The sequence below is a fragment of the Leifsonia sp. 115AMFTsu3.1 genome, assembly GCF_004362795.1.
Lineage (GTDB): Bacteria > Actinomycetota > Actinomycetes > Actinomycetales > Microbacteriaceae > Leifsonia.
On record NZ_SNYB01000001.1, the window covers coordinates 1803277 to 1858668 of the forward strand.

Genomic DNA, 55392 nt, shown 5'->3' on the forward strand with positions numbered 1-55392 from the left:
CAGACGCTCCCGCTGAAGCCGTTCAAGACCATGGCCATCACCGTCGAGGGCGAGCTGCGCCCCGGCGTGACCGCGAAGGACGTCATCCTCGCCGTCATCGCCAAGATCGGCACCGGCGGCGGCCAGGGTTACGTGCTCGAGTACCGCGGCAGCGCCATCCGTTCGCTCTCCATGGAGGGGCGGATGACGATCTGCAACATGTCCATCGAGGCGGGTGCGCGCGCCGGCATGGTCGCCCCCGACGAGACCACGTTCGCCTACCTGAAGGGGCGTCCTCACGCTCCGGAGGGTGCCGACTGGGATGAGGCCGTCGCCTACTGGAAGACGCTCCAGACCGACGACGACGCGGTCTTCGATGCCGAGGTGTACCTCGACGCCGACGAGATCGAGCCGTTCGTCACCTGGGGCACCAACCCGGGCCAGGGCGTCTCGCTCAGCCAGGCCGTCCCGGACCCGGCCGCGATCGCCGACCCCAACGCGCGGGCCGCTGCCGAGCGCGCGCTGGAGTACATGGACCTGCAGCCGGGCACTCCGATGAAGAGCATCCCGGTGGATGCGGTGTTCATGGGCTCCTGCACGAACAGCCGGATCGAGGACCTCCGCGCCTTCGCCTCCATCATCAAGGGCAGGAAGAAGGCGGACGGCGTGCGCGTCATGGTCGTCCCCGGCTCGGCGCGCGTGCGCATCGAGGCCGAGGCCGAGGGGATCGACAAGATCGTCGAGGAGTTCGGCGGCGAGTGGCGTTTCGCGGGCTGCTCCATGTGCCTCGGCATGAACCCGGACCAGCTGGCTCCGGGGGAGCGCTGCGCGTCCACCTCCAACCGCAACTTCGAGGGCCGGCAGGGCAAGGGCGGCCGCACGCATCTGGTCTCGCCGCTCGTCGCGGCGGCCACGGCGATCCGCGGAACACTTTCGAGCCCCTGGGACCTCGAGGCCGAAGGCGGCGACACGCCGCGCGATGGCGGCACCAGCACGCGAATCGGAGAGAAGGTGGGCGCCTGATGGAGAAGTTCGAGACCGTCACCGGAACGGCCGTCCCGTTCCGGCGCTCCGACGTCGACACCGACCAGATCATCCCGGCGGTGTTCCTCAAGCGCGTCACCAAGACCGGCTTCGAGGACGCCCTGTTCTACGCCTGGCGCCAGGACCCGGACTTCATCCTCAACCGACCGGAGTACCAGGGCGCGACCGTGCTCGTCGCCGGGCCCGATTTCGGCACGGGTTCGTCACGCGAACATGCCGTCTGGGCGCTTCGCGACTTCGGTTTCCGGGTCGTGCTGAGCCCGCGGTTCGCCGACATCTTCCGCGGGAACGCGGGCAAGCAGGGGCTTCTCACCGGCATCATCACGGAGGAGGACGCCGAGCGGCTGTGGGAGGCGATCGAGGCCCAGCCGGGAATAGCGGCGACGGTTGATCTGGTTGCCAAGACTGCGACCGTCGGTGAGGTCCAGGTGTCTTTCGACATCGACGACTACACTCGCTGGCGTTTGCTCGAAGGGCTGGACGACATCGCCCTCACCCTGCGCGACGAGGCGCGAATCTCCGAATACGAATCGGGCCGCGCAAGCTGGCGGCCCACGACCCTCCCGGTGAAACTTTGACATCTCTTCTTCAGGACGCACAGGCAGCAGGAGCACGCGTGGGCCTCAAGGGCGATCGCATCACGATCAACGGCGGCCGGCCCCTCGAGGGCCGCATCGAGGTGCGCGGCGCCAAGAACTTCGTCACGAAGGCCATGGTCGCGGCGATCCTCGGCGAGAGCCCGAGCGTCCTCCGCAACGTCCCGGACATCTCCGATGTCCGCGTCGTCCGCGGGCTGCTCGAGGTGCACGGCGTGAAGGTGACCGACGGCGCCGAAGAGGGCGAGCTGCTGCTCGACCCCAGCGCGGTCGAGTCGGCGCACATGGCCGACATCGACGCGCACGCCGGCTCCAGCCGCATCCCGATCCTGTTCTGCGGCCCGCTGCTGCACCGCCTGGGCGAAGCGTTCATCCCCGACCTCGGCGGCTGCCGCATCGGCGACCGGCCGATCGACTACCACCTGGAGGTGCTGCGGAAGTTCGGCGCGGTCGTCGACAAGCTTCCCAGCGGCATCCGCATGACGGCCCCGAACGGCCTTCACGGCGCCAAGCTGGAGCTCCCGTACCCGAGCGTCGGCGCGACGGAGCAGGTGCTCCTCACCGCCGTGCGGGCCGACGGCATCACCGAGCTCAAGGGCGCGGCCATCGAGCCGGAGATCATGGATCTCATCAACGTGCTCCAGAAGATGGGCGCCGTGATCTCGGTCGACACCGACCGCGTCATCCGCATCGAGGGCGTCGACTCGCTCTCCGGTTACACCCACACCTCGCTGTTCGACCGCAACGAGGCCGCGAGCTGGGCTGCGGCCGCGCTCGCGACCGGCGGCGACATCTTCGTCGGCGGCGCACGCCAGCCCGAGATGCTCACCTTCCTCAACGTCTTCCGCAAGGTCGGCGGCGCCTTCGAGATCCACGACGACGGCATCCGCTTCTACCACCCGGGCGGCGAGCTCAAGCCGGTCGTCATCGAGACGGACGTGCACCCCGGCTTCATGACGGACTGGCAGCAGCCGCTCGTCGTGGCGCTCACCAAGGCGTCCGGCGTGTCGATCGTCCACGAGACCGTGTACGAGCAGCGTTTCGGCTTCGTCGACGCGCTCATCGACATGGGCGCGAAGATCCAGGTCCACAAGGAGTGCCTCGGCGGCCACCCGTGCCGCTTCGGTCAGCGCAACTTCAACCACTCGGCCGTCATCATGGGCCCGGTGGAGCTGAAGGGCGCCGACATCGAGGTCCCGGACCTTCGCGGTGGATTCAGCCACCTGATTGCAGCTCTGACCGCCGAGGGCCGCTCGACCGTGAGCAACGTCGGCATCATCAGCCGCGGATACGAGAACTTCATCACGAAGCTCCAACTCCTCGGCGCCGACTTCGTCCTCGAAGGCTGATCCCGCGAGGTTATCCACAGATCCCCTCCTGTATCACCCGTGATACAGTCCCCTCATGGAGACTGTCAGCGTGAGAGATCTACGAAACCACGGCGGGGACATCCTCGACCGAGTCGCCCGCGGCGAGCACGTGACCATTACACGAGACGGCGCGCCCGTCGCCGAGCTGTCGCCCCTGGCCGTGCCCCGCAGGGCGCTGTCGGTGCTCGTCGAGAGCCGGCGCAGCCTTCCCGCCATCGACCCGGCCGCGCTCCGGGCCGACATCGACGAGATGGTCGACCAGCGATGGTGATGCGTCCGGGGCTCCTCGACACGTCCACCCTGATCCTGCTGGCGCGAGCGGATCCGGAGGCGCTGCCCGACATCCCCTCGATCAGCGCGGTGACCCTGGCCGAGCTCTCCGTCGGGCCGCTCGTCGCACGCTCGGAGGAGGAGCGGGCGGCTCGGCAGGCGCATCTGCAGCTGGCGGAGGCCGACTTCGACCCGATCCCCTTCGATGCGGCGGCGGCGCGGGCGTTCGCCCGCGTGGCGCAGTCGTTCCGGGAAGCGGGGCGCAAGCCGTCGGCCCGCGCCTTCGACGCGCTCATCGCCGCCACGGCGATCTCGCGCGAACTTCCGCTCCACACCTGCAATCCGGCCGATTTCGTGGGGATCCCGGCGCTCGACGTCCGGCCCGTGCCCGTGTCGGCATGACGGGGCGCCGTGCGGCATGCTCGGTGCGGGATGCCCGGTCACCGATAATGGGACGGTGCCAGAAACCGCTATGCCCGTGAAGAAGCAGCGCTCGGAGAAGAGCAGACCGTCGGTGTTCTGGGTGCTCGCCGGCCTCATCGTGCCGATCGGGAGCCTGCTCGCCCGCTTCCGGATCGTCGACGGCGACAAGTTCCCGCGCACGGGGGCGTTCATCCTGACGCCCAACCACTACAGCGAGATCGACCCGGTCATGATCGGCATGGTCGCCTGGAAACTGGGGCGCTTGCCGCGGTTCCTCGCGAAGGAGAGCCTGTTCCACGTTCCGGTCCTGGGCTGGTTCCTGCGGCGGTCGGGCCAGGTCCCGGTGTCGCGCGGAGGCAGCGCACGCGGCTCGGCTCCGCTCGAGGCGGCGCAGAAGATCGCCGACGAGGGCAGGATCGTCGTCATCTATCCCGAGGGCTCGCTCAGCCGCGACCCGGACATGTGGCCGATGCGCGGCAAGACCGGGGCTGCCCGCATGGCTCTCGAGCATGACCTCCCGGTCATCCCGATCGCGCACTGGGGAACCCAGCAGGTGATGGCGCGCTACGCGAAGAAGATCAGCTGGTTCCCGCGCAAGACGATCGACGTCAAGGTGGGCGACCCGGTGGACCTGTCGGCGTTCCGCGGCAGACCCCTCGACAACTCCACCCTCACCGAGGCGACAGCGGTCATCATGGATGCGATCACCGCTCTGCTCGAAGACCTGCGCGGCGAGAAGGCTCCCGCCGAACGCTGGGACCCGTCGCAGCACAACCAGAAGGAGACCGGCCGCTTCGATGGCTAAAGCAGTGAAGGCTCCCATCGCGCGTCCCCGCCGCATCGCCGTCCTCGGCGCCGGCAGCTGGGGCACCACGTTCGCGAAGATCCTCGCCGACGGCGGATCCGATGTCGTGCTGTGGGCGCGACGGCCGGAGCTCGCCCGTGAGATCAACGAGGTGAAGCGCAACAGCGACTACCTCGAGGGCATCAACCTCCCGCGCAACCTCCGCGCCACCAGCCGGCTCGGCGAGGCGATGAGCGGAGCGGAGCAGGTGTTCGTCTCCATCCCGAGCCAGACCCTCCGCTCCAACCTCGAGGCGATGATCCCGTTCCTCGGACCGGAGACGGTCGTCGTCAGCCTGATGAAGGGCGTCGAGAAGGGCACCGGGCTGCGGATGAGCGAGGTCATCGCGCAGGGCCTTCCGATCGAGCTGGAACGGATCGCGGTGGCCTCCGGCCCGAACCTGGCGCTGGAGATCGCGCGCGAACAGCCCACAGCGGCCGTCGTCTCGTCCGCGAGCCTCGAGACCGCGCAGGCGGTCGCCATCGCGGCGACCAACCGCTACTTCCGGAGCTTCGTGAACACCGACGTCATCGGCACGGAGTTCGGGGGCGTCCTGAAGAACCTGATCGCCGTGGCGATCGGCATCGTCGACGGCGTCGGCTACGGCGAGAACACCAAGGCCTCGATCATCACGCGCGGCCTGGTCGAGATGACCGACTTCGCCGTGGCGTACGGCGCGAAGGCCGAGACGCTGTCCGGCCTCGCCGGCCTCGGCGACCTCATCGCGACGTGCGAGTCGCCGCTGAGCCGCAACAACACCGCCGGCCGGCTGCTGGGCCAGGGCTACGGCTTCCACGACGTCGTGAAGCAGATGAACCAGACGGCGGAGGGTCTCGCCTCCGTCGCGCCCATCCTGCACCTCGCCGAGGCCCGCGGGGTGGAAATGCCGATCGTGCGACAGGTGAGCCAGGTGCTCGCCGGTACGCTCGATCCGAAAGACATCGCACCGCATCTCACGACGGATTCGGACGAGCCGCAAGGCGAAAGGACAACGGATGACGGACAAGGTCGCGGTCGCACTTCTGTTTGGGGGTCGCTCAAGCGAGCATTCGATCAGCTGCGCGACGGCGGCCGGCGTCCTTGAGGCGATCGACCGCGACAGGTACGACGTCATCCCGATCGGGATCACGCATGACGGAGCTTTCACGCTGCAGCCGGACGACGCAACGCTTTTCGCGCTGAACGCCGAGAAGCTGCCCGAGGTCGAAGACAACGGCTCGCGCATCCTGTGGCCGGACAGCGTTGCCACCCGGGAGCTGACGGTCGTCGACCGCGACGGCGTCCGCTCGTCCCTCGGCGACGTGGACATCGTGTTCCCGATCCTGCACGGCCCGTGGGGCGAGGACGGCACCCTGCAGGGGATGCTGGAGCTCGTCGGCCTTCCGTACGTCGGCAGCGGCGTGCTCGCCAGCGCCCTGGGGATGGACAAGCATTTCACCAAGACCGTGCTGCAGCAGGCCGACATCCCCGTGGCGCCGTGGGTGACGGTCAGCGCCTACGAGTGGAACACCGATGCGGGCGCCGTGCGCGATGCCACGCGGGGGCTGGGGCTCCCGGCCTTCGTGAAGCCCGCCCGCGCGGGTTCGAGCGTCGGCGTGACGAAGGTGAAGGACTGGTCGGAGCTCGACGCCGCGATGGAGATCGCGCTGGCGGAGGACGACCGCGTGCTCATCGAGTCGATGGTCACCGGCCGCGAGGTCGAGATCGCCGTCCTGGGCGGCCGGCCCGGTGAGCCCGCCCGGGCGTCGGTCGCCGGTGAGATCGTCGTCAGCGGACGCGACTTCTACGACTTCGCGGCGAAGTACCTGGATGCGCCCGGCATCGACCTGGTGTGCCCGGCCGATCTCACGGACGCGCAGCTGGCGGAGATGCGCGAGCTCGCCATCCGGGGCTTCGACGCCATCGGCGGGGAGGGTCTCGCGCGCGTCGACTTCTTCCTGACGGCCGACGGCTTCGTCATCAACGAGATCAACACCATGCCCGGCTTCACCCCGATCTCGATGTTCCCGCGTTGCTGGCAGGAGTCCGGGCTGAGCTATCCGGCACTGATCGACGAGCTCATCCAGGTCGCCATCGCCCGCGCGGCCTGACGCGGGTCAGCCGTCAGGGGTAAGGGTCCAGCGTCAGGGGCTCGGCGTCGCCGTCGGGTCGGTGTCGAGCGTCGACAGGCACTTCTGCGTCTGCTTGACGGTGGAGACGGCGCTTGCGAATTCTGGCAGCACCGACGAGTCGGACACTCCCGACACGTGGTCGATGATGACCTCCGTTGCCGGCACGCGGCCGAAGGTCTGGTAAACGATCGTCTTGGCGGCCGGGTCCGTCATGAGCACCCAGTCGACGCCGTTGACGTTCACGCACGGCTTGGTGGTCGGCCCGATCGGCGGGACGCCACAGCGCAGGAGAACGACCGCCGGATCGCCCCATGCACCGGTCGCCTGCGCATCCGTCTCGCGTTTCGCCTTGTCGGCGACCGAGTCGGGCAGGCGCACACTGATCTCGGCACAGCCGGGCGCGTTGCTGTTCGCCGCGGGGTCGAGGGAGACGGTGGGCGCACAGCCCGCGAGGAGCAGGGCGGCGCCCGCGAGCAGGACGGCCGGGACGGCGCGGCGACGGGACTTCATCGGTTTCAGGCTACCGTTTCAGATCATGGGAATCTCTGGGAGCGACGCGGCCGGCATCACCATCGGGGAGGCGTCGGAGCGGGAGGCGCTCAAGCGCATCTTCCCGCGGCTCCCGGAGTCGGACGCCACGCTCGTCGGACCGGGTGACGACGCGGCGGTGCTCGCGGCCCCCGATGGACGTTTCGTCGTCACGACGGACATGATGGTCCACGGCCCGGATTTCCGGCTGGCGTGGTCGGGCCCCGTGGATCTCGGCTGGAAGGCCGCGGCGACGAACCTGTCCGACGTGGCGGCGATGGGCGCCGTCCCGACCGCCCTCGTCGTCGCGATCGCGGCGCCGCCCGAGACCCCGGTCGCGTGGCTGGAGGGCGTCGCCGACGGCTTCCGGCTGGCGTGCACTGAGCTGGCTCCCGGGTGCGGCGTGGTCGGTGGCGACCTGTCGGTGTCGCAGACGCTGACCATCGCGGTGACGGCGTTCGGCGATCTCGGCGGACGTCGCCCCGTGCTCCGGAGCGGCGCACGTCCGGGAGACGTCGTGGCCGTCTCAGGCGCTCTCGGGCAGGCGGCCGCCGGCCTGCGCACGCTGTTCACGGAGGCGGTGGATGCGGCGGGAGAGCCGGATGCCGCCCGTCTCGCGGCCGTCGTGGCCGCGCATCCCGGCACCGTCTCCGCACAGCTGCGGCCGCGTCCGCCGATCGCCGACGGACCGCTCGCGGCCGACGCCGGCGCGACGGCGATGCTCGACCTGAGCGACGGACTCGCGCTGGACGCCCGTCGCGTCGCCGAGGCGAGCGGCGTGGCGATCGACCTCGACCCCGCTGCTCTCGGCCCGGACCCTCGGACGGCGCTGACCGGGGGAGAGGACCACGGCCTCCTCGCGACCTTCCCGCCCGGCACCGCCCTCCCCGGAGGCTTCCGCCCGATCGGCACCGTCCGCGACGGCCGGGGCCTCCTCGTCGCAGGCACCCCCTTCGACGAGCGCGGAGGCTGGGACCCCTACCTCGAATGGGACGGCCGCCGCGGCTGACCCCCACCGCCCACCGCTGAACCCCCACACCCCCCACCGTCGAGTCCACAAACTTTGCACACGATCCATCCCGAGAGCGTGCAAAGTTTGCGGACTCGACGGTGGGCGGAGCCGCGAGAAGAGGGGCTAGGGACGGAGGGGGGCGAGCCAGTGGATGGCGGTCTCGCCGTAGGACTTGCGGCGCACGAGGGTGAGACCGGCGGGGAGGCTCGGATCCGGCGTGCGGGCGCTCCGCTCGACGCAGACCTCGGCGTCGTCGGAGAGCAGCGGCTCCAGGGCCGAGAGCACGGCGAGCAGTTCGGCGTCCGGCACGTCGTAGGGCGGGTCGATGAACACGACATCGAACCGCCCGCGCGCTCCGGAGAGGTAGGACTGCACCGTCGACGGCCGCACGTCGATCTCCGGAACGGGGACCCGCGCGGCCCGCGCTGCCGAGACGACCGCCGCGGCGTTCCGTTTGCAGACCTGCGCCGCCGCCGCGCCCTTCTCGACGAGAACGACGGAGACGGCGCCACGGCTGGCGGCTTCCAGGCCCAGCGCACCCGATCCGGCGTAGAGGTCGAGCACCCGGGCTCCGTGCAGAGCGTCGCGCGCATCCAAGGCGGAGAAGATGGCCTCGCGCACCCGGTCGCTGGTGGGGCGGGTGCCGCTCTTCGGCACCTGGAGGCTGAGCGAGCCGGCGAATCCGGAGACGATGCGGGTCATGGCCCCCCGAGCCTAGCGTCGGCACCCGGAGTGCCGCCAAGATATGGGGATGGAGGAACGCCTGGAGCAGGCAGAGCTCGACGCCCTGTGGCTCCCCGGTGACCCGATCGCCTCCGCAGAACGGCTGGCCGCGGCTGCCGCAGAACCGGACCGGTCGGAGGTCGTCCGGGCCGAGCTGCAGACCCAGCGCGCCCGCGCGCTCGGACTGCAGGGGCGGTTCGACGAGGCGGAGGCCCTCCTGGAGTCGTTGGAGCCGGCGAGTGGCGTGCTGGAGGTGCGCGTCCTGCTCGAACGGGGACGGCTCCGATCGGCCGCCGGCCTCGCCGGGGAGGCGGTGCCGGTGCTGGAGGCCGCCCTGCGCACGGCCCGCCGGGACGGTGACGTGGCGCTGGCCGTCGAGTCGGCGCTGGCGCTCGCCGATGCGGACCGCCCGCACACCTTGCAGTGGATCGACGAAGGCCTCTCCGACCTGTCGGCCACCGGCGACCCGCGCACCCTCCGCTGGGGTGTCGTGCTGCACGAGCTGCGCGGGTGGGCACTGCTGCGCGAGGGGGATGCGGCGGCCGCTCTGGTGTCGTTCGAGAACGCGGTGGAGCACGCCGAGGCGTACGGCACCCTGGATCAGCAGTTCGCCGCGCAGTGGGCGTTCGCGCGTGGCCTCCGTGAAGCGGGCCGGACCGCCGAGGCGCGCGAGATCCAGCGGCGGCTAGCGTCGGAGCGCCCGGACGAGCCGGCCGTCCTGGCCGAGCTGGAGGCGCTGTCCGACGCACCCGACGACGACGCACCCGAGGCGCGCGCACCCGACGACGGAATGCCGGAGGGGAAGCATACGATCGAGTCATGACCTCCGTCCCCGCCCCGGCCGGCTCCGGGTCCGCTGACGCCGGCACCGTCGGCCTCGATACCCGGCTGAGCGGCGTCCTCGGCGGCCGCACCGCGTCCGCGTTCGAGAAGGCGTTCGGGATGCGCACGGTCGCCGACCTGCTCAGCCACTTCCCGCGGCGCTACGCGAAGCGCGGCGAGCTGACGGCACTGGCGAACCTCCCGCTGGACGAGAACGTGACGATCATCGCCGAGGTGCTGCGAGTGCAGGAGCGCCCGATGCGGGCGCGGCGCGGCAGCATCCTCGAGGTGAAGATCTCGGACGGCGAGGGCATCCTCACTCTCACCTTCTTCAACCAGGCGTGGCGCTCCCGCGAGCTCCTGCCCGGCGTTCGCGGCATCTTCGCCGGCAAGGTGTCGGCTTACCGCGGCGCCCTGCAGCTCGCGCATCCCGACTACGAGCTGTTCGAGCCGGACGCGGAGAACGCTGTGAGCCCGGGCAGCGCGGCCGCGAAGGACTGGGCGCAGACGCCCATCCCGATCTATCCGGCGACGGGGACCGTGGCCAGCTGGCAGGTGCAGAAGGCCGTCGGGCTCGCCCTCGACGCGCTCGGGCCGGTGCCCGATCCGGTACCGGATGCGATCGTCGTCGAGCGCGGGCTGGTGCCGTATCGGGACGCGCTGGAGGGCATCCACCGGCCGCAGAAGGATGCGCAGTGGCAGCGCGCTCGCGACACGCTGCGGTTCCAGGAGGCCTTCGTCCTCCAGGCCGCGCTGCTGCAGCAGCGTGCAGCATCGCGGGAGGCGGCGGCGACGCCCCGCGTAGCCGTCCCCGGTGGGCTGCTCGAACGGTTCGACGCGGCGCTGCCCTTCGCCCTCACCGGCGACCAGGATGTGGTGGGAGGCGAGATCGCGCGCGATCTGGCCGATACTGCGGCGATGCACCGTCTGGTGCAGGGCGAGGTCGGCTCGGGCAAGACCCTCGTCGCGCTCCGCGCCATGCTCGCCGTGGCCGACTCCGGCGGCCAGTCGGCCCTGCTCGCACCGACCGAGGTGCTCGCCGCGCAACACGTGCGGTCGATCGCCGCGATGCTCGGCCCCGACCTCTCGGCCCAGCTCATGCCGACGCTCCTCACCGGCCAGCTCTCCGCCGCCGAGCGGAAGCGCGCACTGCTGCGGACGGTGTCCGGGCAGGCGCGCATCGTGGTGGGAACCCACGCGCTCCTCGGCGAGGCGGTGACCTTCTTCGACCTCGGACTCGTCGTCGTCGACGAGCAGCACCGCTTCGGCGTGGAGCAGCGGGAGGCCCTCCGCGCGAAGGGCGGCACCCCGCCGCACGTGCTGGTGCTGACGGCGACGCCCATCCCGCGCACGGTCGCCATGACCGTCTTCGGCGACCTGGATGTGTCGACCATCGCGCAGCTGCCCGCCGGCCGGCAGGGCATCGAGAGCTTCGTGGTGCCGCTCGCCGACCGCCCCGGGTGGGAGCGCCGGATCTGGGAGCGCGCCTCGGAGGAGATCGCGAAGGGCCGTCAGGTGTTCGTCGTCTGCCCGGCGATCTCCGGCAAGGATGCGGAGGACGACGGCGAGGAGCCGGAGCCCGACGAACCAGAGGGTGATGGCGTTCCGCCCCGGCCGATCGCCAACGTGGAGTCCGTCGCCGCGCAGGTGCGCGCCGATCCGCTCTTCGCCGGCTCACGGATCGGCGTGCTGCACGGCCGTCTTCCGTCGGATGAGAAGGACGAGGTCATGCGCGCGTTCGCCGGCGGCGACATCGACCTGCTGATCGCGACGACGGTCATCGAGGTCGGCGTCAACGTGCCGAACGCCTCGGCGATGGTGGTGCTGGATGCGGACCGTTTCGGTGTCTCGCAGCTCCATCAGCTGCGCGGCCGCGTCGGCCGGGGCGACATCCCGGGCCTCTGCCTGCTGGTCACAGCCGCGGAGCAGGGGAGCCTGGCGCGCGAGCGGGTGGAGGCCGTCGCGGCGACGCTCGACGGCTTCGAGCTGGCGAACATCGACCTGGAGCTGCGCCGCGAGGGCGATGTGCTCGGAAGCCGTCAGTCGGGCGGCCGGTCGTCGCTTCGGCTGCTGCGCGTGGCCACGGACGGCGAGCTGATCTCGGAGGCGCGGGTCGCCGCCGAGGAGATGCTGGAGGCGGACCCGTCGCTCGCGGCGCATCCTGCTCTCGCCGCGGCGCTGGCCCGCCGGCTCGACGAGAGCGAGCGGGCGTTCCTCGGCAAGTCCTGAGTCGCACGGACGAAACCCGTTGGTAACGGATTCACAACGAAATGCCGGGAACCGCGGGATAGTCTGGGGGTCTATGAACAGGATCGCCGTTGTCCCTGGATCGTTCGACCCGGTCACCCTCGGGCACCTCGATGTGATCGAGCGTGCTGCCGGTCTGTGGGACGAGGTCCACGTCGTGGTGGTCCACAATCCGGACAAGTCGGCCCTGCTGCCCATCGCGCAGCGGGTGGCCCTGCTGGAGCGGTCGATCGAGGATGCCGGCATCGTCGGCAACATCGTCATCGCCTCCTGGTCGGTCGGGCTGCTCGTCGACTACTGCACCGACGTCGGCGCCCACGTGCTGGTGAAAGGCATCCGCTCGTCGGTCGACGTCGCCTACGAGACGCCGATGGCCATCGTGAACCGCCACCTGGCCGATGTCGAGACCGTCTTCCTGCTGCCGAACCCGGCGAACGCCCACGTCTCCAGCTCGCTGGTGCGTCAGGTGTCCGCGCTCGGCGGCGACGTGAGCCCGTACGTGCCGCCGGCCGTGCACGAGTACCTCCAAGAGACCTAGCCGGGGGAGTCATGAACAGTTACGCGACGCGCCAGCCCACCGAATCCTCCGTCGCGCCCGAGGAGGAGGCGGGGGATGTCACCCGCATGGATCTCGACGAGCTGAGGCGCGCCGCGGAGCAGATCACCGCCAACGTGGAGTCCGTCATCGACGGCAAGCATGAGGCCGTGCAGACCGCGCTGGTGGTGCTGCTGGCCGAGGGGCATCTGCTGATCGAGGATGTTCCCGGTGTCGGCAAGACCATGCTGGCGAAGTCTCTGGCGAAGTCGGTCGACTGCACGGTCAGCCGCATCCAGTTCACCCCGGACCTCCTGCCGTCCGACGTCACGGGCGTCTCGGTCTACAACCAGGCGGAGCGCCGGTTCGAGTTCAAGCCGGGTGCGATCTTCGCGAACATCGTCATCGGCGACGAGATCAACCGCGCGAGCCCGAAGACGCAGTCCGCGCTGCTGGAGTGCATGGAGGAGCGCCAGGTCACGGTCGACGGCTCGACCTATCCACTCGCCGCCCCCTTCATCGTGGTCGCGACGCAGAACCCGGTCGAGATGGAGGGCACATACGCCCTGCCGGAGGCGCAGCGCGACCGCTTCATGGCCCGGATCGCCATGGGCTACCCGGACGAGGGCTCCGAGCTCGCGATGCTGACGACGCGGGATACGTCCAGTCCGCTGTCGCGCATCCGCCCGGTCGTCAGCTCCGACGAGCTGCGGGCCATGATGGTGACCGCTCGTGCCGTGTTCGCCTCGACGCCGGTCAAGCAGTACGCGGTCGATCTGGTGCGGGCCACGCGCGAGGACCGTGACCTGCGGCTCGGCGCGAGTCCGCGTGCCACGCTCCAACTGGTCCGTGCGGCGAAGGCGATGGCGGCTCTCGCGGGCCGCGACTTCGTCCTCCCGGACGACGTGGATGCGCTGGCCGTTCCGGTGCTCGGCCACCGGCTGCTGCCGACCAGCCGGGCGCTCGGGCACCACCACGAGAGTGCGCCGGTGATCGCCGACATCGTCCGGCGGATCGTCGCGTCGACGCCGGTGCCCGTCGGCTCCGGTTCTTCGGTCGGCGCCGGCGCAGCGGGCGCCACGGGACGCTGACATGCCCCCGGGCGGCCGTTCCTCGTCGCCGCTGAAGCGGCCGCGCCCGACCGCTCGCGGTTGGACGCTCGGCGCCGTCGGGGTGGTGGCGCTCGTCGCGTCGGCCGTCTTCGGGCGCACGGACGTGCTGTTCGTCGGGGTGTTCCTGACCGTGCTCCCGCTCGCCGCCATGATCTCCGTGACGGTGGACCGCCCCCGGCTGACCGTCACCCGCAGCTTCCATCCGGATGTCGTGGCGGCGGGGGAGAAGGCCACCATCGTCACGACGGCGCGCAATCAGGCGCCGCGCCCCAGCCCCGCTGCTCGCTGGCGCGAGTCCGCTCCCGCCGCGGTCGGCGTGCAGGACTCCGCGCCGTTCCCACGGCTCGGTGCGCACCAGCCCGACGGCATGCTGGGCCGCGACACGGTCGTCCTCCGGCAGGATGTCGTCCCCGAGCGCCGCGGTGCGCATCCCATCGGGCCGCTGGTGGTGAGCCGCACGGACCCGTTCGCGATCGCGTACGCCGAGTACGCGATCGGCCAGCCACGGCAACTGCTGGTGACGCCGCGCGTCGTGCCGTTGTCGCGCGGCGACCTGGATGTCGCCCACAGCGAGGGCACCGAGCACGAGCTGCTGCGCCACAGCATCCCGAGCGCCGACGAGCTGATCGCCCGCGAGTACCGCCCGGGCGACCCGCTGCGGCGCGTGCACTGGCGGGCCACCGCACGGCACGACCAGCTGATGGTGCGGCAGGAGGAGCAGCGCAGCAACCCCGAGGCGTGGATGCTGATGGACACCCGCCCGCTGCCCGCGCACGCGGAAGAGGCGGCCGACGAGTTCGAGACGCTGGTCGACCTGGTCGCCTCGATCGGCGTGCACCTGCTGGACGAGGGATTCGCGGTGAGCGTCGTCGAGACCGGCGACCGCCAGCTGTCCGGGCGCAGCGGCGCCGGACGGACAGGGACGATGGGCGCGACGACGGCGACCTACGACGTCGGGAGCGCCGACCGCATGCTCCTCGCAGACCTCGCGGCGGTCGAGACCAGTGTCACGGCCCGTGACGACGCCGTCGCCGAGCTCGGCGCCGGTCTGCGCCGGGCCGGACGCCCGGTCCCGGTCTTCGCCGTGCTGGCCGGTGCGCCGCCCGCGGAGCTCGGCGCCCTCGCCGCCCTGCGTTCGATGGGCGACCCCGCGGTGGCATTCGTCGGCGCCTCCATGCCGACCGAGACGGCCGAGGTGCTCGCGGACGCCGGATGGCTCTGCGTGACCTTCGCCGCGGGCGACGATCCCGCCGAGTGCTGGCAGCGTGCCCTCCGGCGACAGCGGGCGGGGGTGGTGGCGCGTGGCGACTGAGTCCGTGGCGTTCCCCGTCCCTCGCGTCGGTGTGCGACGGCGGGTCGGCTACTGGCGCATCACCGGAGCGCTCGTGCTGCAGGTTGTGGCGCTGAGCTACGCGCTGTCCGGGCTCATCCAGGGCATCGGCTGGTGGTTCGCCCTGGTGGCGACCGCTTCGGCGGTGCTCGTCACCGGGGCGGGACTCCGCAGCCTCGGCATCCCGAGGGGCGTCGTCCCCGTGCTGCTGCTGGTGGAGTCGGCGGCGATCATGACCGTCGCGTTCGGTCGGGGGTCGGGCCTGCTCGGCATCATCCCCACGCCGACGACCGTGACCAACTGGATGCAGTACCTCCAGCAGGCCATGCTCTCCATCTACCAGCAGGGCACGCCGGCGGAGGCCCTTCCCGAGTTCCTGTTCCTCGTCGTCGGCGGCGGATGTCTGCTCGCGCTCATCCTCGACACGTTCGCCGTGGCCATCCGGACGCCCGCCTTCACCGCCATCGGCATCGCCGCGGTGCTGGTCGTGCCGGGAGCGCTGCTCGGCGACGGGCTCGACCCTCTGGCTCTGGCAGCGTCGGCGGCTGCGTGCCTGTGGCTGCTGCGCTGCGATGTGCGCAGCAGACGCCCGGGCACACCGCGTCCGGGAGCCGCCCTGTCGGTCGGCGCCTCGGCCGTGACCATCGCGGTCGTCCTCGCCGGGACCGCGCCGGGCTTCGACCAGGGCGGTGCGACCTCCTTCACCGCCGGGGGGATCTCCATCGGCGGCACGGTCACGCCGCTGGTCGACCTCGGAAAGGACCTCCGCCGCCCCGCCGCGGTGCGCGCGCTCACCTACACGACGAGCGCGGCGAACGGGCAGTACCTCAAGCTCGCGTCGCTCGACCAGTTCACCGGCTCCGTCTGGAAGCACCGGGAGCGCGACACGAACCGGCTGAGCGACGGCGCCAAGATCGGACCGGTCGCCGGACTCTCCGACACCGTGAAGACGACCAAGATCACAACGACGGTCGCGATCGACAACATGACGAGCCGGTGGCTGCCGGCCCCGGCGCCCGTCCAGTCGGTGAAGGGACTGAACGGCACGTGGTCGTGGGATCCGGACGACCTCACGATCGGCGGCATCAACTCGACGACGCAGGGGCAGAAGTACACGGCGACCAGCCTCCTGCTCCAGCCGACGGCCGACCAGCTGAAGGCCGCGGGGGGCTTCGTCCCGGTGGAGGTGCAGCGCGACCTGTTCCTGCCGCCCAACCTGCCGTCGATCATCGAGGACACGGCGCTCACGGCGACGAAGGATGCGATCACCGAGTACGACAAGGCAGTCGCGCTGCAGGACTACTTCCGTGACAACAGCTTCGTGTACTCCACGCAGACACCGCTGAAGCAGGGATACGACGGCGACGGCGCGCGAGTGATCGCGAAGTTCCTCGAGGTCAAGAGCGGGTACTGCGTCCACTTCGCGTCGGCGATGGCGCTGATGGCGCGCACCCTGGGCATCCCGTCGCGCGTCGCGGAGGGCTACCTGCCCGGCGCGACCAGTGGAGGGACGGCCACCAACCCGGGCGAGTACACGGTGACGAGCGACGACCTGCACGCCTGGCCCGAGCTGTACTTCGCCGGAGTGGGCTGGGTGCCGTTCGAGCCCACGGTCGGCCGAGGGACGGTCCCGGACTACACCCGGCCGCAGACCGACCCCGCCGCGGCGCCCCCGAGCTCGGCCGCCACCTCCAGCTCCGCACCGCGGGCGCTCGTTCCGACCGACCCCGCCAATCCGGCCGGATCGGCCACCTTCACGCCGACATCGGGAGCCCAGCCGATCGCGACCGGCATCGGCGTCGCCCTCCTCGTCATCGGCGTCCTGCTCATCCCCGCGGTCTGGCGCAGGATGCGACGGCGCAGACGGCTGCGCGAGCTGACCGACGAGTGGGGAGGGGCCGCCCTCGTCTGGGACGAGCTGCGCGACACCGTCCGCGATCTCGGCTGGACGGCGCCGCCGACGGAGACCCCGCGCGTGTTCGCCGGTCGGGTGGCCACCGCGGTCGCCGGCACGCCGGCGGAGGATGCGGTCCTCCGGCTCCTCGGCGAGCTCGAACGCGACGCATACGGCCCGCCGACCCGCCGCTGGGCGGGCGGACTCTCCGACGACCTCGAGACGGTGCTGTCGGCCCTGGAGGCGCAGGCCGGCCCGGTGCTGCGGACGAAAGCGCTGCTCATTCCTGTGTCCTTGCTGCCAGCGGGCTGGCCTTCTGCCGTCCGTCCCCGTGGAGCGGCGTAAAATAGTCGCTCGTGACCCACAAGAACTCGTCGTACACCGTCAATGTGTACGACCTCATCCGCCGCCCAGGCACGATGCGCGAACAGCGCATCACCATCCCTGTTGCGGAGAAACTCGGCGAGGGCCTGATCAGCGTCCCGGAGGGCGAGACCATCGATCTCGACCTCCGGTTGGAGTCGATGCACGAGGGGATTCTCGCGACGGGCGACGCTCAGACGACCGCCATCGGCGTGTGCGGCCGCTGCCTGATCGACATCGAGCAGCCTGTCCAAGTCGATTTCCAAGAACTTTTCGCGTATTCTTCTGACGAAGCTTTCGATCATGAGGTTCACGACGACCACGTGGATCTTGAACCTCTGATCAGGGATGCGGTAGTGCTGGCACTGCCGTTCCAGCCGGTGTGCCGGCCGGACTGCCCAGGTCTCGACCCCGAGACCGGGGAGAGGCTGGCGGATGTACCGGACCGCGAGCCGTCGCAGATCGTCGATCCGCGCTGGTCTGCGCTTGCGGCCTTCCAGGCTTCCGACACCGATGAACCCCGACCGAACACAGAGAAGAGATAGTCATGGCCGTCCCGAAGCGGAAGCAGTCGCGCGCCAACACCCACGCCCGTCGTTCGCAGTGGAAGGCTGAGGTCCCCACGCTCGTCAAGACGATCGAGAACGGCAAGGTCACCTACAGCCTCCCGCACCGCGCGAAGGTCGTCGAGGACTCTGCGGGCACCGCCCTCTTCCTCGAGTACAAGGGCCGCAAGGTCGCCGACGTCTGATCGTCGCTGACGATCGGTGAACGCTGTGGTCGGAGAGAACGCTGACCGCACAGCACTTCTGGAGAAGCTCGGGGTCGTCATCGACCCCGAGCTTCTCGAGCTTGCGCTGACCCATCGCTCGTACGCGTACGAGCACGGCGGCATCCCCAATAACGAGCGTCTCGAGTTCCTCGGCGACTCCATCCTGGGGCAGGCGGTGACGGTCAAACTGTTCCGCGAGAACCCGGACCTCGACGAGGGCGAGCTCGCCAAGCGGCGGGCCAGTCTGGTGAGCTCGGTCGCACTGGCCGAGGTCGCGCGCGGCATCGGCCTGGGGGAGTACCTCCGACTCGGCCGCGGCGAGAACCAGAGCGGCGGTCGAGAGAAGGCGTCCATCCTCGCCGACACGGTCGAGGCGCTCATCGGCGCCACCTACCTGGATGCCGGGGGCGACGCTGCGACGGCGCTCGTCCTGCGGCTGATCGAGCCGCTGCTCGACGACCCGGACCGCTTCGGCGCCGCCATGGACCCGAAGACCAGCCTGCAGGAGGTCGCCGCCCACCGCGGCGCCGGCCTGCCGGTCTACACGGTGACCAACAGCGGCCCCGACCACTCCAAGACGTTCCACGCCACCGTCGAGGTGGGCAGCCTCGTCACCGCCACCGGCGAGGGGACGAGCAAGAAGCAGGCCGAGATGGCCGCGGCGCTGAGCGCCTGGACGGAACTGACGAGACGACGTGCCCGAGCTTCCCGAGGTTGAGGTCGTCCGCGCGGGTCTGGCACCCGCGGTCACCGGTGCGACCATCCTCGGCGTCGAGGTCTTCGAGCCGCGGTCGCTGAAGCGCCACGATCCGGTCGCCGGGGCGTTCGAGACGTTGCTCACCGGACGGGTGATGGAGCAGCCGGTCCGGCGCGGCAAGTTCCTGTGGATCCCGCTCGCAGGCGTCCCGCGACGCGCCATCGTGGCCCACCTCGGGATGAGCGGCCAGATCCTCCTGCGCGAGCCCGGAACCGAAGAGGCCGGCCTGCTCCGCATCCGGCTCCACATCGAGCATCCTCTGCACGGCGAGCTGTGGGTGCACTTCGTCGACCAGCGGATCTTCGGGTCCATGGCGGTCGATGCGCTCGTCCCCACGGCAGACGGCGCGCCGGGTGGCCTCGGAACCGACGAGCCGCTCGTGCCGACACAGGTGACCCACATCGCCCGCGATCCGCTGGATCCCGCCTTCGACGACGCCGGCTTCGCCGCCGCGCTCGCCCGAAAGAACACCGGCATCAAACGCGCCCTGCTCGATCAGACCCTGGTGAGCGGTATAGGCAACATCTACGCCGACGAGGCGCTCTGGGCCGCGCGCATCCACTACGCCCAACCGGCGAACTCGCTCACCCGCACGAAGGTGCGGACACTGCTCGCGGAGGTGCGCCACGTGCTCGAGAAGGCCCTCGCCGAGGGCGGCACCAGCTTCGACGCGCAGTACGTCAACGTGAACGGCGCCTCCGGCTACTTCTCGCACAGCCTCAACGCCTACGGCCGTCAGGGCCAGCCGTGCCCGCGCTGCGGCACGCCGATCGTGCGTGAGCAGTTCATGAACCGCGGCTCGCACTTCTGCCCGCACTGCCAGCGGCTCCGCCGGTCACCCTCCCTGCCTGCCGCGAGCTGACCGCCGGAGCGTCCGCGCCCATCCCTCGGTCGATCAGCCGAGGGTCTTCTGCCAGTGCCCTGTCAGGGCGTGCGGGCGGAAGCCGAACGCGCGGTTGATCGCCAGCATCGGGTCGTTCTCGTCGGCGTTCCAGGTGAGGATGCGGCGGATGTGCGGGGCACGACGGCCGAGCTCCTGGATGTTCCGCAGCTTGACCGCGGTGCCCAGCCGGTGACCGCGGTGGGCACGGGCCACGAGGGTGTCGTACTGCTCCGCTTTCGTGCCATCGGCGGGGACCGCCAGCTCGGTGTACGCCGCGATCTCGCCGGTCGTCTCGTGCACCGCAGCCGTCACGAGCAGCGGCTCGCCGCGGGCGACGAGCGTCCGCTCCTGTGAGCGCACCCGTTCGCCGTCCCAGTCCTCCGGGTCCACGGCGATGCCGCTCTGCGGGATGTCGGTCGACATCCGGGCCTTCATCGCGGCGAACCGCTCCAGCAGGTCCTCGGGGGCGGCACCCCACCAGGACACGAGGCGGAAGCCGTTCAGCGTCATGGTCAGCCCGGCCTCGCGCTCCGGCGGGAGCGGAAGGTGCAGCTCGCTCGACCGCTCGATCTGGCCCAGCTGGTAGCCGTGGCGCAGCGCGAAGCGCACATCCCGTGACGTCGCCGGCAGGCCGGCCGTGCCCGCGGGAGCCCGCACCAGGCGGTCGGCGCCCTCCAGAGTCCGGATGGGGTGCTCGGTGTAGGTCGAGATGATCCGGCGGCCGCCCTCCGCGGCGAGCTCCTCGCCCTTCTCGAGCAGCGCGGAGCCGATCCCGCGACCGCGCAGCGCCGGGACGACGTCGACCAGCAGCGACACCGTCTCGGAGTCCTCGTCCAGGGGGAAGATCGCCTCGACACGGCCGACGATCACGCCGTCCTCGATCGCCACGAAGACGATCCGGTCGACATAGTCCTGCTCACGATGGGCAGCCAGCGCCTGCTCGGCGGTCTCGACGAAGTCGTCGTCCCCCCACATATCGACCACGATGCCGTTGAGGACGCCGACCAGCTCCTCGAAGGCGGCGGACCCGGGGGTGCCGAGCTCGTCGGGGATCTCCAGCCGGGTCACACGCATCCGATCGGACACCTCCTCGAGCCGTTCCACGCCGAAGGATCAGCCTACCCAGGCGCGGAGCACCGTGTGAAGGATCCCGCACGGTTTGGTTTCGATCGTGTAAATCTGCGTTCCGATCGTGGTTGCAAAACGTTGCGAGCCCTGTATTCTCAGCACACATATTCGTGGCACGAACCGGCGAAAACGGCGAGTTCGTGACGGATTAACGTCGAGAGGCAAGAGATGCTACGGAAGAAAGTCACCATCGGTGCGGCTGTTGCAGCGTCAGTCGCACTGTTCCTCGCGGGATGTGCGAACCAGCCGTCCACGGGAGGATCCACCAACGGCAATTCGTCGAAGGTCGACATCCCGGCGATCACGTCGGTCGATGTACCCAAGGACGCGGTGCTCCCCGCGGGCGACGGAAAGGCCACCTGTCCTGCTGGCCTGACCATCGGCTACGTGGGCGCGGAGACGGGCCCGAACGCCCAGCTCGGTATCAACATCTACAACGGCATCCAGCTGGCCATCGACCAGCACAACGAGTCCAACAAGGGGTGCCAGGTCGGCTTCAAGAAGTTCGACACCGAGGGCGACCCGAACAAGGCCACCGGTCCGGTGACCCAGGCCGTGAACGAGTCGGACATCGTCGGCGTCGTCGGCCTCCCGTTCTCGGGTGAGTCGAAGGCCACCGGCAACATCTTCGAGCAGCAGGGCCTCGTCCACATCACCCCGTCGGCCACCAACCCGGGCCTGACGCAGAACGGATGGAAGACCTTCTTCCGCGGCCTCGGCAACGACGCCGTGCAGGGTCCTGCCGCCGCGAAGTTCCTCACGGACAAGCTCGAGGCCAAGAAGGTCTACCTGGTCCAGGACGACTCCGACTACGGCATCGGCCTCGGCACCCAGACCTCCAAGGCTCTCGGCGACGCGCTCGTCGGCACCGACAAGGTGACCACCGGCCAGAAGGACTTCTCCGCGGTGATCTCGAAGATCATCAACGCGAAGCCCGACGCGGTCTACTACGCCGGCTACTACGCCGAGGGTGCTCCGTTCGACCAGCAGCTGGTCAACAAGGGCTACAAGGGCACGTTCGTCGGCCCGGACGGCGTGAAGGACGACCAGTTCATCAAGCTGGCCGGTGACGCGTCCGGCAACGCGTACTTCACCTGCCCCTGCATCCCGGGCGAGCTGATCCCCGACTTCGAGTCCGCCTACAAGAAGCTCGCGAACGCCGAGCCGGGCACCTACTCGATCGAGGGTTACGACGCCGCCACCGTCCTCCTCGCCGGCATCGACAAGGGCAAGACGTCCCGCGCCGACCTGCTGTCGTGGGTCAAGGACTACGACGCCGACGGCCTGAGCAAGCACTACAAGTGGGACTCCACCGGTGAGCTCCAGGCGCCGGCCGTCTACGGCTACAAGGTCGAGAACGGCAAGATCGTGCCGATCGGCACCATCGGCTGAGGCGACACCTGAAGGGTGCCGCGGGACACGACGGCCCGCGGCACCCTCGTTTTTCGACTACGCTCGCTTTGCTCGCCGGATCAACGAAGATCCGACACTGAACCCTGGATGCTCGAATGCTCGAAACCCTCCTCCTTCATCCCGCCCTCGACAGCTCCTGGATCAATTTCGACGTCAACGCGCTGGTCCAGAACTTCTGGAGCGCAACGTTCGACGGGCTCACCTTCGGCGCTGTCTACGGCCTCATCGCCGTCGGCTACACGCTGGTCTACGGTGTGCTGAACCTGATCAACTTCGCCCACTCCGAGGTCTTCATCGTCGGCGCCTACGGCGTCGTCGTGACCCTCACGACGCTCGGTTTCGGTCCGAGCGCGCCGAATCTGAGCGCCGGCGCCATCGTCGGGGACCTCATCCTGGCCCTCATCGTCGGCGTGCTGGCCTCCGCCGTGACGGCATGGCTCCTGGAACGCGTCGCTTACCGGCCGCTGCGAAAACGCAACGCGCCACGCCTGGTGTTCCTCATCACGGCCATCGGCGCCTCGTTCGCGATCCAGTACGGGATCTTCCTGATCCGTGGCGCGAACGCCGAGCCCTCGGTGACCATGTTCATCCCGCAGCCGATCTTCGATGTGTTCGGGACGATCGTGAACAGCCAGCAGCTGATCATCGTCATCGCGTCGGTGATCCTCATGATCGCGACCGACTGGTTCATCCGACGCACCCGCACCGGCCGCGGCATCCGCGCGGTCGCGCAGGACCCGGACACCGCGACGCTGATGGGCGTCAACAAGGAGCGGATCATCCAGATCACCTTCATCACCGGCGGTATCCTCGCCGGCGCCGCGGCGCTGTTCTACGTGATGCTGGTCCCCTCCGGCGTGATCTACAACGGCGGATTCATCCTCGGCGTCAAGGCATTCGCCGCGGCCGTCCTCGGCGGCATCGGCAACGTCCGCGGAGCGCTGCTCGGCGGTCTGCTGCTCGGCGTCATCGGCAACTACGGCCAGATCCTCCTCGGTGACTCGCAGTGGACGGACGTCGTGGCCTTCGTGGTCCTCGTCCTGGTGCTGCTGATCAAGCCGAGCGGCATTCTCGGCACCTCGCTCGGAAGGAGCCGCGCATGAGCATGTCAGAAGGACCCAGGGTCCTGCCCGATGCTCGCGAAGAGCAGGCGGTCGACGCCCTCGAGGCGTCCCGCGGCAAGCGCAGCACCGGCCCGTTCGGTCAGCTCCGCGACCGCTGGAACAACCTCCCGCGCGCCGTGCAGTGGGCCTGGCTGCTCATCGTGGTGGCCCTCGCCTACGCCCTGCCGTATCTGAACTTCTTCCCGCTCTCCACCGCTCCCGGCAACGACTGGGCGCTGGCCTGCTTCTCGATGGCGGTCTACGCGCTCATCGCGATCGGCCTGAACGTGGTGGTCGGATACGCCGGCCTGCTCGACCTCGGCTACGTCGCGTTCTTCGCGGTCGGGTCGTACACGGCGGCGATGCTGACCAGCCCCGACTCGCCGTTCGTGAAGATCCCGTACCTGTGGACGATCCCGGTCGCCATCGCGGTGACGATGACGTTCGGCATCATCCTGGGTGTCCCGACGCTCCGCCTCCGTGGCGACTACCTGGCGATCGTGACGCTCGGCTTCGGTGAGATCGTGCGCATCCTCGCCACGATCATCCCGGCGATGAAGGGCCAGGTCGGCTTCCAGAACGTCGGCCACCCGCCGGGGGAGAACGCCGACGGCATCCCGATCTTCTCCAACTCCAACGGCGTGCCGTGGTACTGGCTGACGATCACCGTCATCATCGTGATCCTGCTGCTGGTCGGCAACCTGGAGCGCAGCCGCGTCGGCCGCGCCTGGGTCGCGATCCGCGAGGATGAGGACGCGGCGGAGATCATGGGCGTCCCGACCTTCAAGTACAAGGTGTGGGCGTTCGCGATCGGCGCCGGCGTCGGCGGCCTCTCCGGTGCGCTGTTCGCCGGTCAGGTCGGCTTCGTGAACAACCAGAAGTTCGACGTGCAGACCTCGATCCTGTTCCTCGCGGCCGTCGTCCTCGGCGGCGCGGGCAACAAGGTCGGCGCCATGCTCGGCGGCGCGATCGTGGCGTACATCCCGCTGCGGTTCACCGTCATCGCCGACTACAAGTACCTGATCTTCGGTATCGCCCTCGTGCTCATCATGATCTTCCGCTCGCAGGGACTGTTCCCGGCGCGGCAGAAGCTGCTGGCGTATGGCAGGCATGCGTATCGCCGGGTGGCGGACGCGGCGAAGGGACGTCCGGGCCCGCGGACCGGGGCCACTCCGGTCGTCGACAGCGGGGCATTGGATGCGGATGGCAGCGCGAAGGGAGGCGCACGATGACGGATGCACAGAACACGGTTCCGGAGGAGGAGCCGGCCCTCGGCGTGAACGAGGACGAACTGGAGGCCGCGGGCATCGACCTGGAGGTCGCCGAGGCTGCAGCGCCCGACCGCGAGATCGCGGTCGAGGTCGGCGAGAACATCGTCGAGGTGCGCAACCTCACGGTGAAGTTCGGCGGCCTGACGGCCCTCGACGATGTCACCTTCGACATCCGCCGCGGCGAGATCCTCGGTCTGATCGGCCCGAACGGCGCAGGCAAGACGACCTGCTTCAACGCCATGACGGGCGTCTACAAGCCGACCAGCGGCGACGTGCTGCTGGAGGGCCAGACGATCAAGGGCCGCAAGCAGCACCAGATCACCCGGCTCGGTCTCTCGCGGACGTTCCAGAACATCCGGCTGTTCGGTGAGATGACGGCGCTCGAGAACGTCGTGGTCGGACTGGATGCGCGGCACCGCACGTCGGTCCCCGGCGCGCTGCTCCGCCTCCCGCGGCACACGCGCGAGGAGAAGTCGTCGATCGAGCGCGGCATGGCCCTGCTCGAGTTCGTCGGCATCGCCGACCAGGCGGGTTCGCTGTCGCGGTCGCTCCCGTACGGCTACCAGCGTCGTCTGGAGATCGCCCGCGCGCTCGCGACCGACCCGAAGGTGCTGTGCCTCGACGAGCCGGCCGCCGGCTTCAACCCGGCGGAGAAGGAGGAGCTCATGGAGCTCATCCGCACCATTCGGGCCGACGGGTACACCGTTCTGCTGATCGAACACGACATGAAGCTGGTCATGGGAGTGACCGACCGGATCGTCGTGCTGGAATTCGGACGCAAGATCGCCGACGACACTCCGGAGGCCATCCGGAACGACCCTCGCGTGATCGCCGCCTACCTCGGGGAGCCCGAAGATGACGTTGCTTGAGCTGAAGAACATCAGCGTTTCGTACGGCCGGATCGAGGCCATCCACGACATGTCCTTCTCGGTCGATGAGGGCGAGATCGTCAGCCTGATCGGTGCGAACGGCGCAGGCAAGTCGACGACCATGAAGACGATCTCGGGCATCCTGAACCCGTCGAAGGGGTCCATCCTGTTCGACGGCGAGGACATCACCAAGATGAAGGCGCACATCCGCGTCGTCCGGGGCATCTCGCAGGCGCCGGAGGGCCGGGGCATCTTCCCGGGAATGACGGTCATGGAGAACCTCGACATGGGCGCGTTCGGCCGCAAGGACCGCTCGAAGATGGGCGAGGACTTCGACCGGGTGTTCGCGCTGTTCCCGCGACTCGCCGAGCGGAAGACGCAGGTGGGCGGCACGATGTCGGGCGGCGAGCAGCAGATGCTCGCCATCGGCCGCGCGTTGATGTCGAACCCGCGGCTCCTGCTCCTGGACGAGCCGTCGATGGGTCTGGCGCCGCAGTTCATCCGGCAGATCTTCTCGATCGTGACGGAGATCAACAAGCAGGGCACGACGGTCCTGCTGGTGGAGCAGAACGCGAATCAGGCGCTGGCCCGCGCGCATCGCGGCTTCGTCCTGGAGACCGGCGTGATCACCCGTGCGGGCACCGGCAAGGAGCTCCTCGCCGACCCCGCGATCAAGGAGGCCTACCTGGGCGTCGCCTGACCCACGCCTCCCACCGCCTCCCACCACCCCCGTCGAGTACGCGAAAACTGCACGCCATCCACTTCGATGGCGTGCAGTTTTCGTGTACTCGACGGGGGAGTCGTGCGGCGCTCCGGCGCGGCGGCGGCGTGAACGTCCGGTAAATTCGCCTGCGTGTACTTGAAGAGTCTGACGCTCAAGGGCTTCAAGTCGTTCGCTCAGCCGACGACGTTCGCCTTCGAGCCGGGCGTCACCTGCGTCGTCGGCCCCAACGGGTCCGGCAAGTCGAACGTGGTCGACGCGCTCGCCTGGGTGATGGGTGAGCAGGGCGCCAAGACGCTTCGCGGCGGCAAGATGGAGGACGTCATCTTCGCCGGAACGGCGACGCGCGGTCCGCTCGGCCGTGCCGAGGTCCAGCTCACCATCGACAATGCCGACGGCGCGCTGCCGATCGAGTACTCCGAGGTGACGATCTCGCGCACCCTGTTCCGCAACGGCGGCAGCGAGTACGCGATCAACGGGCAGTCCTGCCGACTTCTGGATGTGCAGGAGCTCTTGAGCGACTCGGGTCTCGGCCGCGAGATGCACGTCATCGTCGGCCAGGGTCAGCTCGACGCCGTCCTGCACGCCAGCCCCGAGGATCGCCGCGGCTTCATCGAGGAGGCGGCCGGCATCCTGAAGCACCGTCGCCGCAAGGAGAAGACGCTCCGCAAGCTGGAGGCGATGCAGACCAACCTGACCCGTTTGAGCGACCTGGCGGGCGAGGTGCGCCGCCAGTTGAAGCCGCTCGGACACCAGGCGGAGATCGCGCGCGAGGCGCAGTCCATCGCGGCCGTCGTGCGGGATGCGCGGGCGCGTCTGCTCGCCGACGAAGTCGTCACGCTGCGCCGTACCCTCGACGACCACGGTCGCACCGAGTCCGAGCGGCACAGCGAGCAGATCGTGCTGCAGGAGCAGCTCGAGCAGAAGCAGCTGCGCCGCACGCGACTCGAGCAGGCGCTGGTGGGGGATGCCGTGGATGCGGCCCGCAGCACCGCCTTCGCGCTGGAGTCGGTGCAGGAGCGCCTGCGCGGGCTGTTCACCCTCGCCAACCAGCGGGTCGCGCTGCTCGGCAGCCAGGGCGACGCGCCGGACGCGAACCCGAGCGTGACCCCGCAGAACGTGCAGGACGCCCGCGCCGAGGTCGAGCGCCTGCGCGGTGTGGTCGTCGAGGCGGAGGCCGCGTGGACGGCCGCGCAGGCGGCGACGCGCAGCGCGCGATCGCGTCTGGACGCGGTGGACGAGGAGATCGCGGCGCAGAGCGCTCTGGTGTCTCGCCACGACCTGGAGATCTCGAAGCTGAACGGCCAGGCCGACGCGGCCGCGCAGCGGCTGGCGGCGGTGCGTGGTGAGGTGCTTCGTCAGCAGAACGCGCTGGATGCTGCAACCGAGCGCCGGGAGCGCGCCCGTGCCGAGTTCGCCGCCCGGGAGGCCGAGGCCGCGACGGCCGACGTCGGAGAGGGCGACCTCGACGAGGCGTACGAGCTGGCGCAGGCCACGGTGTTCGAGGCGGAGGGCGAGATCGAGCGGCTCCGCGAGGAGCTGCACACCCTGGAGCGCGAGCGCGACGCGCTTGCTGCCCGGGTCAGCGCCCTCTCGCTCGCACTGGACCAGAAGGACGGATCGTCGGCGCTCGTTGCCGCGCGCCTGCCCGGCGTGCGCGGGCTCGTGGCGGAGCACATCCGCGTCCATCCCGGGTACGAGGCGGCCATCGCCGCGGCTCTCGGAACCCTCGCCGATGCCGTGCTCGCCGACGATCGGGACGCCGCCGTCGCCGCGGTGACGCACGCGGCCGCCGACGACCTCGGCCGGGTCGAGGTGGTCATCGCCGACGCGCCCGCCGCCGACGTCGACCTCAGCGGCGTCGCCGGCGTCGTCCCGGCCACTAGTGTGGTGGATGCGCCCGACGGTGTCCGCGGCATCCTCGCGTTCACGGCCATCGCCGACGACCTGGACTCCGCGCGGCGTGCCTTCGAGGCGTTCGGCGGCCGGGGGACCGGCGGCCCGATCACGATCATCACGACCACCGGCGACGTGCTCACCGAGCATGTGCTGCGCGGCGGGTCCGGCGCGAAGCAGAGCCGCATCGAGTTGATCGCCGACCGCGACGCCGCGCAGGAGCGGCTCACCGAGGTCACCTCGCTGATCGACCGGGCGAAGTTCGCCCTGGCCGAGCAGCGCGGTGTGCTGCAGGTCGCCAAGGAGCAGTCGCAGGCCGCGCTCGCGACCCTCCGCGAGTTCGACGCGAAGCTCGCGGCCCAGACCGAGCAGGTCAACCGGCTCAAGGTCCAGCTGGAGGCCTCCCAGGCCGAGTTCGACCGGCTCAGCCGGGCGCTCGAGCAGGCGGGAGAGCGGGTCGCCGAGGCGGAGCAGGCGGCGGAGAAGGCCAAGGCGGAGCTGGAGGCGGCGCGTTCGCGTCCCCGTCCCATCCTCGACGTCAGCGCCCGCGACGCGCTGTCGACCGAGCTCGACGCCGCACGCGAGGCCGAAGTCGAGGCACGCCTGGCGGTGGAGACCGCGAAGGAGCGCGTCCGGGCCGAGCAGGCGCGCGGCGAGGCGCTCGCCCGGCGGATGGAGGCCGAGCGCGCCGCCGCCGAGGAGGCCGCCCGGCGTGCGGTGATCCGTCGTCGCCAACTGGATGCGGCCCAGAGCGTCATCGGCGCCCTCCCGGCCGTTCTGGCATCCGTCGACCGGTCCGTGGCGCAGGCGCGGCTGGAGCTCGCCACCGCTGAGGCGGAGCGTGCCAGCCGCAACGACGAGCTCGCGACCCTGCGTCGCGACGAGAACGCGGTGCGCGAGCGCCTGCAGGCCATCACGGAGTCGGTGCACGGCCTGGAGCTGCAGATCTACGAGAAGAAGCTGCACCTGTCGAGCCTGCTCGAGCGGGCGGGCAGTGAGCTGGGCCTTGTCGAGGATGTGCTGGTCGCCGAGTACGGGCCGGAGGTGCCGGTACCGGTCGACCGTGCGCGCGACGAGGAACGCGAGCCCGACGCCGAGGTCGAGACCGTTCCGTTCTCGCGCGAGCAGCAGCAGAAGCGGCTGGCCGCGGCGGAGCGCAAGCTGTCGCAGCTGGGCCGCGTCAACCCGCTCGCGCTGGAGGAGTTCGCCGCGCTGGAGCAGCGCCACAAGTTCCTCACCGAGCAGCTGACCGACCTCACGAACACCCGCAAGGACCTGCTGACGATCATCGAGGACATCGACGAGCGGATGCAGACCATCTTCGAGTCCGCGTTCGCCGACACCGAAGAGGCCTTCACGAAGGTCTTCCCGATCCTCTTCCCGGGCGGCCAGGGCAGCATCAGCCTGACCAATCCGGACGATCTGCTGACGACCGGCATCGAGGTCTCGGTGAAGCCGGCAGGCAAGAAGATCGAGCGGCTCTCGCTGCTCTCCGGCGGCGAGCGGTCGCTGGCGGCGGTCGCGCTGCTGATCGCGATCTTCAAGGCGCGACCGAGCCCGTTCTACATCATGGACGAGGTGGAGGCGGCGCTCGACGACGCCAACCTCGGCCGCCTGCTCACGATCTTCGAAGACCTCCGCGAGAGCAGCCAGCTGATCGTCATCACGCACCAGAAGCGCACCATGGAGATCGCGGACGCCCTGTACGGCGTCTCGATGCGCCAGGACGGCGTCTCGGCGGTGGTCGGCCAGCGCGTGGCGCAGGAGAAGGCGAGCTAGGGAGCGAGCAGGCGCGCTCAGGGCTCGATCGCGGCGAGCTTGTCGTCGAGCCCGGCCAGGAGCTCCTCCGCCCTCACGTCGCACTCGGCGGCGAGGAGCGCGATCCCGGCGACGGCCGACGCACTGAGCTGCTGCTCGTCGGCCTTGTCGCGCAGGTGGCGTGCCAGGAGCACCAGATCGCGATGGTCGCCGAGCGCGTCCTGGACCGCCTCCGCTGCCGCGGCGATCCGCACCGCCTCCCGGCCGAGGTCGTCGACGACGGCCTCGGCCGCGTAGCGCAGCCGCCGCGCCGCCTTGCGCGTCTCGTGCCGCTGCTCCAGCGTCTGGCCGGAGCGCTTCCTCACGCGCCGCGCGGCTTTCGCGAGCCCCTTCCTGACCACCCGCCGCGGGTGCTTCCGTCCCGGCTTCGCCAGCGGGGGATCGGCGGCGAACGCCTGCAGGTCGGCCAGGAGGGTCCGGTGGGCCCGACCGTGCAGGTGCTCCAGCAGCCCCTCCAGCGCCCGATCGTGCTCGGCGCCGGCCTCCGCTGCCAGCGCCTCCACCGCATCCACCAGCTCGGGCGTCGACTCGGCGCCCAGCAGTCCGTCGAGGTCGCGCGCCCGCACCTCGGCGTCGCGCACCCGGCCGAGCCGCTCTCCGAGCCGCTTCAGGCGGGCACGCATCGCCCGCTGCTGCTCCCGGTCGAACGCCGAACGGTACACGCTCAGGATGCTGCGCAGCCGCCGCACGCGCGTGCGCGCCTGGTGCACCGCATCCTCTCCGCCGGTCTCGATCGCCACCAGCTGCTCGGCCAGCTCCGCCGAGACCCCCACGAGCGCGTACATGAGCACACCGTACAACCGCGGCTAGTCTGAGTGTCATGGCTGACCGCACCCCCTGGTCTCTGTCGGGCGCCCTCCGCGGGCTGTTCGCCAAGAAGACCATCGACGACGACACCTGGGACGACCTCGAGACGGCGCTCATCACGGCGGACTTCGGTCCGGACGTGACAGAGGCGGTCATCGACGACCTGCGCGCGAAGGTGGAGCGGTATCACACGACCGATCCGGCCGACCTGCAGCGGATGCTGCGCGAGACGATGGAGGAGCGGCTCTCGAAGCTCGACACCACGCTGAAGCTGAGCGACCGCCCGGCGATCGTGCTGGTCGTCGGCGTCAACGGCGTCGGCAAGACGACCACCATCGGCAAGTTCGCGAAGTTCCTGCGCACCTACGACCGCTCGGTGGTCGTCGGCGCGGCCGACACCTTCCGCGCCGCCGCCGTCGAGCAGCTGGCGACCTGGGCCGAGCGCGCGGGCGCCGAGATCGTCCGGCCGCAGCAGCAGGGGCAGGATCCGGCCTCCGTCGCCTTCCAGACCGTCGAGAAGGCCAAGCGCGACGGCACGGAGATCGTCATCATCGACACCGCGGGGCGCCTCCAGACCAAGGGCGGCCTCATGGACGAGCTCTCCAAGATCAAGCGCGTCGTCGAGAAGCAGGCGCCCATCGCCGAGGTGCTCCTCGTCCTCGACGCGACGACCGGGCAGAACGGCCTGGCGCAGGCGGAGGCGTTCCTCGAGCACGCCGGCGTGACCGGGCTGGTGCTCACGAAGCTCGACGGCTCCGCGAAGGGCGGGTTCGTGCTCGCCGTGCAGGAGCGCACCGGCATCCCGATCAAGCTCGTGGGGCAGGGCGAGGGGATCAACGACCTGACCGGCTTCACACCGCACGTCTTCGCACAGCAACTGGTCGGATAGGGGCGCGTCATGGCGATCGAGCACGATTTCTTCGGCCTCATCGACGAGACGGCGAGCGGTGGACTCGCCTGGGACGACACCGTCGAGCTGGGGGACCAGACCGTCGACGTCGAGCTCCTGGCCGACGACGAGAGCGGCGTCCCCGAGTTCGCCCTCGACTCTGCTGCTGCGCTCATCCAGGCGCTCGAGGGCTTCGACGCGCGGGCCAGGGATGCGCTGGTCGCCGAGCTGAGCTCGCGGCAGTCCGCGACCTCCAGCTACATCGACGAGCACGTCGACAAGCTGGGAGACAGCCTGGTCGACCTGCTGGTCTACAACTCGGGTGACATCGCCATCGACGTGCTGCGCTCCCTGCAGCTGATGAGTGTGATCATCCAGGCCGACCACTCAGACGAGGACGAGGTGTTCGCGACGTTCGACTACTCCATCGCCCCGGACGAGTCGGATGCGCTTCTCACCGTCGCCTTCGACGTGCGGGGCGACGTGGTCTCGGTGGAGACGTCGGGCGACTGACTGACCCTCACGGCGCTTAGCCGACGTCGCCCGATAAGATATACGGATCATGGCTACTTTCGGCACGCTGTCCGACCGTCTTGCGGACACCTTCAAGAACCTGCGCACCAAGGGCAAGCTGTCGCCGGCGGACGTCGACGGCACCGTGCGCGAGATCCGTCGCGCCCTGCTCGACGCCGACGTGGCGCTCCCGGTGGTCAAGGACTTCACCGCGAAGGTGCGCGAGCGCGCGCTGAGCGACGAGGTCAACAAGGCTCTCAACCCGGCCCAGCAGGTCGTGCAGATCGTCAACGAGGAGCTCGTCGCCATCCTGGGCGGCCAGCAGCGCCGGCTGCAGTTCGCGAAGCGGCCCCCGACGGTCATCATGCTCGCCGGCCTCCAGGGCGCCGGTAAGACGACGCTCGCGGGCAAGCTCGGCAAGTGGCTGGTGAAGGACGGGCACACGCCGCTCCTGGTCGCCGCCGACCTCCAGCGCCCGAACGCCGTGACCCAGCTCCAGATCGTCGGCGAGCAGGCGGGTGTCCCGGTGTTCGCGCCAGAGCCCGGCAACGGCGTCGGCAACCCGGTGAAGGTCGCCAAGGACGCCCTGAAGTTCGCGGAGACCAAGCAGTACGACACGGTGGTCATCGACACCGCCGGCCGTCTCGGCGTCGACGCCGAGCTGATGAAGCAGGCGGCCGACATCCGCAAGGCGACCGACCCTGACGAGGTGCTGTTCGTCATCGACGCGATGATCGGTCAGGATGCCGTCGCGACCGCGAAGGCGTTCCAGGACGGCGTCGACTTCACCGGCGTCGTGCTCTCCAAGCTCGACGGCGACGCCCGAGGCGGTGCCGCGCTCTCGGTCGCCTCGGTCACCGGCCGTCCGATCATCTTCGCCTCGACCGGTGAGAACCTCGACGACTTCGAGCCGTTCCACCCGGACCGCATGGCGTCGCGCATCCTCGACCTCGGCGACATCCTCACCCTCATCGAGCAGGCCCAGCAGGCCTTCGACGAGGAGGAGGCGCGCAAGGTCGCCGAGAAGTTCGCGACCGACAGCTTCACCCTCGACGACTTCCTCAAGCAGATGCAGCAGCTGCGCAACATGGGGTCGATCAAGAAGATGATGGGGATGCTGCCCGGCGCCGGCCAGATGAAGCAGCAGCTCGACCAGTTCGACGAGCGCGAGATCGTCCGGACGGAGGCCATCATCCAGTCGATGACGACGGCCGAGCGCACGAACCCGAAGCTGCTCAACGGGTCCCGCCGCCTGCGCATCGCGAAGGGCTCGGGCACGACGGTCACCGAGGTCAATCAGCTGGTCAGCCGCTTCGAGCAGGCCGCCAAAATGATGAAGACCGTCGCGAAGGGCGGCGTCCCGAACGTCCCCGGCATGGGTCCCATCCCCGGTGCCTCGTACGCCGGCCGCAAGCAGCAGAAGAACAAGAAGAAGGGCTCGCGTTCGGGCAACCCGGCCAAGCGCGCGGCGGAGAACGCCGCGCTGGCCACCGGCGTCAAGACGGCCGGTGCGCCGAGTGGAAGCGGGTTCGGGCTCGGTGGTGGCGCTGCAGCACCTCAGGGGGCGCCCGCGGGCGGGCCGTCCGAGGAGGAGCTGGCCGCTCTGCAGAAGTTCCTGGGTCGCTGACCCGGGACTCGCTGCGCTACAGCGCCAGGTTGAGCGGCTGGAGCTTCGACTCGATGGTCTGCGCCACGACCTTCTGACCGGCCGCGTTCGGGTGGATGCCGTCCGCCTGGAGCAGCTCCGGGTGCCCGACGAGCGGGAAGCCGATGTCGAGCCAGGTGCCGTCGACGCCGCGCACCGCGTCCCCGACGATGTCGTCGACGCGGGTCATGGTCGCTGGCGGCTGGTCGGAGCCCCAGATGCCGGTGATGCCGACGATCGTGGCGTCCGGGAAGCGCTCGCGCAGCTCTCGCAGCATCCGGTCGGCGTTTGCGGTCACCGCGGCCGGGTCCTGCTCGCGGTCGTTGCGCGTGGCGGCGAGGAGGATCACCTGCGGGTGGAGGCGGAGCGCCGCATCCACCTGCTGGCGGTAGGTCGTGCCGTTCCAGCCCGGCTTGACGAAGCCGGAGCCGGACACCGCGAGGTCCGTCAGCTGCCAGCCGTGCGCCTCCGAGACGAGAGCGGGCCACGCCTGATCGGCCGTCACGCCCTTGCCGAAGGCGATCGAGTCGCCGATCGCGACGGCGTCGACGATGCCGGAGGCATCCCGTCCGGCGCTGCCGGCGTCCGGGGCGGCGACGGCGGTCGCCTGAGCGGCGACGGGGTGTGCGGCCGGCGCGGATGCGCAGCCGGCGAGGGCGAGAAGTGCCACCGTCAGAGCCGCGGGCGCGAGCAGGGGGAGCCGGGTGCTCAGCGGGCGCGAGCGGCGTCGGGTGAGGGTGCGCACGGGTGCGAGGCTAAACGGTCCAACCTGCGAGAACGCTGTGTCTCACTTCTCGGCGTGTCGCGCCGGTGGTACCTGGGCGTCGTCAGCGGGCCACGAGCTGCGAGTCGATGCTCCGGACAACCGCGTCCGCGATGAGCTGCTGACCCTCGACAGTGGGATGCACCTGATCGCTGATCAGCAGCTCGGGATGCCCGGCGAACGGCTGGCCCAGCTCCACCCAGGAGCCTCCCACGTCGAGTACGGCCGCCTGCACGGTCCGGGAGATCACCGGGACCTGCGCGGGAGTGGGCTCGGAGCCCCACAGGGCGCTGACGCCGATGATGCGAGCGTGGGGGAGCGCTTCGCGCAGGCGATGGAGCGCTGCCGTCGCCGCTCGCTGCAGATCGGGCGTCGATGCGAAGACATCGTTGCGCGTCGCTCCGACGATCACGACATCCGGATGGAGGCGGATCACGGCGCTGACCTGATCGTCGAACGTGTGCGTGTTGAGGCCCTTCACGGTGAAGCCCGCCGCGCTCTCCGCGAAGTCGCTCAGGGTCCAGTCGAGCCGATCCGCGACCAGTAGAGGCCACGCGTCGTCGGCCGGGACGCCGTAGCCGATGGCGATCGAGTCGCCGATCGCGGCGGCGGTCACGGTGCGCGAGGAGGGCGTGGGGGATGGCGATGGCGCCGAGCTCGCGGACCTCGCCGGCTCGGTCGGCGACGCAGGGCCTGCGGATGTCGCGCACGCGCTGAGCACGCTGCCGACGACCACGACGAGGAGAGATGCGAGCAGAGCGGAACGGGGACGTCGGGACCTCACGCGCTCCACCCTAAACGTCCGGTCCGACCGCCTTTCACAGGCTCAGTTTCGCGGCGACCACTGCCGCGATCGCCTGCTGGCCGGGAAGGGTGGGATGCTCGTCGTCGTCCTGCACCAGTCCGGCCTTGCCGCGATAGGGCTGCCCGAGATCGAGCCACGTGCCACCGGCGTCGAGGACCGCCTGTCGCAGCGCCGCGTCGCCGCCGGCGAGCTCCTCGTCGCTCGCCTGACCGCTGAGGGCGTTGAACCCGGCGATCCGCGCATCCGGCAGGGCTGCCGCGAGACGGTCGACCGTCGAGCGGATGGCCGTGCTCAGCTGGTCGGGGTCCGTGCCGAGGTCGTTGTCGGACGCGCCGATGAGGACGAGGTCCGGCTGGGCGGCGATCGCCGCATCCACCTGGGCGGAGAAGTCGTGACCGTCGGACCCCTGGGCGACGAAGCCGGCACCGGGCACGCTGAGGTTGTCGAGCCGCCAGCCGTGGTCGGAGGCCACCAGGGCCGGCCATGCCTCGGAGGGATCGAGCCCGAGGCCGGACTCGATCGAGTCGCCGATCACCGCGACGTGCTCCGCCGTGGCTGCGGACGATGTGGCGGCGGACTGCTTCCCCAGAGCGGCGTTCGAGGCCGCGTTGGCCGACGCGCAGCCCGAGAGGGCGGTGAGCGCCAGCAGGGCGGCCGTCATCGCGGTGGCCGCTGCCGCGAGGGGGCGTCGGGCGAGCATGACAAACACGGTACGCCCGGAGGCTATGGATGGGCTTTGCCGGATCGGTGGATCGGCTCGGGGCCTGTTCGCTGATCGATCAGCGGGCGAGGCCGTTGCGCAGCTCGTGCGTCAGCGAGCTGACCACGGCCTGCAGGCTGCCGCCGTTCTGCTCCGCGACGGCGAGCTGGCGCTGGTAGCTGGCGCCCGTGTCGAGGATGGTGAGGACCGTCGCCAGCTCGTCGACGCATCCCAGTCGCTCGGCCTCCGGCTGGAGGTCGTCCACCAGGTCGCGGAGGTCGTCGGAGACGAGCCGCTCGCTGCCGTCCGGCGCCTGGATGATCTCGGCGTCGAGGCCGTACCGTGCGGCGCGCCACTTGTTCTCGCGGACGAACCAGGGCTGCAGCGTGACCGGCTCGACGCCCGCGTCCAGCTGTCCCGACATCCGGTCGGTCAGACAGTGGATCAGCGCGGAGACGGCGCCGACCTCGTCGGCCGTGGACAGCCCGTCGCAGGCGCGCATCTCGACCGTGCCCCATTTCGGCGAGGGGCGGATGTCCCAGCGCACCTCGGAGTGGTCCTCCACGACGCCCGTCGTGACCAGGTCCTGGACGTAGGCCTCGTAGTTTGCCCAGGTGCCGAATTGCCAGGGCAGCCCGGCGGTGGGCAGCTGCTGGAACATGAGCGCGCGGTTGGAGGCATAGCCGGTGCGGGCGCCCGCCCAGAACGGGCTGGACGCGCTGAGCGCCTGCAGATGCGGGTAATAGGTCAGCAGGCCGTTGACGATCGGCAGAGCCTTGTCGACCGAGTCGATGCCGACGTGCACGTGCACACCCCAGATCATCATCTGCCGCCCCCACCATTGGGTGCGGTCGAGCAGCCGGTCGTACCGTTCGTTCGGCGTCACCTTCTGGTCGAACCACTGGGCGAAGGGATGCGTCCCCGCGCACATCAGCTCGACGCCGAGCGGGTCGGTGACGCCCCGGACCAGGCTGATGAGCTCCTGCAGGTCGGTGATCGCCGCAGGCACCGTGCGGTGGACCCGGCTGACCAGCTCCACCGTGTTCATCAGCAACTCATGGGTGATCTGGGGATGCTCCCGGCCGTCGGGCGTGCCCAGCTCGCGCAGCACATCGTCGGCGATCTGGACCAGGTCGCCCGTCGAGCCGTCGACGAGGGCGATCTCCCACTCGATGCCGACGGTGGAGCGCTCGGACTCCGAGAAATCGATCTGCATGCGGTCGTTCCATCCGTCCGATTGTTCAAAGCAGCGCAGTATCTGACAGAATAGCTAGTTGAGTTCGACGTACCCGACCCTCTATCCGGTGCGGCGGACGAACATAGACCTCCTGCCGCGTGTGCCCCCACGCCCACGGCAGTCAGTTCGATACAACTCATCCACTCACACAGGAGAATCGTGGCTGTCAAAATCCGTCTGAAGCGCCTGGGCAAGATCCGCGCTCCGTATTACCGCATCGTCGTCGCCGACTCGCGCACCAAGCGCGATGGTCGCGTGATCGAGGAGATCGGTCTGTACCACCCGACCGAGGAGCCCTCGCGCATCGAGGTCGACTCCGAGCGTGCGCAGTACTGGCTCGGCGTCGGCGCCCAGCCGACCGAGCAGGTCACCGCGCTGCTCAAGCTCACCGGCGACTGGGGTCGCTTCAAGGGCGACAAGAACGCCGTGAGCACCGTCAAGGTCGCCGAGGGCAAGGCCGAGTTCGTCGCCGACGAGAAGAAGAAGCCGGTCCTCAAGCCCAAGGCTGAGAAGCCGGCCGAGGTCGCCGCCGAGGCGGAGGCCGTCGTCGAGGCCGAGGTCGAGCGCGAGGAGGCCGACGAGGCCAACGTCGTCGCCGAGGCCGAGGCCATCGCTGACGACGCGTCCGACGAGAAGGCCTGACGTCTTGCTCGCACCCGCGCTCACGCACCTGGTCAAGGGGATCGTCGATCACCCTGACGACGTCCACGTCGTGGCCAAGAGCTCTCCGCGTGGCGAGGTCCTCGAGGTTCGTGTGAACCCCGAGGACCTCGGCCGGGTGATCGGCCGGTCCGGCCGCACGGCGAAGGCTCTCCGCACGCTCGTTGCCGCGCTGGCCGATGGCCGGCGCGTCCGTGTCGACGTCGTCGACGACTGAGGTGGCGGACCACAAACTGCCTCGCAAGGAGGTCGCCCCCCGGCCCGGTCAGACCGAGCTGCGCGTCGGGCGCCTCACGAAGGCGCACGGCCTCAAGGGCGCCATCAAGCTGGAGCTCTACACGGACGAACCGGAGAAGCGGTTCGTCCCGGGGGCGGTGTTCACCCTGCAGGTCCCCACCGCGTCCAAGTGGCACGGCAAGACGCTCGAACTCCGCGAACTCCGCTGGTACAACGGCCACCCGGTCGGGTTCTTCGCCGGCGTCGACGACCGCACGGAAGCCGAGACGCTGATCAAGGCGATCCTGTGGGTCAGCCAGGACGCCACGCAGCTTCCCGACGAGGAAGACGCCTGGTACGACCACCAGCTGGTCGGCCTCGACGCGGTGCGCGACGGCGTGACGGTCGGACGCGTGGCCCGCGTCGACCATCTGCCCGCGCAGGACCTGCTGGCGATCGCGACGTCCGGCGGCGAAGTGCTCGTGCCGTTCGTGAAGGCGATCGTCCCGGAGGTCGATATCGCCGCCGGGACCGTCACGTTGACTCCGCCCGCCGGGCTCTTCGAGGAGCTGCCGGACGACGAGCCAGAGGCCGACGCCGAGCCGCAGGGCGACGCCGAGTCGGAGGCGGATTCGGAAGGCGAACCCGCCGCGCCTGCGTCCGACGACTGATCCACGACCCGAAGAGGGCGACCCGAACGGGTCGCCCTCTTCCTTTTGCCACCGGGTCGTGGACAGAATGCGGCATGACCGCGTACGTGATCGACGCTCCCGCAGCCGTCCGGCTGGCCGAATCCGGGTGGAGTGGATCTGAGGCGCTGCTGGCGCCGACGCTGCTGCGGTCGCAGACCTTGTCGCTCCTGCACGCGGACGCGCGCTCAGGGCGGCGTGAACCGGCGGAAGCCCGAACCCTGCTCACGGCCGTCGACCGGCTTCCTGTGCGCTTGCTCGGTGACCGCGTGCTGCGGCGCAACGCCTGGCTGGTTGCGGACGAACTGGGCTGGGCGCAGACGGAGGCCGCTGAGTATGTCGCGCTGACCCGATTGCACGGCGATGCCCTGGTGAGCGGCGATCCGCAGATCTATGCGGGCGCCGATGCACTCGTCCGGCTCGTACCTGTCACCGACCTCGTCGGCTGACGGTCAGGAGACGATCGCGAGTCCGCGTCCGCGCAGCGAGCGCGCATCGGCGCCCAAAGCGGCCACCAGGCGGTCATGGGTTCCGACGACGTGTTCATGGATGCGTGCAGCAGCCTCGTCCGCGCGACGCGCAGCGACCAGGGCGAGGATCTCCCGGTGCTCGCTCCCGGCGTCCTCATCGCGGGCGACCAGCCACCGCGCGCGGGCCAGGCGGGTCATGGCGTCGGCGACCGCATCCGCGAAGAACGGGTTGCCCGAGAGGGCGGCGAGCCGGACGTGGAACTCGGTGCCGGTCCTCACGGCGCCGTCCGGGGAGTGGTCTTCCGCCCACCCGTCCAGGTGCTCGCGCAGGGTGGCGATCGCGGCGTCCGTTGCGCGCGCGCAGCCGAGCCGGACGGCGGCGGTCTCGACCGCATCCCGGAACTCGCTCAGTCTGGCGATCTCCCCGAGGTCGATCGGCGTGACCTGCCAGCCGCGCCCGTCCCGGCCCACCAGTCCTTCGGACTCCAGCCGCATGAGCGCCGACCGCAGGGGAGTGCGAGAGGCGCCGAGTTCCCCCTCGAGTCCGCGCTCGGTGAGGCGCGAGCCGGGCACGCGGTCGAGGTCAAGAATCTCGGCGCGGAGACGGTCGTAGACGCGGGAGGCCTCGGCGACGGGCAGTTGCTCGGACATGGGGCTCCTTTGGTATACCGACTTGGTATACCGCTAGGGTATACCCATGTTCGCCCGATCCGTGCGCCGTCCCCGTCCGTGGCTCATGCTGGCTTTCGGCGTCCTCGCCCAGGCGAGCTCGACCGTCTTCGTCTCCACGCCGGCGTTCCTCATCCCGCTGCTGCACACCGAGCGTGGGCTGAGCCTGGCGCAGGCGGGGCTGCTCGCATCCGCTCCTACTCTGGGCCTCGTGCTCACCCTGATCGCGTGGGGAGCGCTGAGCGACCGGATCGGAGAACGCTGGGTCATCGCGTCGGGGCTCGCCCTCACGGCACTCGCGGCCGTCGCCGCGATGTTCGTCGACTCGTACGTCGCGCTCGGCGCGCTGTTCCTGGTCGGAGGGATGGCGTCCGCCAGCCCCAACGCGGCGAGCGGGCGCGTGGTCATCGGCTGGTTCCCGAAAGAGCGGCGCGGGCTGGCGATGGGCATCCGCCAGATGTGCCAGCCGCTCGGCGTGGCGATCGCCGCGGTCAGCGTGCCGCTGCTCGCGGCCAACGGCGGGATCGCCGCCGCGCTGATCGTGCCGGCCGTCCTCTGCGGCGTGTCCGCGGTGCTCTGCGCGATCGGGATCGTCGACCCGCCGCGGCCACCGCGTAAGGCCGCCGAGGGGGAGGGCGCGCATCCTCAGGCCGTGTGGCGGCCGTACCGCGAGACGTCGCTGCTGTGGCGCATCCACGCCGTCTCCATGCTGCTCGTCGTCCCGCAGTTCACGGTCTCCACCTTCGGGCTGGTCTGGCTCGTGTCGCAGCTGCACTTCGCGTCGCTGGCCGCGGGAATCGTCATCGGGGTGAGCCAGTTCGCCGGCGCCATCGGCCGCATCGGCGTCGGCGTGCTGAGCGACCGGGTCGGCAGCCACCTGCGGCCGCTGCGGTGGGTCAGCGTGTGCGCCGTCGCGGTCATGCTGCTGATGGCGGCGGCGTCCGCACTCGGATCCGTCGCTGCCGCCGTCATCCTCATCGTCGCGGCGATCGTCACGGTCGCCGACAACGGCCTGGCCTACACGTCGGTCGCCGAGATCGCCGGCCCCTTCTGGTCGGGGCGTGCGCTCGGGGCGCAGAACACCGGTCAGTTCCTCGCCGCATCGGTCGTCGGACCGGCCGTCGGGGCGCTGATCGGCTGGGCCGGGTATCCCGTCGCCTTCGCGGTCGTCGCGCTGTGCCCTGCGGTGGCGACGCCGCTCGTCCCGCGCGACCGCGAGTTGGCGGTCGTCCCGGCCTAGCGCCGGCGCCCTTCTAGACTTTCCCCATGCGCATCGACATCGTCACGATCTTCCCGACCTTCTTCGATGTGCTCGACATCTCCCTGCTCGGCAAGGCCCGGCAGTCCGGGCTGATCGAGCTCGGCGTCCACGACCTGCGCGACTACACGCACGACCGCCACCGGACGGTCGACGACACCCCGTACGGCGGGGGAGCCGGGATGGTCATGAAGCCGGAGCCGTGGGGCGAGGCGCTCGACGGCATCCTGGACGGCGCGTCCGATCCCGTCGTGATCTTCCCATCGCCCGCCGGCGAGGTCTTCACCCAGTCGATCGCGCGCGAGCTGGCCCAGGAGCAGCACATCGTGTTCGGCTGCGGACGCTACGAGGGGATCGACCAGCGCGTCTTCGACGACACCGCTGCTCGCGCCCGGGTGCGGTTGATGAGCATCGGCGACTACGTGCTCAACGGCGGCGAGGTCGCGACGATGGCGATGATCGAGGCGGTCGGCCGGCTCATCCCGGGCGTCGTCGGCAACCCCGAAAGCCTCGTCGAGGAGTCGCACGAGGACGGCCTGCTCGAGTACCCCAGCTACACCAAGCCCGCCGTCTGGCGCGGCCGGGAGGTGCCTCCCGTGCTGCTCTCCGGCAACCATGGGGCCGTCGACGCGTGGCGTCGCGAGCAGCAGCTCGAGCGCACGCGCGCCGTCCGCCCCGACCTCCTCCCGTAACCCCTTCCGCCCCCCCGTCGAGTACGCACAAATTGCACGCTCGCAATGTCATTCGCGTGCAGTCTTCGTGTACTCGACGGTGGGGTCAGGGGGCGGTGAGGACAAGGGGGCCGTCGTCGGTGATGGCGACGGTGTGCTCGGAGTGGGCGCCGCGGGAGCCGTCGGCGCTGCGGAGCGTCCAGCCGTCTCGGTCGGTGTAGATCTCGTGGGTCGTCTCCAGGAACCACGGCTCGATCGCGACGACGAGACCCGGGCGCAGGGGGTAGCCGCGGCCGGCGCGTCCGTCGTTCGAGATGTGCGGGTCGCCGTGCATCGTCCGGCCGACGCCGTGGCCGCCGAACTGCGTGTTGATCGAGTAGCCCTCCGCGTGAGCGACGGCGGCGATGGCGGCGGAGATGTCGCCGATCCTGCCGCCGGGCTGTGCCGCTTCGATGCCCGCCGTGAGCGCGCGGCGGGTGGTGTCGATCAGACGGAGGTCCTCGTCCCGGGGCGTGCCGACGACCAGGCTCACGGCCGAGTCGGCGACCCAGCCGTCCACGCTCGCGGCGAAGTCCAGGGTCAGCAGGTCGCCGTCCTGCAGCCGGTAGTCGTGCGGGAGGCCGTGCAGCACGGCATCGTTGACGGAGGTGCAGATCACCTTGCCGAACGGGCTCGCCCCGAACGACGGGTGGTAGTCGATGTAGCAGGACTCGGCGCCGCGGCGACGGATGAGGTCGTGCGCGAGCGCATCCAGCTCCAGCAGATTCACGCCGACGTGGGCAGCCGCAGCCGTCTGCGCGAGCACGTCGGCGACGAAGCGGCCGGCCGGCCGCATCTGCTCGATCTCGGCGGGCGTCCTCAGCTCGATCACGGTGGCTCCTCTCGGTGTCGTACCCCACCAGTCTCGCAGGTGGGCGTCCGGCAAACGCGCAGCCGCAGCACAGCCGGCCCCGGCTACGCTGGGCGCGTGATCATCCGCAAGGCGTTCTACTGGTGGCTCTTCCCGTCCGCCGTGGTGCTCCCGGCGTGGCTGCTGGTCGGCTGGGCCGCCTTCAGCCAGGGGAGCGGCTGGTCGTTCCTCGGCCTCCTGCTGCTCTGCCCCATCCTGTTCGTCGCCATGCTGGTCATCGGCGGCATCGTGATGGCCCGGCGCAGCGTACGCGAGAGTCGCGCGGTCTCCTGGTACGACGTCGGCCTGTTCGGCGCCTGGCATCTGGCGATCGTCGCGTTCGGGTTCTTCCCGGCCGGGTTGACCGGCTGGCTGGCCGTGCTGGGCATCCTGCTGTTCATCGCCATCTTCTGGGTGGTGCTGTGGGAGCTCCTGACCGAGACGCGGGCGCGTGTCGCCATGACGTTCGAGGCCTACCAGCGTGCCGCCCAGCCCCGCGAGGTCCCGCCGCCGCCCGGCGAATCGGTCGACGGAGGCGAGTACATCGTCATCGAGGAGCGCCGCGACCGCGAGTGACGACCCGCGCGTCGGGTGTGCTGTTTCGGCATCCGATTGCGTGCGCTTTGGCAAACAGGTGCCGCGCATGGCAGAATTGACCCTTGTGCCGCGGCCAGGCTCTGCCACGGGGGAGCCAGCACTTCTCGCGGACACCCACTTACCGAACCCAGACGGCCGACACTCCTGATCGGAGCCGGCCCCGAGTCCGTTCCCGACCTGTGGCGGGTACAGAGAGCGAACATCCATGCACATCCTCGACCAGCTCGACGCCGCGTCCCTCAAGCAGGACATCCCCGAGTTCCGCGCCGGCGACACCGTCAAGGTGCACGTGAACATCATCGAGGGCAACCGCTCTCGCGTCCAGGTCTTCCAGGGCGTCGTCATCGGCCGCTCCGGCGAGGGCGTCCGCGAGACCTTCACGGTCCGCAAGATCAGCTTCCAGGTGGGTGTCGAGCGCACCTTCCCGGTCCACTCCCCGGTCATCGACAAGATCGAGGTCGTCACCCGCGGTGACGTCCGTCGCGCGAAGCTCTACTACCTGCGCGAGCTCCGCGGCAAGAAGGCGAAGATCAAGGAGAAGCGCGAGAACTGATCTCCGCGCCCCCAAGCGTCGAGAGCCCCCGAATCCTGTATGGATCCGGGGGTTCTGTCGTTTCCGGAGCTGCTGGCCGCGTCGTGTACGAACGGCACCCGCCGATGAGTGACAATGGAACGCGAGGCTTCCCGCAGATCGAGAGGGCGGAGGACGAGGAACGCATGATGACCCCGGTGTCGCCGTCTCTGCGGTTCGAGAAGGCCCTCTATCGAGAGGGCGTGACCTCCATCGTCGCCGTCGACGAGGTCGGCCGCGGAGCGCTCGCGGGCCCCGTCGCGGTCGGGATGGTCGTCATCGACACGGCCGTGAAGCGCATCCCGCCGGGGCTGCGCGACTCCAAGCTCCTGCCCGAGCCTGTCCGGGAATCGCTCGACCCGCTGTGCCGCAAGTGGGCCATGCACCATGCGGTCGGTCTGGCGACGGCCGCCGAGGTCGACTCGCTCGGGATCATGCGCTGCCTGGGTTTGGCGGGAGCTCGCGCCCTCGCCCAGCTGGAGGAGCAGGGCGCCGTCGTGCACGACAGCACGCTCATCCTCGACGGCAACTACGACTATCTGAACCCGGCGCTGATGAGGCCGGCGAAGGTCGTCACGCGCATCAAGGCCGACCGGGACTGCGCCTCCGTCGCCGCCGCGTCCGTCATCGCCAAGGTGCATCGTGACCGCATGATGATCGCGCACGACATGGAGTATCCGGGCTACGGCTGGGCGAGCAACAAGGGGTACTCTACCCCGGAGCACTTCGCCGCCATCGCAGAGCTGGGCCCGAGCGCGCTGCACCGGATGACGTGGCTGAAGCAGCCGGCGCTGATCGACATCCCCGAGTGATCCGGCCCGGTTGATCCGTCGGTTCGTCCACAGCGTGACCGCGACCGGCGCGCGAGTCGTCCGAGCGGCATAGACTTGACGGACGATGGATGAAGACGAGTTCGACGACTACGACCGCGAGGTCGAGTTGGCTTTGTATCGCGAGTACCGGGACGTCGTCTCGCAGTTCAAGTATGTGATCGAGACGGAACGACGTTTCTATCTGGCGAACGAGGTGGAGTTCGTGCGCCGCGATACGGAGCACGACTTCTACTTCGAGCTGACCATGAACGACGTCTGGGTATGGGACGTGTACCGGGCCGACCGCTTCGTGAAGTCCGTGCGCGTCCTGACCTTCAAGGACGTCAACATCGAGGAGCTCTCCTCCAAGGAGTTCGAGCTGCCCAAGGAGCTCGCGCTCGACGAGTGATCGCCGTGCTCTCGTGAGCGACTGAGCGTTCACGCTCCACCTGTTCACAGCCCCTGCTACTCGCGGTCTTTCCACAGATCTGTCCTTCCCGCTCCGCCGACCGGCCCACCAGCCGAGGCTGGATGCGGAGGTTGACATGGCTGAGAAAGACGAATTGGGCCGTCGCGGCGAGCAGGTCGCTGCGGAGTGGCTGCAGGAGAACGGGTACACCCTCATCGACCGCAACTGGCGGTGCCCGTCGGGTGAGCTCGATCTGGTGCTGCGGCGCGGCACCACGATGGTGTTCGCGGAGGTGAAGACGCGGTCGTCGCTGACCTTCGGGCATCCGTTCGAGGCGATCACGTCGCGGAAGGCGGCCCGCCTGCGGCGACTGGCGGCCGCGTGGTGTCGCGAACGGGAGCCCGGGGCTGTCGCGGTCCGCATCGATGCGGTCGCCGTGACCGATGCGTGGAGCGACCGGCCGGTCGTCGAGCACCTGACCGGGATCGCCTGATGGCGCTCGCACGCACGTTCGCCATCGCTCTCGACGGGTTGCGCGGCCACGTGGTCGAAGTGGAGGCCGACATCTCGGCAGGACTGCCGGCATTCGTCCTCATCGGGCTGCCCGACACGGCGCTGGGCGAGTCACGGAAGCGGGTCGGAGCGGCCGCGGTGAATGCCGGTTGCTCCTTGTCGCAGAAGAAGCTGACGGTCAATCTGTCGCCGGCCGCGCTCCCGAAGCAGGGGTCCGGATTCGATCTCGCCATCGCGATCGCCTCGCTGTCTGCGGCGGGCGTCGTACCGCCGGCCTCGGCGGGGCGAGCGGTCCACCTCGGTGAACTGGGACTTGACGGGCGGCTGCGTCCGGTGGCGGGCGTGCTCCCGGCCGTCCTCGCGGCCCGCGAAGCAGGGTTCGAGCGGGTCCTCGTTCCCGCGGGCAACCTCGACGAGGCGTGCCTCGTCGAAGGCATCGAGGTGGTGGGGGTGACGGGATTGCGCGCCGCGGCGATCGTGCACGGCGCCGAGCTCGACCCGGTGGATGAGGAACCGGTTCTCCCGGCGGTGTCGGAACAACGAGCAGCACCGGAGCCGGACATGGCCGAGGTGTCCGGCAACGGCGAAGCCGTCGAAGCGCTGGTCGCCGCCGCGGCGGGCGGTCATCATCTGGCGATGGTCGGTCCTCCGGGGGCGGGCAAGACGATGCTCGCCCGGCGCCTTCCGTCCCTGTTGCCGGACCTGGCCGGTGCCGACGCCTTAGAAGCCACGTGCATCCGTTCGCTCACCGGTTTGGGCGTCGGCGCAGAACTGGTGCGGAGACCGCCGTTCGAAGCGCCTCACCACACGGCATCGGCCGTCTCGCTGGTCGGCGGCGGCAGCGGACGGATCACCCCCGGCGCGATCGTCCGGGCTACGCACGGGGTGCTGTTTCTCGACGAAGCGGCGGAGTTCCCGCCATCCGTGCTCGATGCGCTCCGGCAACCGTTGGAGAACGGCAGCATCACCATCCATCGTGCACGTGGTGCCGCGTCGTTTCCGGCGCGGTTCCAGCTGGTGCTCGCATCGAACCCCTGTCCGTGCGGCCACTACGGTTCGGCGGATGCGGAGTGCACATGCTCGCCCATGGCCCGAAGACGCTACCTCGCCCGCATGTCCGGGCCGCTGATGGATCGCGTCGACATCCGCCTCACCGTACGGCGATTGGGTCTGGCTGCCCTCCATGCGGCCTCGGACGTCCACGCCCCGGGCTGGACCAGCAGCGAACTCCGAGCTCGCGTCGAGTCGGCCAGGGCCAGCGCGCTCGAACGACTTCGCGGGACGGGCTGGGTGCGCAACGCCGACGTGGCCGGCAGCTGGCTGCGATCCGGCGAGCGCCGGCTCGGGGCGTCGGCGATCGCGCCGCTCGACCGGGCGTTGGAGCGCGGCGGCATCACGATGCGCGGCTACGACCGGACCCTGCGCCTCGCGTGGACCCTCGCCGACCTCGACGGCGCGGGGTCACCGGATGTGGACCACGTCGGCCGTGCGCTGTTCCTGCGGCGCGGGATCAGCGCATGAGCGCCGCGTGCGGCGCATGCGCGGTCTCCCGGCTTGCGACGGCTGGGCGAAGCGGGAGCGGGGCGCTGCCGGATGATACGGACGCGACGAACGGGCCGGCGTGCGACGGGGCGAACGCATCGGACGAGAGAAGGGCGGAGGTGCCGGGAGCGGTGGATGACCCGCCGGTCGGGGGCGCACGCACCGGCGTGCCGTCGCCACCTTGCGGGGGACGTCGCTCCGGATCCGTCTTCGCGGGCCTGTCTGATGGCGACGTGGCGCGCCTGGTTGCAGCGGTGTCCAGTTCGCCCGACAGGGGAGAGGAGTCGTCCGAGCTGAGCGCCGAGCGGTTCGCCAGAGCCGCGCTGACGACGGCGATCGAACCAGGAGACCTGGAGGCGGGGCGCCTGGTGGGTGCGCTGGGCGCGGTCGGCCTGCTCCGAGCGATCGTGGAGGGGCACGACGCGGAGCACGTGCTGCACCTCACGCGTCACGCCGACGCGGTGCCGCTCCCGCTTACGGAGCGCTTGGCGCTGTCTCTGGAAGGTGCAGGCGAGCAGTTCGGGCACCGGTTCGACACCGACAGCAGCGGGGGAGCAGCCGGCAGTTTGCTGTCGGCGTTCGAGAGCCTCTCGCCGGAGCGGCCGCAGGTCGATGCGCGGGCGGTTCGTCGGATCGCCGAATGCCTCGCGCGCTGGCGGGTGCGGCTCTCCCTGGAGGAGTCGTGCCGAGCCCTTGAACGGGCGGCGCGGCTGGGTGCGGTTCTGCTGACACCCGACACGGAAGTCTGGCCGGAGGGTTTCGCGGCGCTTGAGGACGGCGAACCGCTCGCGCTGTGGATCCGCGGCGATCCAGAGCGCTTGGCGCGGCTGGACCGTTCCGTCGCTCTCGTCGGGGCACGCGCCTCGACCGACTACGGGGAGCACGTGGCGATGGAGGCGGCGGCCGGACTGGTCGGGCGGGGGTTCGCAGTCGTGTCCGGCGGTGCATACGGGATCGACGCGGCGGCACATCGCGCCACGCTGGCGAGCGGCGGGCTGACCGTGGCGTTCCTCGCCGGAGGAGTCGACCGTCTATATCCGGCGGGCAACAGCGATCTGCTCCGCCGTGTCTCCCGGGAGGGTGTGCTCGCGGCCGAACTCCCTCCGGGAAACGCGCCGACCCGGTGGCGGTTCCTGATGCGCAATCGGTTGATCGCCGCAGCGGCGAGTGCGACGGTGGTGGTCGAGGCGGGGCGACGGTCCGGATCCCTCAACACCGCAGGTCACGCCGCCCAGCTCGGGCGACCGCTGGGCGCTGTGCCGGGAAGCATCCTCTCGCCCGCGTCGGCCGGGTGCCACCGTCTCATCCGGGAGTACGCGGCCATCTGCGTCACGTCGGCCGACGAGATGGCGGAGCTCGCAGACCCCCTGGGAACCGGCCCGACGGGCGAGCCGGGCGCGGCGGCCGTCGACACCGTCGAGGTGCCGCGGGAGGGCGGAGATGCGCAGGGCGCTGTCCTGTCGGCTCTGGCATCCGCGCGGGGCGCCAGCGCAGACGAGATCGCGGCGCGGTCGTCGTTGCCGTTCACGACGGTCGCCGCGATCCTCGGCCGGCTCGACCTCGCCGGCCGAGCCCGGGAGAGCGGCGGAGGTTGGTCGCTCAGCGAACGGAGGCACGCGTGACAGCCCGTCCGTGGACGAGAGGCAAGGTGGCTCCGGTCCGTCGCGTCTCGCAGAACGCGCGTCGCTGCCCACGCCGGAGACGGTCCGGGGTCAAGCTGGGGAGGTGAGTCTGGATGCGGCCATCGAGCAATACGAGCGGCACCTGCGGGTGGAGCGCGGGTACTCGCCGCAGACGATCCGCGCCTACCGCTCGGACCTGGGGGCGCTCGCCGCCTTTGCGGCGGAACGGGGCGTCGCGACCGCGGACGCACTGACTCTCGACCTCTACCGTGACTGGCTCTGGGAGGGTTCCAAGCGGGGCCTCGCGAAGTCGACGCTCGCGCGTCGGGCGGCGTCGGCCCGCGGCTTCAGTGCATGGGTCACGCGTCAAGGCGAGGGGCCCGGAAAGGCCGGCTCGACCGGTGGGGCGCTCGGTGGACGCGTTGCACCCGATAGTTCTGCCGGGACAGGCGACGGGATCGGGCCTGCGTCCGCGGCAAACGGCGAGCCCGCGGGGACGGCTCGGGATCAGGCGGTCGTGGCCCCGGCAGCGTCGGCTCCAGGTCGCGCGGCCCTGGATCCGGAAGCGGCCGGGACCGCAGCCGAACATGCGGTCGTGGACCCGGCCGCGCGGTTGCGGTCCCCGAAAGCGGACAAGACGCTTCCGAGAGTCATCACGCGGGAGCAGATGGACGAGATCCTCGCGGCGCTCGCCGCACGGGCAGAGGATGGGGACCCGGGTTCGCTGCGTGATGTGGCGGTGATCGAGTTGCTCTACGCGGCCGGGATCCGCGTGTCCGAGCTCACTGGGCTCGACGTCGACGATGTGGACCTCGGCCGACTGACCGTCCGCGTGATCGGCAAGGGGTCGAAGGAACGCGTCGTGCCCTTCGGGGTGCCGGCACTGCGGGCCATCCGTGCGTGGCTGTCGGGCGGGCGTCCGCGGCTCGCCGTTGCCGGGTCAGGGCCCGCGCTGTTCCTCGGTGCGCGCGGGGCGCGGCTCGGGAGCCGCGCCGTCTACGAGCTGGTCGCCGGTCTTCTCGCCGACGTGCCGGGGCGAGGGCCGTCCGGGCCCCACGCCCTCCGCCACACGGCCGCCACGCACCTGCTCGACGGCGGAGCAGACCTCCGAGCGGTGCAGGAGCTGCTCGGCCACGCCAGCCTCGGCACCACCCAGATCTACACCCACGTCTCGACCGAACGGCTCAAAGAGGCGTACCGGATCGCCCACCCGCGCGCCTGAACCGGACCGCTCCGCCCACCCGGGCGCCCCAACCGGGCCGCTCCGCCGACCCGGGCGCTCGAACCGGGCCGCTCCGCCCACCCGCGCGCTCGGCGGCCTGGGCGGGCTGGGCTGGCGGGGCCCGCCCTGCAAGCACATCCCCGACCCGCCCGGACCGGGCTGACAGGCCTGCCCCTCAAGCACATCCCGACCCACCCGGACCTGGCTCCATGGGCTGCCGCCAGGCGGAGCTCACCCGCCTCCGAGCGGCAGGAGGATGGCGGGCGGCACCCGCCCGAAGAACAGCATCGGCGACACGTACTCTCCGTTCATGCGGACACCCACGTGGACGCACGCCGTGCCGCAGTGCCCGCCCGACGCGACGACTCCGATGACCTCGCCTGGGGCGACCCGCGAACCCACCGGGAAGTCCGACGACGCCGGCTCGAAGCTCGAAAGAACCCCGCCGCCGTGGTCGAGAGTCAGCACCGGGCGATCCACGACCATCCCGGCGAAGCGTACGGTCGCGTCATCCGGCGCGATCAGAGGAGCCCCCGCCGTCGCCGTCAGGTCGATGCCGCGATGGCCCGCGGCGTACCGCGTCGGAGGTGCCGCATACGGCGCTGAAACCGCGGGGTCGGCGACGGGCCACATCCACTGCGCCCCGTGATCGGACGCCGCCGGCCGCTGTGCAGAGCCCGCCCGGTCGGCCACGAGGTCCATCGATGGACTGACGGAAACAGCCATCACGGCCGCACCGGCGGCCCCGGCCGGCAGGAACAGCACGCAGACGATGAGCACGCACAGCACGACACACCAACGCGACGGGGCCGCCCGCGATCGCCTTCCGCGCCAGCGCGCACCACGGTTGAGCCGCATGCCGCCAGTCTCTTCGTGCAATCGCATCCGTCCGCCTTCCGTCGAGCCGTCCTTCCACCCTCCCTGGCGCGGCCACCGGTCGCTCAGGCGCAGCCCGAACCAGTGGACAAGTCCGGGCGGGACCCGTCTGTGGACACGCCAGTGGCCGACGGTTCTCCCCGGCCCGTTCGCGGCGTACCGTGAGATTCGCCCTCGCCGCCCCCCGACCGGGAGCCGCGAACAGTGGGCCGCACAACCGAAAAAGGGATGACATGACTGAAGAGAGCAGGAACGCAGCCGCCACGAGCGACGAGAACGCACCACGGCCCACGGCGGCGATGCGGCGGAGAGTCACCGGACTGGCGATCGCAGCGGCGGTCGGCGGGTTCCTGTTCGGTTTCGACTCCTCTGTCATCAACGGCGCGGTCGACTCGATCCAGAAGAGCTTCGCGCTGAACGCCTTCGTCACCGGGTTCATCGTCGCCATCGCGCTGCTGGGCTGCGCCGTCGGCGCCTTCATCGCCGGTCGCCTCGCCGACCGCTGGGGGCGCCTCAAGGTGATGCTCCTCGGCGCGGTGCTGTTCCTCGCCAGCTCCATCGGAGCCGGCCTCGCGTTCTCCGCCTGGGACCTCGGGTTCTGGCGCGTCATCGGCGGTCTCGGCATCGGCATCGCGTCCGTCGTCGCGCCCGCCTACATCGCCGAGATCTCGCCGCGGCAGTCCCGTGGCCGACTGGCCTCCCTGCAGCAGCTGGCCATCACGATCGGTATCTTCGTGGCCCTGCTCTCGGACGCCCTCCTCGCCGGCGTGGCCGGGTCCGCATCCCAGCAGCTCTGGTTCGGGCTCGAGGCGTGGCGGTGGATGTTCCTGGTCGGCGTGATCCCGTCGGTCGTCTACGGCATCCTCGCCCTGACACTGCCCGAGTCGCCCCGCTTCCTGCTCGCCAACGGGCGCCACGACGAGGCACGGGAGATCTTCACCACGCTCGTCCCCGAAGAGGACATCGACCGCCAGATCGGCGACATCGAGCGCGCCATCCAGGAGGACAAGGAGGGCGCGAAGGCCACCCTCGCGGGCAACCGGCTGGGCCTCAAGCCGATCGTCTGGATCGGCATCATCCTCTCCGTCTTCCAGCAGTTCGTCGGCATCAACGTGATCTTCTACTACTCGACCACGCTGTGGAAGGCGGTCGGATTCACCGAGAGCAATTCGCTGCTCATCACCGTGATCACGTCGGTCACCAACGTCGTCGTGACGATCGTCGCCATCGTGCTCGTCGACCGCGTCGGCCGTCGCCCCATCCTGCTGACCGGCTCGGTCGGAATGGCCCTGTCGCTCGGCGTCATGGCGCTTTCGTTCGCCTTCGCGGTCAAGGTCGACGGCGCGGTGTCGCTGCCGAACCCGTGGGGCCCGATCGCCCTGATCGCCGCGAACATCTTCGTCATCTGCTTCGGCGCGTCGTGGGGACCGCTGGTCTGGGTGCTCCTCGGCGAGATCTTCCCGACCAAGATCCGCGGAAAGGCGCTCGGCGTCGCGGCGGCCGCGCAGTGGATCGCCAACTTCCTGGTGACGGTCTCGTTCCCGCCCATGGCCGACTTCTCGCTGCCGTTCACGTACGGCATGTACGCGATCTTCGCCGCCCTCTCGTTCTTCTTCGTCTTCTTCAAGATCCCGGAGACGAACGGGATGGCGCTGGAGCACGCCGAGACCCTCTTCCGCGAGGCGGGCGGCAAGCGCCGGGGTGTCCAGGTGCGCTCCAGCGGAGACTCCGCCTGACCCGCGCTTCCTGATAGCATGTCTGAAGCACTCCGCTCGTCGGAGTGACTACGCGTGCCCGTAGATCCTCGCAAGAGGCGCCTTTCACCGGGCGGGGCGCGCATCCACCGGTCTCCCACTCCACTCGACGGCCTCGCCGTGCGGGCGGTGGGATGCGGATGCGCGCGGGGCACCAGGAGTGGCGGCCGCCGGCCGTCGCAGACAACCGCAACCAAAGGAGAAACGGCAATGGCCGTCGTCACCATGCGCCAGCTGCTCGACAGCGGCGTCCACTTCGGACACCAGACCCGTCGGTGGAACCCGAAGATGAAGCGCTTCATCCTCACCGAGCGCTCGGGCAGCTACATCATCGACCTGCAGCAGTCGCTCGCGTACATCGACAAGACGTACGACTTCGTGCGCGAGACCGTCGCCCACGGCGGCACCATCCTCTTCGTCGGCACGAAGAAGCAGGCCCAGCAGGCGATCGCCGAGCAGGCGACCCGCGTGGGCCAGCCCTACGTGAACCAGCGCTGGCTGGGTGGCCTGCTGACCAACTTCTCGACCGTGTCCAAGCGCCTCGCCCGCATGAAGGAGCTCGAGGAGCTCGACTTCGAGGGCACCACCAGCGGCTTCACCAAGAAGGAGCTGCTGATCAAGAAGCGCGAGCTGGACAAGCTCCACAAGTCGCTGGGCGGCATCCGCAACCTCAGCAAGACGCCGAGCGCGCTCTGGGTGGTCGACACCAAGAAGGAGCACCTCGCGATCGACGAGGCCAAGAAGCTGGGCATCCCGGTCATCGGCATCCTCGACACGAACTGCGACCCGGACGAGGTCCAGTACCCGATCCCGGGCAACGACGACGCGATCCGCTCCGTCACCCTGCTGACCCGCATCGTGGCCGACGCCGCGGCCGAGGGCCTCATCCAGCGTCACCAGAAGCCCGAAGAGGGCGCCGAGCCGGCCGAGCCGCTCGCCGAGTGGGAGCAGGAGCTCCTGCAGCAGTCGTCCGACGAGGTGCAGTCGAGCGCCGAGACCACCAAGGCCGCTGACGCGGACCTGGCGGCCGCGAAGGCCGACTCCGCCGAGGTCGTCGCCGAGGGCGAGGCGGACGCTGTCGAGGCTGACGCCGTCGTGGCCGCCGAGGCCGACGCCGCCGAGGCCGAGTCGACCGTCGAGACCGACGCACCTGCGGACGCCGAGTCCAAGTAACCCGCGTCAACCAGAAGTCTTCGAGAAAAAGAAGGTTCCAGTCAGAACATGGCAAACATCAGCATCGCCGACATCAAGGCTCTCCGTGAGCAGCTCGGCACCGGCATGGTCGACACCAAGAAGGCCCTCGAGGAGGCCGGTGGAGACATCGAGAAGGCCACCGAGATCCTGCGCCTGAAGGGTGCGAAGGGCAACGCGAAGCGTGCCGACCGCTCCACCAGCGAGGGCCTCGTCGCCGCCAAGGAGAACGGCAACGGCACCGCCACCATGATCGAGCTCGCGTGCGAGACCGACTTCGTGGCGAAGGGCGACAAGTTCATCGCCCTGTCCGAGAAGGTTCTCGACGCGGCTGCGGCCGCCGGCGCCACCACCGTCGAGGAGGCCCTCGCGGCCCCCGCCGGCAGCCAGACCGTCGCCGAGCTCATCGGTGACGAGGCCGCCATCCTCGGCGAGAAGGTGGAACTCCGCCGCATCGCCGTCGTCAACGGCGAGAACTTCGCGATCTACCTGCACAAGACCTCCAAGGACCTGCCGCCGCAGGTCGGTGTCGTCCTCGGTTACACCGGTGACGACGCGGAGACCGCTCGCAGCATCGCGCAGCACATCTCGTTCGCGAACCCGACCTACCTCAACCGCGAGGACGTCCCGGCCGACGAGGTCGAGAACGAGCGTCGCATCGTCGAGGAGATCTCGCGCAACGAGGGCAAGCCGGAGGCCGCGCTCCCGAAGATCATCGAGGGCCGCCTCGGCGCCTACTTCAAGCAGGTCGCCCTGCTCGAGCAGGAGTACGCCCGCGACAACAAGCTGACCATCGCCCAGGTGGTGAAGGATGCGGGCCTGACCATCACCGGTTTCGCCCGGTTCAAGGTCGGCGCGTAACAGATCATGAAGGAGTCCGGATCGTGAACACGATCCGGACTCCTTTTCTGTGCGCGGGAGGATGTCCCTCTCCCGCGAGCACCCACTAGCTTTAACCAGAACCACGCACGGAAGGACGCTATTCACGCATGTCGGCAGCCACCCAGAGACATCCTTCACAGCGACGCAGGGTCCTTCTCAAACTCTCCGGCGAAGCGTTCGGCGGCGGACAGCTCGGCGTCAACCCGGACATCGTCAGCAGCATCGCGCGTGAGATCGCGCAGGCCGCACAGGACGTGGAGATCGCCATCGTCGTCGGCGGCGGCAATTTCTTCCGCGGGGCCGAGCTCTCGCAGCGCGGCATGGACCGCGGTCGCGCCGACTACATGGGCATGCTCGGCACGGTCATGAACTCGCTCGCGCTGCAGGACTTCCTGGAGCAGGCGGGTGCCGAGACCCGCGTCCAGTCGGCGATCTCGATGACCCAGGTCGCCGAGCCGTACATCCCCCGCCGGGCGGAGCGGCACCTCGAGAAGGGCCGGGTCGTCATCTTCGGCGCCGGCGCAGGGCTCCCGTACTTCTCGACCGACACGGTCGCCGCGCAGCGGGCGCTCGAGATCAGCGCCGACGTCGTGCTGGTCGCCAAGAACGGCGTCGACGGCATGTACGACGACGACCCGCGCACCAACCCCGATGCGCGCAAGATCGACCAGATCAGCCACCAGGAG

The 55392-nt window shown here is 70.1% G+C and carries 57 protein-coding genes (2 of these 57 cut by a window edge); 46 read left to right on the forward strand and 11 right to left on the reverse strand.

What is annotated here, in order from left to right:
* The 8 genes from leuC to AXZ95_RS08755 all read left to right on the forward strand — a co-directional run.
* A protein-coding gene (gene leuC, locus AXZ95_RS08720; RefSeq protein ID WP_018190649.1) for a 3-isopropylmalate dehydratase large subunit crosses the window boundary here: on the forward strand, window positions 1–1002 show its 3' portion. Its footprint begins 483 nt before the window's first position; the window shows 1002 of its 1485 coding nt (coding positions 484–1485); its start codon lies off the left edge, out of view; the stop codon is at window positions 1000–1002.
* Window positions 1002–1601, forward strand: coding sequence for a 3-isopropylmalate dehydratase small subunit (gene leuD / locus AXZ95_RS08725; protein WP_018190650.1), 600 nt, complete (start codon window positions 1002–1004; stop codon window positions 1599–1601). The genes leuC and leuD overlap by 1 nt, the downstream gene beginning before the upstream one ends.
* A 38-nt stretch (window positions 1602–1639) precedes the next feature.
* On the forward strand, window positions 1640–2968 hold the full coding sequence (gene murA, locus AXZ95_RS08730) for a UDP-N-acetylglucosamine 1-carboxyvinyltransferase (protein ID WP_018190651.1): 1329 nt from the start codon (window positions 1640–1642) through the stop codon (window positions 2966–2968).
* A 55-nt stretch (window positions 2969–3023) separates the two neighbouring features.
* Entirely contained in the window at window positions 3024–3260 is a 237-nt protein-coding gene (locus AXZ95_RS08735) for a type II toxin-antitoxin system prevent-host-death family antitoxin (RefSeq protein WP_026307139.1), read from the forward strand.
* Window positions 3254–3661 (forward strand): type II toxin-antitoxin system VapC family toxin, encoded by a 408-nt coding sequence (locus AXZ95_RS08740; RefSeq protein WP_018190653.1) that lies wholly within the window; start codon window positions 3254–3256, stop codon window positions 3659–3661. The genes AXZ95_RS08735 and AXZ95_RS08740 overlap by 7 nt, the downstream gene beginning before the upstream one ends.
* A gap of 70 nt (window positions 3662–3731) precedes the next feature.
* A complete protein-coding gene (locus AXZ95_RS08745) occupies window positions 3732–4487 on the forward strand; it encodes a lysophospholipid acyltransferase family protein (RefSeq protein ID WP_018190654.1) in 756 nt (251 codons plus the stop codon).
* On the forward strand, window positions 4480–5610 hold the full coding sequence (locus tag AXZ95_RS08750) for an NAD(P)H-dependent glycerol-3-phosphate dehydrogenase (protein WP_172823204.1): 1131 nt from the start codon (window positions 4480–4482) through the stop codon (window positions 5608–5610). The genes AXZ95_RS08745 and AXZ95_RS08750 overlap by 8 nt, the downstream gene beginning before the upstream one ends.
* A complete protein-coding gene (locus AXZ95_RS08755; protein ID WP_018190656.1) occupies window positions 5522–6616 on the forward strand; it encodes a D-alanine--D-alanine ligase family protein in 1095 nt (364 codons plus the stop codon). Before AXZ95_RS08750 ends, AXZ95_RS08755 begins: the two co-directional genes overlap by 89 nt.
* Before the next feature lie 33 nt (window positions 6617–6649).
* On the opposite strand, the gene AXZ95_RS08760 is transcribed toward AXZ95_RS08755, so the two are convergent.
* The gene (locus AXZ95_RS08760) at window positions 6650–7147 is read right to left on the reverse strand and encodes a DUF3515 family protein (protein WP_018190657.1); all 498 of its coding nucleotides are present in this window, start codon (window positions 7145–7147) and stop codon (window positions 6650–6652) included.
* A 25-nt stretch (window positions 7148–7172) separates the two neighbouring features.
* Between AXZ95_RS08760 and thiL the strand changes: the two genes are divergently transcribed.
* Window positions 7173–8174 carry a thiamine-phosphate kinase gene (gene thiL / locus AXZ95_RS08765; RefSeq protein ID WP_018190658.1) on the forward strand — a complete coding sequence of 334 codons (1002 nt, stop codon included), beginning with the start codon at window positions 7173–7175 and terminating at the stop codon, window positions 8172–8174.
* A 126-nt stretch (window positions 8175–8300) separates the two neighbouring features.
* Here the strand turns inward: thiL and rsmD are convergent, their stop codons facing one another.
* On the reverse strand, window positions 8301–8879 hold the full coding sequence (rsmD, locus tag AXZ95_RS08770; protein WP_018190659.1) for a 16S rRNA (guanine(966)-N(2))-methyltransferase RsmD: 579 nt from the start codon (window positions 8877–8879) through the stop codon (window positions 8301–8303).
* 49 nt (window positions 8880–8928) lie between these two features.
* On the opposite strand from rsmD, the gene AXZ95_RS08775 reads away from it, so the two are divergent.
* The 10 genes from AXZ95_RS08775 to mutM all read left to right on the forward strand — a co-directional run bounded on the left by AXZ95_RS08775 (window position 8929) and on the right by mutM (window position 19594).
* On the forward strand, window positions 8929–9723 hold the full coding sequence (locus AXZ95_RS08775) for a hypothetical protein (protein ID WP_018190660.1): 795 nt from the start codon (window positions 8929–8931) through the stop codon (window positions 9721–9723).
* Window positions 9720–11951 carry an ATP-dependent DNA helicase RecG gene (locus AXZ95_RS08780; protein WP_018190661.1) on the forward strand — a complete coding sequence of 744 codons (2232 nt, stop codon included), beginning with the start codon at window positions 9720–9722 and terminating at the stop codon, window positions 11949–11951. Before AXZ95_RS08775 ends, AXZ95_RS08780 begins: the two co-directional genes overlap by 4 nt.
* A gap of 73 nt (window positions 11952–12024) precedes the next feature.
* Complete coding sequence (gene coaD / locus AXZ95_RS08785; protein WP_018190662.1) at window positions 12025–12507, forward strand: pantetheine-phosphate adenylyltransferase; 483 nt, start codon at window positions 12025–12027, stop codon at window positions 12505–12507.
* 11 nt (window positions 12508–12518) lie between these two features.
* A complete protein-coding gene (locus tag AXZ95_RS08790; RefSeq protein ID WP_018190663.1) occupies window positions 12519–13595 on the forward strand; it encodes an AAA family ATPase in 1077 nt (358 codons plus the stop codon).
* A 1-nt stretch (window position 13596) separates the two neighbouring features.
* Window positions 13597–14928 (forward strand): DUF58 domain-containing protein, encoded by a 1332-nt coding sequence (locus AXZ95_RS08795; RefSeq protein WP_018190664.1) that lies wholly within the window; start codon window positions 13597–13599, stop codon window positions 14926–14928.
* Window positions 14918–17185 (forward strand): DUF3488 and transglutaminase-like domain-containing protein, encoded by a 2268-nt coding sequence (locus tag AXZ95_RS08800; RefSeq protein WP_133638820.1) that lies wholly within the window; start codon window positions 14918–14920, stop codon window positions 17183–17185. Before AXZ95_RS08795 ends, AXZ95_RS08800 begins: the two co-directional genes overlap by 11 nt.
* A gap of 11 nt (window positions 17186–17196) precedes the next feature.
* On the forward strand, window positions 17197–17748 hold the full coding sequence (locus AXZ95_RS08805) for a YceD family protein (RefSeq protein WP_018190666.1): 552 nt from the start codon (window positions 17197–17199) through the stop codon (window positions 17746–17748).
* A 2-nt stretch (window positions 17749–17750) separates the two neighbouring features.
* On the forward strand, window positions 17751–17954 hold the full coding sequence (rpmF, locus tag AXZ95_RS08810; protein WP_018190667.1) for a 50S ribosomal protein L32: 204 nt from the start codon (window positions 17751–17753) through the stop codon (window positions 17952–17954).
* Window positions 17955–17979: 25 nt separating this feature from the next.
* Window positions 17980–18693, forward strand: a complete 714-nt coding sequence (gene rnc / locus AXZ95_RS08815) for a ribonuclease III (protein ID WP_018190668.1) — start codon at window positions 17980–17982, stop codon at window positions 18691–18693.
* A complete protein-coding gene (gene mutM / locus AXZ95_RS08820) occupies window positions 18671–19594 on the forward strand; it encodes a bifunctional DNA-formamidopyrimidine glycosylase/DNA-(apurinic or apyrimidinic site) lyase (RefSeq protein WP_018190669.1) in 924 nt (307 codons plus the stop codon). The genes rnc and mutM overlap by 23 nt, the downstream gene beginning before the upstream one ends.
* A 33-nt stretch (window positions 19595–19627) precedes the next feature.
* Here mutM and AXZ95_RS08825 read toward each other — a convergent pair whose 3' ends face one another.
* The gene (locus AXZ95_RS08825) at window positions 19628–20719 is read right to left on the reverse strand and encodes a GNAT family N-acetyltransferase (RefSeq protein WP_018190670.1); all 1092 of its coding nucleotides are present in this window, start codon (window positions 20717–20719) and stop codon (window positions 19628–19630) included.
* A gap of 192 nt (window positions 20720–20911) precedes the next feature.
* On the opposite strand from AXZ95_RS08825, the gene AXZ95_RS08830 reads away from it, so the two are divergent.
* The 6 genes from AXZ95_RS08830 (at window position 20912) to smc (ending at window position 29795) form a co-directional block, all read left to right on the forward strand.
* Entirely contained in the window at window positions 20912–22135 is a 1224-nt protein-coding gene (locus tag AXZ95_RS08830) for a branched-chain amino acid ABC transporter substrate-binding protein (protein ID WP_018190671.1), read from the forward strand.
* A 116-nt stretch (window positions 22136–22251) separates the two neighbouring features.
* A complete protein-coding gene (locus AXZ95_RS08835; protein WP_018190672.1) occupies window positions 22252–23259 on the forward strand; it encodes a branched-chain amino acid ABC transporter permease in 1008 nt (335 codons plus the stop codon).
* A complete protein-coding gene (locus tag AXZ95_RS08840; RefSeq protein WP_018190673.1) occupies window positions 23256–24491 on the forward strand; it encodes a branched-chain amino acid ABC transporter permease in 1236 nt (411 codons plus the stop codon). Before AXZ95_RS08835 ends, AXZ95_RS08840 begins: the two co-directional genes overlap by 4 nt.
* On the forward strand, window positions 24488–25399 hold the full coding sequence (locus AXZ95_RS08845) for an ATP-binding cassette domain-containing protein (RefSeq protein ID WP_018190674.1): 912 nt from the start codon (window positions 24488–24490) through the stop codon (window positions 25397–25399). Before AXZ95_RS08840 ends, AXZ95_RS08845 begins: the two co-directional genes overlap by 4 nt.
* Entirely contained in the window at window positions 25386–26099 is a 714-nt protein-coding gene (locus tag AXZ95_RS08850) for an ABC transporter ATP-binding protein (protein ID WP_018190675.1), read from the forward strand. Before AXZ95_RS08845 ends, AXZ95_RS08850 begins: the two co-directional genes overlap by 14 nt.
* Before the next feature lie 153 nt (window positions 26100–26252).
* Window positions 26253–29795: a chromosome segregation protein SMC gene (smc, locus tag AXZ95_RS08855; protein ID WP_018190676.1), complete on the forward strand. Its 3543-nt coding sequence runs from the start codon at window positions 26253–26255 to the stop codon at window positions 29793–29795.
* Window positions 29796–29812: 17 nt separating this feature from the next.
* On the opposite strand, the gene AXZ95_RS08860 is transcribed toward smc, so the two are convergent.
* Complete coding sequence (locus AXZ95_RS08860; RefSeq protein WP_231374390.1) at window positions 29813–30619, reverse strand: CHAD domain-containing protein; 807 nt, start codon at window positions 30617–30619, stop codon at window positions 29813–29815.
* 35 nt (window positions 30620–30654) lie between these two features.
* On the opposite strand from AXZ95_RS08860, the gene ftsY reads away from it, so the two are divergent.
* Genes ftsY through ffh form a run of 3 tightly spaced genes read left to right on the forward strand, consistent with a single transcriptional unit; the run spans window position 30655 to window position 33670 of the window.
* Window positions 30655–31530, forward strand: coding sequence for a signal recognition particle-docking protein FtsY (ftsY, locus tag AXZ95_RS08865; RefSeq protein ID WP_018190678.1), 876 nt, complete (start codon window positions 30655–30657; stop codon window positions 31528–31530).
* Window positions 31531–31539: 9 nt separating this feature from the next.
* Window positions 31540–32043, forward strand: a complete 504-nt coding sequence (locus tag AXZ95_RS08870) for a DUF2004 domain-containing protein (protein WP_018190679.1) — start codon at window positions 31540–31542, stop codon at window positions 32041–32043.
* Window positions 32044–32092: 49 nt separating this feature from the next.
* Window positions 32093–33670 (forward strand): signal recognition particle protein, encoded by a 1578-nt coding sequence (ffh, locus tag AXZ95_RS08875; RefSeq protein ID WP_018190680.1) that lies wholly within the window; start codon window positions 32093–32095, stop codon window positions 33668–33670.
* 16 nt (window positions 33671–33686) lie between these two features.
* Here the strand turns inward: ffh and AXZ95_RS08880 are convergent, their stop codons facing one another.
* From AXZ95_RS08880 to AXZ95_RS08895, 4 genes are all read right to left on the reverse strand, one after another.
* Window positions 33687–34433 (reverse strand): GDSL-type esterase/lipase family protein, encoded by a 747-nt coding sequence (locus tag AXZ95_RS08880; RefSeq protein WP_018190681.1) that lies wholly within the window; start codon window positions 34431–34433, stop codon window positions 33687–33689.
* Window positions 34434–34515: 82 nt separating this feature from the next.
* Window positions 34516–35235: an SGNH/GDSL hydrolase family protein gene (locus tag AXZ95_RS08885; protein ID WP_231374391.1), complete on the reverse strand. Its 720-nt coding sequence runs from the start codon at window positions 35233–35235 to the stop codon at window positions 34516–34518.
* Between the two features lie 34 nt (window positions 35236–35269).
* The gene (locus AXZ95_RS08890) at window positions 35270–35956 is read right to left on the reverse strand and encodes an SGNH/GDSL hydrolase family protein (protein WP_018190683.1); all 687 of its coding nucleotides are present in this window, start codon (window positions 35954–35956) and stop codon (window positions 35270–35272) included.
* A gap of 79 nt (window positions 35957–36035) precedes the next feature.
* Window positions 36036–37172: a glutamate--cysteine ligase gene (locus tag AXZ95_RS08895; protein WP_018190684.1), complete on the reverse strand. Its 1137-nt coding sequence runs from the start codon at window positions 37170–37172 to the stop codon at window positions 36036–36038.
* A gap of 180 nt (window positions 37173–37352) precedes the next feature.
* Between AXZ95_RS08895 and rpsP the strand changes: the two genes are divergently transcribed.
* The 4 genes from rpsP (at window position 37353) to AXZ95_RS08915 (ending at window position 39207) form a co-directional block, all read left to right on the forward strand.
* Window positions 37353–37835: a 30S ribosomal protein S16 gene (gene rpsP / locus AXZ95_RS08900; protein ID WP_018190685.1), complete on the forward strand. Its 483-nt coding sequence runs from the start codon at window positions 37353–37355 to the stop codon at window positions 37833–37835.
* A 4-nt stretch (window positions 37836–37839) separates the two neighbouring features.
* Entirely contained in the window at window positions 37840–38070 is a 231-nt protein-coding gene (locus tag AXZ95_RS08905; protein WP_018190686.1) for an RNA-binding protein, read from the forward strand.
* 1 nt (window position 38071) lies between these two features.
* Window positions 38072–38740: a ribosome maturation factor RimM gene (rimM, locus tag AXZ95_RS08910; RefSeq protein WP_051087297.1), complete on the forward strand. Its 669-nt coding sequence runs from the start codon at window positions 38072–38074 to the stop codon at window positions 38738–38740.
* A 74-nt stretch (window positions 38741–38814) separates the two neighbouring features.
* Complete coding sequence (locus AXZ95_RS08915; RefSeq protein WP_018190688.1) at window positions 38815–39207, forward strand: hypothetical protein; 393 nt, start codon at window positions 38815–38817, stop codon at window positions 39205–39207.
* 3 nt (window positions 39208–39210) lie between these two features.
* Here the strand turns inward: AXZ95_RS08915 and AXZ95_RS08920 are convergent, their stop codons facing one another.
* Window positions 39211–39879 carry a GntR family transcriptional regulator gene (locus AXZ95_RS08920; protein WP_018190689.1) on the reverse strand — a complete coding sequence of 223 codons (669 nt, stop codon included), beginning with the start codon at window positions 39877–39879 and terminating at the stop codon, window positions 39211–39213.
* 46 nt (window positions 39880–39925) lie between these two features.
* Between AXZ95_RS08920 and AXZ95_RS08925 the strand changes: the two genes are divergently transcribed.
* Both AXZ95_RS08925 and trmD read left to right on the forward strand, forming a co-directional pair.
* Window positions 39926–41137 carry an MFS transporter gene (locus AXZ95_RS08925; RefSeq protein ID WP_018190690.1) on the forward strand — a complete coding sequence of 404 codons (1212 nt, stop codon included), beginning with the start codon at window positions 39926–39928 and terminating at the stop codon, window positions 41135–41137.
* A gap of 26 nt (window positions 41138–41163) precedes the next feature.
* Entirely contained in the window at window positions 41164–41847 is a 684-nt protein-coding gene (gene trmD / locus AXZ95_RS08930) for a tRNA (guanosine(37)-N1)-methyltransferase TrmD (protein WP_018190691.1), read from the forward strand.
* Window positions 41848–41932: 85 nt separating this feature from the next.
* Here the strand turns inward: trmD and map are convergent, their stop codons facing one another.
* Entirely contained in the window at window positions 41933–42697 is a 765-nt protein-coding gene (gene map, locus AXZ95_RS08935; protein WP_018190692.1) for a type I methionyl aminopeptidase, read from the reverse strand.
* Window positions 42698–42793: 96 nt separating this feature from the next.
* On the opposite strand from map, the gene AXZ95_RS08940 reads away from it, so the two are divergent.
* From AXZ95_RS08940 to AXZ95_RS08975, 8 genes are all read left to right on the forward strand, one after another.
* Complete coding sequence (locus AXZ95_RS08940; protein ID WP_018190693.1) at window positions 42794–43291, forward strand: hypothetical protein; 498 nt, start codon at window positions 42794–42796, stop codon at window positions 43289–43291.
* A gap of 226 nt (window positions 43292–43517) precedes the next feature.
* Entirely contained in the window at window positions 43518–43865 is a 348-nt protein-coding gene (gene rplS, locus AXZ95_RS08945; RefSeq protein ID WP_018190694.1) for a 50S ribosomal protein L19, read from the forward strand.
* Window positions 43866–43969: 104 nt separating this feature from the next.
* Complete coding sequence (locus AXZ95_RS08950; RefSeq protein WP_018190695.1) at window positions 43970–44695, forward strand: ribonuclease HII; 726 nt, start codon at window positions 43970–43972, stop codon at window positions 44693–44695.
* 85 nt (window positions 44696–44780) lie between these two features.
* Window positions 44781–45104, forward strand: a complete 324-nt coding sequence (locus AXZ95_RS08955; RefSeq protein WP_018190696.1) for a DUF2469 family protein — start codon at window positions 44781–44783, stop codon at window positions 45102–45104.
* A 136-nt stretch (window positions 45105–45240) separates the two neighbouring features.
* Complete coding sequence (locus AXZ95_RS08960; protein WP_018190697.1) at window positions 45241–45597, forward strand: YraN family protein; 357 nt, start codon at window positions 45241–45243, stop codon at window positions 45595–45597.
* Window positions 45597–47138 (forward strand): YifB family Mg chelatase-like AAA ATPase, encoded by a 1542-nt coding sequence (locus tag AXZ95_RS08965; RefSeq protein ID WP_018190698.1) that lies wholly within the window; start codon window positions 45597–45599, stop codon window positions 47136–47138. Before AXZ95_RS08960 ends, AXZ95_RS08965 begins: the two co-directional genes overlap by 1 nt.
* Window positions 47139–47392: 254 nt before the next feature.
* Window positions 47393–48781, forward strand: coding sequence for a DNA-processing protein DprA (dprA, locus tag AXZ95_RS08970; protein WP_231374392.1), 1389 nt, complete (start codon window positions 47393–47395; stop codon window positions 48779–48781).
* A 103-nt stretch (window positions 48782–48884) separates the two neighbouring features.
* Entirely contained in the window at window positions 48885–50003 is a 1119-nt protein-coding gene (locus tag AXZ95_RS08975) for a tyrosine recombinase XerC (RefSeq protein ID WP_018190700.1), read from the forward strand.
* A gap of 231 nt (window positions 50004–50234) precedes the next feature.
* On the opposite strand, the gene AXZ95_RS08980 is transcribed toward AXZ95_RS08975, so the two are convergent.
* A complete protein-coding gene (locus AXZ95_RS08980) occupies window positions 50235–50783 on the reverse strand; it encodes a M23 family metallopeptidase (RefSeq protein WP_231374393.1) in 549 nt (182 codons plus the stop codon).
* A gap of 257 nt (window positions 50784–51040) precedes the next feature.
* Here AXZ95_RS08980 and AXZ95_RS08985 point away from each other — a divergent pair, with 257 nt between their 5' ends.
* From AXZ95_RS08985 to pyrH, 4 genes are all read left to right on the forward strand, one after another.
* Window positions 51041–52615: a sugar porter family MFS transporter gene (locus tag AXZ95_RS08985; RefSeq protein ID WP_269209384.1), complete on the forward strand. Its 1575-nt coding sequence runs from the start codon at window positions 51041–51043 to the stop codon at window positions 52613–52615.
* A gap of 228 nt (window positions 52616–52843) precedes the next feature.
* The gene (rpsB, locus tag AXZ95_RS08990; protein WP_018190703.1) at window positions 52844–53806 is read left to right on the forward strand and encodes a 30S ribosomal protein S2; all 963 of its coding nucleotides are present in this window, start codon (window positions 52844–52846) and stop codon (window positions 53804–53806) included.
* Window positions 53807–53854: 48 nt separating this feature from the next.
* On the forward strand, window positions 53855–54685 hold the full coding sequence (gene tsf / locus AXZ95_RS08995) for a translation elongation factor Ts (RefSeq protein ID WP_018190704.1): 831 nt from the start codon (window positions 53855–53857) through the stop codon (window positions 54683–54685).
* A gap of 128 nt (window positions 54686–54813) precedes the next feature.
* Window positions 54814–55392 carry the 5' portion of a UMP kinase gene (gene pyrH / locus AXZ95_RS09000; protein ID WP_018190705.1) on the forward strand. It continues 150 nt past the right edge of the window, so the window shows 579 of its 729 coding nt (coding positions 1–579); it begins with the start codon at window positions 54814–54816; its stop codon lies beyond the right edge, outside the window.

Bases quoted from the DNA above. Each gene is read 5' to 3' on its own strand.
- rplS (WP_018190694.1), top strand. From the start codon at position 43,518: ATGCACATCCTCGACCAGCTCGACGCCGCGTCCCTCAAGCAGGACATC.
- AXZ95_RS08925 (WP_018190690.1), top strand. From the start codon at position 39,926: ATGTTCGCCCGATCCGTGCGCCGTCCCCGTCCGTGGCTCATGCTGGCT.
- AXZ95_RS08870 (WP_018190679.1), top strand. From the start codon at position 31,540: ATGGCGATCGAGCACGATTTCTTCGGCCTCATCGACGAGACGGCGAGC.
- AXZ95_RS08750 (WP_172823204.1), top strand. From the start codon at position 4,480: ATGGCTAAAGCAGTGAAGGCTCCCATCGCGCGTCCCCGCCGCATCGCC.
- AXZ95_RS08830 (WP_018190671.1), top strand. From the start codon at position 20,912: ATGCTACGGAAGAAAGTCACCATCGGTGCGGCTGTTGCAGCGTCAGTC.
- AXZ95_RS08955 (WP_018190696.1), top strand. From the start codon at position 44,781: ATGGATGAAGACGAGTTCGACGACTACGACCGCGAGGTCGAGTTGGCT.
- tsf (WP_018190704.1), top strand. From the start codon at position 53,855: ATGGCAAACATCAGCATCGCCGACATCAAGGCTCTCCGTGAGCAGCTC.
- AXZ95_RS08895 (WP_018190684.1), bottom strand. From the start codon at position 37,172: ATGCAGATCGATTTCTCGGAGTCCGAGCGCTCCACCGTCGGCATCGAG.
- AXZ95_RS08740 (WP_018190653.1), top strand. From the start codon at position 3,254: ATGGTGATGCGTCCGGGGCTCCTCGACACGTCCACCCTGATCCTGCTG.
- rsmD (WP_018190659.1), bottom strand. From the start codon at position 8,879: ATGACCCGCATCGTCTCCGGATTCGCCGGCTCGCTCAGCCTCCAGGTG.
- AXZ95_RS08860 (WP_231374390.1), bottom strand. From the start codon at position 30,619: ATGTACGCGCTCGTGGGGGTCTCGGCGGAGCTGGCCGAGCAGCTGGTG.
- AXZ95_RS08735 (WP_026307139.1), top strand. From the start codon at position 3,024: ATGGAGACTGTCAGCGTGAGAGATCTACGAAACCACGGCGGGGACATC.
- AXZ95_RS08920 (WP_018190689.1), bottom strand. From the start codon at position 39,879: ATGTCCGAGCAACTGCCCGTCGCCGAGGCCTCCCGCGTCTACGACCGT.
- ftsY (WP_018190678.1), top strand. From the start codon at position 30,655: ATGGCTGACCGCACCCCCTGGTCTCTGTCGGGCGCCCTCCGCGGGCTG.
- leuD (WP_018190650.1), top strand. From the start codon at position 1,002: ATGGAGAAGTTCGAGACCGTCACCGGAACGGCCGTCCCGTTCCGGCGC.
- ffh (WP_018190680.1), top strand. From the start codon at position 32,093: ATGGCTACTTTCGGCACGCTGTCCGACCGTCTTGCGGACACCTTCAAG.
- AXZ95_RS08760 (WP_018190657.1), bottom strand. From the start codon at position 7,147: ATGAAGTCCCGTCGCCGCGCCGTCCCGGCCGTCCTGCTCGCGGGCGCC.
- AXZ95_RS08840 (WP_018190673.1), top strand. From the start codon at position 23,256: ATGAGCATGTCAGAAGGACCCAGGGTCCTGCCCGATGCTCGCGAAGAG.
- thiL (WP_018190658.1), top strand. From the start codon at position 7,173: ATGGGAATCTCTGGGAGCGACGCGGCCGGCATCACCATCGGGGAGGCG.
- AXZ95_RS08795 (WP_018190664.1), top strand. From the start codon at position 13,597: ATGCCCCCGGGCGGCCGTTCCTCGTCGCCGCTGAAGCGGCCGCGCCCG.
- AXZ95_RS08845 (WP_018190674.1), top strand. From the start codon at position 24,488: ATGACGGATGCACAGAACACGGTTCCGGAGGAGGAGCCGGCCCTCGGC.
- AXZ95_RS08915 (WP_018190688.1), top strand. From the start codon at position 38,815: ATGACCGCGTACGTGATCGACGCTCCCGCAGCCGTCCGGCTGGCCGAA.
- AXZ95_RS08790 (WP_018190663.1), top strand. From the start codon at position 12,519: ATGAACAGTTACGCGACGCGCCAGCCCACCGAATCCTCCGTCGCGCCC.
- AXZ95_RS08780 (WP_018190661.1), top strand. From the start codon at position 9,720: ATGACCTCCGTCCCCGCCCCGGCCGGCTCCGGGTCCGCTGACGCCGGC.
- AXZ95_RS08965 (WP_018190698.1), top strand. From the start codon at position 45,597: ATGGCGCTCGCACGCACGTTCGCCATCGCTCTCGACGGGTTGCGCGGC.
- AXZ95_RS08890 (WP_018190683.1), bottom strand. From the start codon at position 35,956: ATGCTCGCCCGACGCCCCCTCGCGGCAGCGGCCACCGCGATGACGGCC.
- AXZ95_RS08745 (WP_018190654.1), top strand. From the start codon at position 3,732: ATGCCCGTGAAGAAGCAGCGCTCGGAGAAGAGCAGACCGTCGGTGTTC.
- rpmF (WP_018190667.1), top strand. From the start codon at position 17,751: ATGGCCGTCCCGAAGCGGAAGCAGTCGCGCGCCAACACCCACGCCCGT.
- trmD (WP_018190691.1), top strand. From the start codon at position 41,164: ATGCGCATCGACATCGTCACGATCTTCCCGACCTTCTTCGATGTGCTC.
- coaD (WP_018190662.1), top strand. From the start codon at position 12,025: ATGAACAGGATCGCCGTTGTCCCTGGATCGTTCGACCCGGTCACCCTC.
- AXZ95_RS08850 (WP_018190675.1), top strand. From the start codon at position 25,386: ATGACGTTGCTTGAGCTGAAGAACATCAGCGTTTCGTACGGCCGGATC.
- rpsB (WP_018190703.1), top strand. From the start codon at position 52,844: ATGGCCGTCGTCACCATGCGCCAGCTGCTCGACAGCGGCGTCCACTTC.
- AXZ95_RS08775 (WP_018190660.1), top strand. From the start codon at position 8,929: ATGGAGGAACGCCTGGAGCAGGCAGAGCTCGACGCCCTGTGGCTCCCC.
- AXZ95_RS08950 (WP_018190695.1), top strand. From the start codon at position 43,970: ATGAGTGACAATGGAACGCGAGGCTTCCCGCAGATCGAGAGGGCGGAG.
- AXZ95_RS08960 (WP_018190697.1), top strand. From the start codon at position 45,241: ATGGCTGAGAAAGACGAATTGGGCCGTCGCGGCGAGCAGGTCGCTGCG.
- AXZ95_RS08835 (WP_018190672.1), top strand. From the start codon at position 22,252: ATGCTCGAAACCCTCCTCCTTCATCCCGCCCTCGACAGCTCCTGGATC.
- AXZ95_RS08755 (WP_018190656.1), top strand. From the start codon at position 5,522: ATGACGGACAAGGTCGCGGTCGCACTTCTGTTTGGGGGTCGCTCAAGC.